The organism is Streptomyces pinistramenti, assembly GCF_020564935.1.
GTDB lineage: Bacteria > Actinomycetota > Actinomycetes > Streptomycetales > Streptomycetaceae > Streptomyces > Streptomyces pinistramenti.
In genome coordinates this window covers 1-55607 of sequence record NZ_JAJCXB010000050.1, presented here as the reverse complement: position 1 = coordinate 55607, position 55607 = coordinate 1, and the positions used below count along the sequence as shown (strand labels likewise).

At 71.7% G+C, this 55607-nt stretch carries 41 protein-coding genes, 8 tRNA genes, 3 pseudogenes and 1 riboswitch; of the genes and pseudogenes, 28 read left to right on the top strand and 24 right to left on the bottom strand.

Annotation, left to right across the window (positions count from 1 at the left end; genetic code table 11):
- Both LIU39_RS27125 and LIU39_RS27120 read left to right on the top strand, forming a co-directional pair.
- Positions 1-639, top strand: a pseudogene (locus LIU39_RS27125) (MFS transporter); the annotation flags it as partial.
- A gap of 67 nt (positions 640-706) precedes the next feature.
- Positions 707-1606 (top strand): phosphoribosylaminoimidazolesuccinocarboxamide synthase, encoded by a 900-nt coding sequence (locus LIU39_RS27120; protein ID WP_227049530.1) that lies wholly within the window; start codon positions 707-709, stop codon positions 1604-1606.
- A 62-nt stretch (positions 1607-1668) separates the two neighbouring features.
- Here the strand turns inward: LIU39_RS27120 and LIU39_RS27115 are convergent.
- The 4 genes from LIU39_RS27115 to LIU39_RS27100 form a co-directional block, all read right to left on the bottom strand.
- Positions 1669-1741 (bottom strand) — tRNA-Gly (locus LIU39_RS27115).
- Between the two features lie 388 nt (positions 1742-2129).
- Positions 2130-2202 (bottom strand) — tRNA-Gly (locus tag LIU39_RS27110).
- Between the two features lie 92 nt (positions 2203-2294).
- Positions 2295-2366 (bottom strand) — tRNA-Gly (locus LIU39_RS27105).
- A 118-nt stretch (positions 2367-2484) separates the two neighbouring features.
- Entirely contained in the window at positions 2485-2805 is a 321-nt protein-coding gene (locus tag LIU39_RS27100) for a histone-like nucleoid-structuring protein Lsr2 (RefSeq protein WP_227049529.1), read from the bottom strand.
- 299 nt (positions 2806-3104) lie between these two features.
- Here LIU39_RS27100 and purS point away from each other — a divergent pair, with 299 nt between their 5' ends.
- From purS to purL, 3 genes are read left to right on the top strand one after another with little or no spacing between them, the layout of a single operon-like run.
- Positions 3105-3359 (top strand): phosphoribosylformylglycinamidine synthase subunit PurS, encoded by a 255-nt coding sequence (purS, locus tag LIU39_RS27095; RefSeq protein ID WP_227049528.1) that lies wholly within the window; start codon positions 3105-3107, stop codon positions 3357-3359.
- Entirely contained in the window at positions 3353-4033 is a 681-nt protein-coding gene (gene purQ, locus LIU39_RS27090) for a phosphoribosylformylglycinamidine synthase subunit PurQ (protein WP_227049535.1), read from the top strand. Before purS ends, purQ begins: the two co-directional genes overlap by 7 nt.
- Positions 4030-6279: a phosphoribosylformylglycinamidine synthase subunit PurL gene (gene purL, locus LIU39_RS27085; protein ID WP_227049527.1), complete on the top strand. Its 2250-nt coding sequence runs from the start codon at positions 4030-4032 to the stop codon at positions 6277-6279. The genes purQ and purL overlap by 4 nt, the downstream gene beginning before the upstream one ends.
- Positions 6280-6373: 94 nt before the next feature.
- Here purL and LIU39_RS27080 read toward each other — a convergent pair whose 3' ends face one another.
- Positions 6374-7036: a DUF4232 domain-containing protein gene (locus tag LIU39_RS27080; protein ID WP_227049526.1), complete on the bottom strand. Its 663-nt coding sequence runs from the start codon at positions 7034-7036 to the stop codon at positions 6374-6376.
- Between the two features lie 200 nt (positions 7037-7236).
- Here LIU39_RS27080 and LIU39_RS27075 point away from each other — a divergent pair, with 200 nt between their 5' ends.
- From LIU39_RS27075 to LIU39_RS27065, 3 genes are read left to right on the top strand one after another with little or no spacing between them, the layout of a single operon-like run.
- Positions 7237-7755, top strand: a complete 519-nt coding sequence (locus LIU39_RS27075) for an ArsR/SmtB family transcription factor (protein ID WP_227049525.1) — start codon at positions 7237-7239, stop codon at positions 7753-7755.
- Positions 7756-7786: 31 nt separating this feature from the next.
- The gene (locus LIU39_RS27070; RefSeq protein ID WP_227049524.1) at positions 7787-8629 is read left to right on the top strand and encodes a M23 family metallopeptidase; all 843 of its coding nucleotides are present in this window, start codon (positions 7787-7789) and stop codon (positions 8627-8629) included.
- Positions 8630-8687: 58 nt separating this feature from the next.
- A complete protein-coding gene (locus tag LIU39_RS27065) occupies positions 8688-9503 on the top strand; it encodes a maleylpyruvate isomerase family mycothiol-dependent enzyme (protein ID WP_227049523.1) in 816 nt (271 codons plus the stop codon).
- On the opposite strand, the pseudogene LIU39_RS27060 reads toward LIU39_RS27065, so the two are convergent.
- Positions 9495-9923 (bottom strand): annotated as a pseudogene (locus LIU39_RS27060) (sulfatase-like hydrolase/transferase); the annotation flags it as partial. The gene LIU39_RS27065 and the pseudogene LIU39_RS27060 overlap by 9 nt on opposite strands.
- 479 nt (positions 9924-10402) lie before the next feature.
- On the opposite strand from LIU39_RS27060, the gene purF reads away from it, so the two are divergent.
- Both purF and purM read left to right on the top strand, forming a co-directional pair.
- Positions 10403-11962, top strand: coding sequence for an amidophosphoribosyltransferase (purF, locus tag LIU39_RS27055; RefSeq protein ID WP_227049522.1), 1560 nt, complete (start codon positions 10403-10405; stop codon positions 11960-11962).
- A gap of 32 nt (positions 11963-11994) precedes the next feature.
- Complete coding sequence (purM, locus tag LIU39_RS27050; protein WP_227049521.1) at positions 11995-13089, top strand: phosphoribosylformylglycinamidine cyclo-ligase; 1095 nt, start codon at positions 11995-11997, stop codon at positions 13087-13089.
- Positions 13090-13239: 150 nt separating this feature from the next.
- Here the strand turns inward: purM and LIU39_RS27045 are convergent, their stop codons facing one another.
- Together LIU39_RS27045 and LIU39_RS27040 are read right to left on the bottom strand one after the other, a co-directional pair.
- The gene (locus LIU39_RS27045) at positions 13240-13485 is read right to left on the bottom strand and encodes a DUF3073 domain-containing protein (protein ID WP_227049520.1); all 246 of its coding nucleotides are present in this window, start codon (positions 13483-13485) and stop codon (positions 13240-13242) included.
- A 324-nt stretch (positions 13486-13809) separates the two neighbouring features.
- Positions 13810-14928, bottom strand: a complete 1119-nt coding sequence (locus LIU39_RS27040; RefSeq protein WP_372464067.1) for a Leu/Phe/Val dehydrogenase — start codon at positions 14926-14928, stop codon at positions 13810-13812.
- A 202-nt stretch (positions 14929-15130) separates the two neighbouring features.
- On the opposite strand from LIU39_RS27040, the gene LIU39_RS27035 reads away from it, so the two are divergent.
- Both LIU39_RS27035 and bldC read left to right on the top strand, forming a co-directional pair.
- A complete protein-coding gene (locus tag LIU39_RS27035; protein ID WP_227049519.1) occupies positions 15131-15970 on the top strand; it encodes a DUF8083 family protein in 840 nt (279 codons plus the stop codon).
- Positions 15971-16494: 524 nt separating this feature from the next.
- Entirely contained in the window at positions 16495-16701 is a 207-nt protein-coding gene (gene bldC, locus LIU39_RS27030; protein ID WP_003949541.1) for a developmental transcriptional regulator BldC, read from the top strand.
- 528 nt (positions 16702-17229) lie between these two features.
- Here the strand turns inward: bldC and LIU39_RS27025 are convergent.
- From LIU39_RS27025 to hrpA, 3 genes are all read right to left on the bottom strand, one after another.
- A complete protein-coding gene (locus LIU39_RS27025; protein ID WP_227049518.1) occupies positions 17230-17463 on the bottom strand; it encodes a DUF6274 family protein in 234 nt (77 codons plus the stop codon).
- Between the two features lie 161 nt (positions 17464-17624).
- A tRNA-Asp gene (locus LIU39_RS27020) sits at positions 17625-17699 on the bottom strand.
- A gap of 138 nt (positions 17700-17837) precedes the next feature.
- Entirely contained in the window at positions 17838-21875 is a 4038-nt protein-coding gene (gene hrpA / locus LIU39_RS27015; protein ID WP_227049517.1) for an ATP-dependent RNA helicase HrpA, read from the bottom strand.
- A gap of 145 nt (positions 21876-22020) precedes the next feature.
- On the opposite strand from hrpA, the gene LIU39_RS27010 reads away from it, so the two are divergent.
- Entirely contained in the window at positions 22021-23115 is a 1095-nt protein-coding gene (locus LIU39_RS27010) for an ABC-2 transporter permease (RefSeq protein ID WP_227049516.1), read from the top strand.
- Positions 23116-23225: 110 nt separating this feature from the next.
- On the opposite strand, the gene LIU39_RS27005 is transcribed toward LIU39_RS27010, so the two are convergent.
- From LIU39_RS27005 to LIU39_RS26995, 3 genes are all read right to left on the bottom strand, one after another.
- A tRNA-Phe gene (locus LIU39_RS27005) sits at positions 23226-23299 on the bottom strand.
- A gap of 4 nt (positions 23300-23303) precedes the next feature.
- Positions 23304-23378, bottom strand: a tRNA-Asp gene (locus LIU39_RS27000).
- Between the two features lie 47 nt (positions 23379-23425).
- Positions 23426-23498 (bottom strand) — tRNA-Glu (locus LIU39_RS26995).
- Between the two features lie 233 nt (positions 23499-23731).
- On the opposite strand from LIU39_RS26995, the gene LIU39_RS26990 reads away from it, so the two are divergent.
- The 4 genes from LIU39_RS26990 (at position 23732) to LIU39_RS26975 (ending at position 27685) form a co-directional block, all read left to right on the top strand.
- Entirely contained in the window at positions 23732-24082 is a 351-nt protein-coding gene (locus LIU39_RS26990; protein ID WP_227049515.1) for a metallopeptidase family protein, read from the top strand.
- A gap of 181 nt (positions 24083-24263) precedes the next feature.
- Complete coding sequence (locus LIU39_RS26985) at positions 24264-24989, top strand: hypothetical protein (RefSeq protein WP_227049514.1); 726 nt, start codon at positions 24264-24266, stop codon at positions 24987-24989.
- Between the two features lie 274 nt (positions 24990-25263).
- A complete protein-coding gene (locus LIU39_RS26980; RefSeq protein ID WP_227049513.1) occupies positions 25264-27411 on the top strand; it encodes a DEAD/DEAH box helicase in 2148 nt (715 codons plus the stop codon).
- Positions 27412-27612: 201 nt separating this feature from the next.
- Positions 27613-27685: transfer RNA gene (locus tag LIU39_RS26975), tRNA-Lys, on the top strand.
- Positions 27686-27713: 28 nt separating this feature from the next.
- Here the strand turns inward: LIU39_RS26975 and LIU39_RS26970 are convergent.
- Complete coding sequence (locus LIU39_RS26970) at positions 27714-28118, bottom strand: winged helix-turn-helix transcriptional regulator (RefSeq protein ID WP_227049512.1); 405 nt, start codon at positions 28116-28118, stop codon at positions 27714-27716.
- Positions 28119-28211: 93 nt separating this feature from the next.
- On the opposite strand from LIU39_RS26970, the gene LIU39_RS26965 reads away from it, so the two are divergent.
- Positions 28212-29765: an MFS transporter gene (locus LIU39_RS26965; RefSeq protein ID WP_227049511.1), complete on the top strand. Its 1554-nt coding sequence runs from the start codon at positions 28212-28214 to the stop codon at positions 29763-29765.
- 217 nt (positions 29766-29982) lie between these two features.
- Complete coding sequence (locus tag LIU39_RS26960) at positions 29983-31059, top strand: PP2C family protein-serine/threonine phosphatase (protein ID WP_227049510.1); 1077 nt, start codon at positions 29983-29985, stop codon at positions 31057-31059.
- 10 nt (positions 31060-31069) lie between these two features.
- Here LIU39_RS26960 and LIU39_RS26955 read toward each other — a convergent pair whose 3' ends face one another.
- Positions 31070-32167 (bottom strand): DUF2332 domain-containing protein, encoded by a 1098-nt coding sequence (locus LIU39_RS26955; RefSeq protein ID WP_227049509.1) that lies wholly within the window; start codon positions 32165-32167, stop codon positions 31070-31072.
- A gap of 435 nt (positions 32168-32602) precedes the next feature.
- Positions 32603-32752, top strand: a riboswitch (cyclic di-AMP (ydaO/yuaA leader).
- 12 nt (positions 32753-32764) lie between these two features.
- Between LIU39_RS26955 and LIU39_RS26950 the strand changes: the two genes are divergently transcribed.
- Together LIU39_RS26950 and LIU39_RS26945 are read left to right on the top strand one after the other, a co-directional pair.
- A complete protein-coding gene (locus LIU39_RS26950) occupies positions 32765-33910 on the top strand; it encodes a M23 family metallopeptidase (protein WP_227049508.1) in 1146 nt (381 codons plus the stop codon).
- A gap of 115 nt (positions 33911-34025) precedes the next feature.
- On the top strand, positions 34026-34967 hold the full coding sequence (locus LIU39_RS26945) for an aldo/keto reductase (protein ID WP_227049507.1): 942 nt from the start codon (positions 34026-34028) through the stop codon (positions 34965-34967).
- Between the two features lie 99 nt (positions 34968-35066).
- Here the strand turns inward: LIU39_RS26945 and LIU39_RS26940 are convergent, their stop codons facing one another.
- Positions 35067-35369 carry a hypothetical protein gene (locus LIU39_RS26940; RefSeq protein ID WP_227049506.1) on the bottom strand — a complete coding sequence of 101 codons (303 nt, stop codon included), beginning with the start codon at positions 35367-35369 and terminating at the stop codon, positions 35067-35069.
- A 98-nt stretch (positions 35370-35467) separates the two neighbouring features.
- Between LIU39_RS26940 and LIU39_RS26935 the strand changes: the two are divergent.
- Both LIU39_RS26935 and LIU39_RS26930 read left to right on the top strand, forming a co-directional pair.
- Positions 35468-35923: pseudogene (locus LIU39_RS26935) on the top strand (YDG/SRA domain-containing protein); the annotation flags it as partial.
- 150 nt (positions 35924-36073) lie between these two features.
- On the top strand, positions 36074-36415 hold the full coding sequence (locus LIU39_RS26930) for an HNH endonuclease (RefSeq protein ID WP_227049533.1): 342 nt from the start codon (positions 36074-36076) through the stop codon (positions 36413-36415).
- Positions 36416-36643: 228 nt separating this feature from the next.
- Here the strand turns inward: LIU39_RS26930 and LIU39_RS35065 are convergent, their stop codons facing one another.
- Positions 36644-37990 (bottom strand): PrsW family intramembrane metalloprotease, encoded by a 1347-nt coding sequence (locus tag LIU39_RS35065; RefSeq protein ID WP_372464065.1) that lies wholly within the window; start codon positions 37988-37990, stop codon positions 36644-36646.
- Positions 37991-38049: 59 nt separating this feature from the next.
- The gene (gene trmB / locus LIU39_RS26920) at positions 38050-38937 is read right to left on the bottom strand and encodes a tRNA (guanosine(46)-N7)-methyltransferase TrmB (RefSeq protein ID WP_227049505.1); all 888 of its coding nucleotides are present in this window, start codon (positions 38935-38937) and stop codon (positions 38050-38052) included.
- Between the two features lie 208 nt (positions 38938-39145).
- Between trmB and LIU39_RS26915 the strand changes: the two genes are divergently transcribed.
- On the top strand, positions 39146-40135 hold the full coding sequence (locus tag LIU39_RS26915; RefSeq protein WP_227049504.1) for a hypothetical protein: 990 nt from the start codon (positions 39146-39148) through the stop codon (positions 40133-40135).
- Between the two features lie 100 nt (positions 40136-40235).
- Here LIU39_RS26915 and lhgD read toward each other — a convergent pair whose 3' ends face one another.
- Positions 40236-41444 (bottom strand): L-2-hydroxyglutarate dehydrogenase, encoded by a 1209-nt coding sequence (gene lhgD, locus LIU39_RS26910; protein WP_227049503.1) that lies wholly within the window; start codon positions 41442-41444, stop codon positions 40236-40238.
- A 234-nt stretch (positions 41445-41678) separates the two neighbouring features.
- Complete coding sequence (locus LIU39_RS26905; protein ID WP_227049502.1) at positions 41679-43127, bottom strand: NsdA family TPR-like regulatory protein; 1449 nt, start codon at positions 43125-43127, stop codon at positions 41679-41681.
- 665 nt (positions 43128-43792) lie between these two features.
- Here LIU39_RS26905 and LIU39_RS26900 point away from each other — a divergent pair.
- Positions 43793-45895: an asparagine synthase-related protein gene (locus LIU39_RS26900; RefSeq protein WP_227049501.1), complete on the top strand. Its 2103-nt coding sequence runs from the start codon at positions 43793-43795 to the stop codon at positions 45893-45895.
- 29 nt (positions 45896-45924) lie between these two features.
- On the opposite strand, the gene LIU39_RS26895 is transcribed toward LIU39_RS26900, so the two are convergent.
- Both LIU39_RS26895 and LIU39_RS26890 read right to left on the bottom strand, forming a co-directional pair.
- Entirely contained in the window at positions 45925-47868 is a 1944-nt protein-coding gene (locus LIU39_RS26895; RefSeq protein ID WP_227049500.1) for a sigma-70 family RNA polymerase sigma factor, read from the bottom strand.
- Between the two features lie 267 nt (positions 47869-48135).
- Positions 48136-48897 (bottom strand): TetR/AcrR family transcriptional regulator, encoded by a 762-nt coding sequence (locus LIU39_RS26890; RefSeq protein ID WP_227049532.1) that lies wholly within the window; start codon positions 48895-48897, stop codon positions 48136-48138.
- A 664-nt stretch (positions 48898-49561) separates the two neighbouring features.
- On the opposite strand from LIU39_RS26890, the gene LIU39_RS26885 reads away from it, so the two are divergent.
- Positions 49562-50887 (top strand): NAD(P)/FAD-dependent oxidoreductase, encoded by a 1326-nt coding sequence (locus LIU39_RS26885; protein ID WP_372464066.1) that lies wholly within the window; start codon positions 49562-49564, stop codon positions 50885-50887.
- A 303-nt stretch (positions 50888-51190) separates the two neighbouring features.
- Positions 51191-52999, top strand: a complete 1809-nt coding sequence (locus LIU39_RS26880; protein ID WP_227049498.1) for a SpoIIE family protein phosphatase — start codon at positions 51191-51193, stop codon at positions 52997-52999.
- Positions 53000-53030: 31 nt separating this feature from the next.
- On the opposite strand, the gene LIU39_RS26875 is transcribed toward LIU39_RS26880, so the two are convergent.
- Positions 53031-54332, bottom strand: coding sequence for an MFS transporter (locus LIU39_RS26875; RefSeq protein WP_227049531.1), 1302 nt, complete (start codon positions 54330-54332; stop codon positions 53031-53033).
- Between the two features lie 202 nt (positions 54333-54534).
- Between LIU39_RS26875 and LIU39_RS26870 the strand changes: the two genes are divergently transcribed.
- A complete protein-coding gene (locus tag LIU39_RS26870) occupies positions 54535-55095 on the top strand; it encodes a MarR family winged helix-turn-helix transcriptional regulator (protein WP_227049497.1) in 561 nt (186 codons plus the stop codon).
- Positions 55096-55607 lie beyond the last annotated feature (512 nt).

Genomic DNA, 55607 nt, shown 5'->3' with positions numbered 1-55607 from the left:
CCGGGCACCCCGGCAACCGCCACCCCCCGACCCGCGGCGACCACCGCCCCCACGCCCCCCACCGCCCCCGCCTCACCCACCGCCGCCAAGCTCTTCCGCCGCCTCGTGGTCCCCGTGGCCCCCTGGGTCTTCGCCGCCCCCACCATCGCCTTCGCCACCCTCCCCGGCCTGGTCGACACCCATCTGGACGGCTGGCGCACGGTCTACGCAGGCATCGCCACCGCCGTCACCCCCGGCGCCGGCCTCCTGGTCGCCCCCCTCGCCCGCCGCCTCGCCACCCGGCACCGCATCGCCACCGCCGTCTGCGGACTCGCCGCCATCGCCGCCGGCCTCCTGGTCGCCGCGCTCGCGGTGGCCCATACCCAGCCCGCGGTGGCGCTGGCGGCCGCGGCCCTGCTCGGCAGCGGCTACGGCCTGTGCGTGGCGTACGGCCTCACCGAGGTCGCCGCCCTCGCCCCGCCGCACCGCCTGGCCCGCCTCACCGCGCGCTTCTGGGCCCTTGGCTACCTGGGCTTCTGCGCCCCGTACGGGATCACCCTGCTCACCCGCGTCTGGTCGCCACCGGCGATCCTCACCGGCATCGCGGTCCTGGCCGCGCTCTCGCTCGCCACCGTCGCGCGCCACGGCACCCGACCCTGAGGCGCCGCCGGACCCCGGCATACGGGAGAATCGGCACGACCCCTGGATCAACCTACGCGGAGGCAGCGTGTCCGGTTTCGTAGAAAAGCCCGAGCCCGTGCAGGTGCCGGGGCTCACCCACCTCCACACCGGCAAGGTGCGCGACCTCTACCGCAACGCCGCGGGCGAGCTGGTCATGGTGGCCAGCGACCGCACCTCCGCCTACGACTGGGTGCTCCCCACCGAGATCCCGGACAAGGGCCGCGTGCTGACCCGGCTGTCCCTGTGGTGGTTCGAGCAGCTCGCCGACCTCGCACCCCACCACGTACTGTCCACCGACGTCCCGGCCGGCGCCCCCGCCGACTGGGCCGGCCGCACCCTGATCTGCAAGTCCCTGCGGATGGTCCCCGTCGAGTGCGTGGCCCGCGGCTACCTCACCGGATCCGGTCTCGTCGAGTACGAGGAGTCCCGTACGGTCTGCGGCCTGGCGCTCCCCGAAGGGCTGGTCAACGGCTCCGAACTCCCGGGACCGATCTTCACCCCGGCGACCAAGGCCGCCGTCGGCGACCACGACGAGAACGTCCCCTACGAGGAGGTCGCCCGCGAGGTCGGCCCCGAGGTCGCCGCCCAACTGCGCCAGACCACCCTCGCCGTCTACGGCAGGGCCCGCGACATCGCCCGCGAGCGTGGCCTCATCCTGGCGGACACCAAGTTCGAGTTCGGCTACCAGGACGACCGGCTGACCCTCGCGGACGAGGTGCTCACCCCGGACTCCTCCCGCTTCTGGCCGGCCGACCAGTGGCAGCCGGGCCGCGCCCAGCCGTCCTTCGACAAGCAGTTCGTCCGCGACTGGCTGACCTCCGCGGCCTCCGGCTGGGACCGCACGAGCGAACGCCCGCCGCCCGCCCTGCCCCAGCAGATCGTCGACGCCACCCGCGCCAAGTACATCGAGGCGTACGAGCGCCTCACCGGCCTCAGCTGGGCCTGACCGCGCGGCGGACACAGAAAGGCCCCGGCCGGTATTCCTACCGGCCGGGGCCTTTTTCGCTGAGCGGACGACGAGGCTCGAACTCGCGACCTCAACCTTGGCAAGGTTGCGCTCTACCAACTGAGCTACGTCCGCACACTCCGTACCCGGCAGCCGTTTCCGGCCCCCGCAGCGCGGTGCGGGCACCACTATAGCCAAACCCGGGGCTCCACCGGGCCGCCCCGCCGGACCGCACCGTCCGCCGGGCCCCGGCTCGTACGTCCCCGGCTCGCGCCCGCCCCACCCGTCCATGCCCCAACTCCCGCCGCACAGGCCCCGGCTCGCCCGTCCCGGCCTCTTCGCCGCCCACGCGCCCGGCCCGCAAGGATGTGTCCACCACCACACCCGAGCCGCGCGTCACCGCCGGCCCGGACGGAGAGTCCACGGCCTCCAAGGAAACGGGCACCGGGCGAAACAGGCGCGGGCGAATCGCGTACGGAATGACAAAGACCCCGGTCGCAATGACCGGGGTCTTCATTCGCTGAGCGGACGACGAGGCTCGAACTCGCGACCTCAACCTTGGCAAGGTTGCGCTCTACCAACTGAGCTACGTCCGCAGGCATCCACCCGGCTTTCACCGAGCGGCGCGACAGCTACTCTACCTGATCCAAAAGGCCCGTTGAGCCCAAAGAACCGGACGAACTGTCAGAGCGGGTGACAGGGATTGCACACTGCGCCTCCCCCTTGGAAAGGGGGCGCTCTACTACTGAGCTACACCCGCGTGACTCCGTGAGGTCCGGCCCTGCGGCCTCGCCCCTCGGCGTGCTCCAGACTCTAACTGATCAGTGGGGGTGCAGTGCAAGTCGGCTGTGCGAGGGCCGCAGGGGCCGGCAAGTCGGTTAGTGATTGGCCGCGTTGAACGCCTCGTAGACCTTCTTCGGGATGCGGCCGCGCGGCGGCACGTCCATCTGGTGCGAGCGGGCCCAGGCGCGGACCGCCGCCGGGTCGGGGGTCACCGAAGTCCGGTGGTACGCCTTGCCGGACTTGGACCGCTTACGGCCCGCTTCGACGAACGGGGCGAGGGCGCCGCGCAGTTTCTTCGCATTGGCGGGATTGAGGTCGATCTCGTACGTCTTCCCGTCCAATCCGAAGGTGACCGTCTCTGCGGCTTCTCCTCCGTCGATGTCGTCGGAGAGCGTTACTACTACGCGCTGCGCCACGGATATCGGTCCTTTCGTGCAGCAACCCCTTGTTGACGTGGGGTGATGCTCCGGATCCTGCTGATCTGAATCAATGCTTTTTCATTTGTACAGCGATGAGCAATGCATTGTGAAGCCCAGTTAATTTTCTCAGCGTGTCATCCCGCAATCCGGACCCTAGATCTTTTCGAGGATTTTCCCCGGCGCTCACTCCTGCCGATACCGGACCGTGATGGACTGCGTACATATCTACTCGCGTAGATTTTCGAACACGGTACTGTGAGGGAACCGCCTTACGCACCACACCACCGGGAGTGCCAGTGGCACGCGTCGTAGTCGACGTCATGCTCAAGCCGGAGATCCTCGACCCGCAGGGGCAGGCGGTGCAGCGCGCACTGCCACGCCTGGGATTCGAGGGGATCGCCGACGTCCGCCAGGGCAAGCGTTTCGAACTTGAGGTGGAGGGACCGGTCGACGACGCCGCCCTCGCCCGTATCCGCGAGATGGCCGAGACCTTCCTCGCCAACACCGTCATCGAAGACTTCACCGTCCGCGTCGACGGGTCCGGATCATGACGCGCATCGGCGTCGTCACGTTCCCCGGCACGCTCGATGACCGTGACACCCAGCGCGCGGTCCGCGTCGCCGGCGCCGAGGCTGTGCCGCTGTGGCACCGCGACAAGGACCTCAAGCAGGTCGACGCCGTGGTGCTGCCCGGCGGATTCTCGTACGGCGACTACCTGCGGGCCGGGGCCATCTCCCGTTTCTCGCCGGTGATGGAGACCGTTATCGAGCAGGCCAGGGGCGGCATGCCGGTACTGGGTATCTGCAATGGTTTCCAGGTGCTCACCGAGAGCCACCTGCTGCCCGGCGCGATGCTGCGCAACGAGAGCCTGCACTTCGTCTGCCGTGAGCAGAAGCTGCGGGTGGAGAACGCGGGCACGGCCTGGACGGCGGACTACTCCGCGGGCCAGGAGATCCACATTCCCCTGAAGAACATCGACGGCCGCTACACCGCCGACGAGCGCACCCTCGACATGCTGGAGGCCGAGGGCCGCGTCGCGTTCCGCTACCTGGACGTGAACCCCAACGGCTCGCAGCGCGACATCGCCGGCATCACCAACGAGGCCGGCAACGTCGTGGGCCTCATGCCGCACCCCGAGCACGCGGTCGAGCCGCTCATCGGGACCGCGGGCACCGACGGCCTCGGGTTCTTCACCTCGATTCTGAAGAAGTTGGTCGCAGCATGACGCTCGATACGGTCGCGCACGCCGCGAAGACGCCGGACACCGAGCAGCCCTGGGCCGAACTGGGCCTGAAGAAGGACGAGTACGAGCGGGTCCGCGAGATCCTCGGCCGCCGCCCGACCGGCGCCGAGCTGGCCATGTACTCCGTCATGTGGTCCGAGCACTGCTCGTACAAGTCCAGCAAGGTCCACCTCCGCCAGTTCGGCGAGAAGGCCCCCGAGACGGACGCGCTGCTCGTCGGCATCGGTGAGAACGCCGGCGTCGTCGACGTCGGCCAGGGCTACGCCGTCACGTTCAAGGTGGAGTCGCACAACCACCCGTCGTACGTCGAGCCGTACCAGGGCGCCGCGACCGGCATCGGCGGCATCGTGCGCGACATCATCGCGATGGGCGCCCGCCCGGTCGCGGTCGTCGACCCGCTCCGCTTCGGTGCGGCCGACCACCCCGACACCAAGCGCGTGCTGCCCGGCGTCGTTTCGGGCATCGGCGGCTACGGCAACTGCCTGGGCCTGCCCAACATCGGCGGCGAGGTCGTCTTCGACGCCTGCTACCAGGGCAACCCGCTGGTCAACGCCGGCTGCATCGGCGTGATGAAGCACGAGGACATCCACCTCGCCAAGGCGTCGGGCGCCGGCAACAAGGTCATCCTCTACGGCGCCCGCACCGGCGGCGACGGCATCGGCGGCGCCTCGATCCTGGCCTCCGAGACCTTCGACGACGCGAAGCCGTCGAAGCGCCCCGCGGTCCAGGTCGGCGACCCGTTCCAGGAGAAGCTGCTCATCGAGTGCACCCTGGAGGCGTACGCCGAGAAGCTGGTCGTCGGCATCCAGGACTTCGGCGCGGCCGGTCTGTCCTGCGCCACCAGCGAGCTGGCGTCCAACGGCTCCGGCGGCATGACCGTCACGCTCGACGACGTCCCGCTGCGCGACTCCACGCTCTCGCCCGAGGAAATCCTCATGAGCGAGTCGCAGGAGCGCATGTGCGCGGTCGTCGAGCCGGAGAAGGTCGCGCGCTTCCTGGAGATCTGCGAGAAGTGGGACGTCATCGCGACGGTCGTCGGTGAGGTGACCGACGGCGACCGGCTGGAGATCTTCTGGCGGGGCGAGAAGATCGTCGACGTCGACCCGCGCACGGTCGCGCACGAAGGCCCGGTCTACGAGCGCCCGCTGGCCCGCCCCTCCTGGCAGGACGCGCTCCAGGCCGACGACGCGAACAAGCTGGCCCGTCCGGCCGATGCCGACGAGCTGCGCGCGCAGGTCCTGCGGCTGGTCTCCTCGCCGAACCAGGCGTCCAAGGCGTGGATCACCGATCAGTACGACCGCTTCGTGCAGGGCAACACGGTGCTCGCCCAGCCCGAGGACTCCGGCATGGTGCGCATCGACGAGGAGACCAACCTCGGCGTCGCCCTCGCCACCGACGGCAACGGCCGGTTCGCCAAGCTCGACCCGTACGCCGGCGCGCAGCTGGCGCTCGCCGAGGCGTACCGCAACGTCGCGACGTCCGGTGCCAAGCCGCTCGCCGTCTCCGACTGCCTGAACTTCGGCTCGCCCGAGGACCCGGCCGTCATGTGGCAGTTCTCCGAGGCCGTCCGCGGTCTCGCGGACGGCTGCCTGCAGCTCGGCACGCCGGTCACCGGCGGCAACGTCTCGCTCTACAACCAGACCGGCGACGTCGCGATCCACCCCACCCCGGTGGTCGCCGTCCTCGGCGTGATCGACGACGTCACCCGCCGCACCCCGGTCGCGTTCGCGGACGAGGGCCACCTCATCTACCTCCTGGGTGACACCGAGGAGGAGCTGGGCGGCTCTGCCTGGTCGCAGGTCGTCCACGACCACCTGGGCGGACTGCCGCCGAAGGTGGACCTGGAGCGCGAGCGGCTGCTCGCCGAGATCCTGATCTCGGCCTCCCGCGACGGCATGGTCGACGCGGCGCACGACCTGTCCGACGGCGGCCTGATCCAGGCGCTGACCGAGTCCTGCCTCCAGGGCGGCAAGGGCGCGCGGGTCGTCGTGCCGGACGGCGCGGACCCGTTCGTGCTGCTCTTCTCCGAGTCCGCGGGCCGGGCGATCGTGGCCGTGCCGCGCAGCGAGGAGCTGCGCTTCACGGACATGTGCGGCGCGCGGGGCCTGCCGGCCACCCGCATCGGCGTCATCGACGGCGAAGAGATCGACGTCCAGGGCCAGTTCAGCATCCCGCTGAGCGAGCTGAAGGACGCGCACGAGGCGACGATTCCGAACCTGATCGCCTAGCAGGGACAGCGAAACGGGCCGGTCGCGAGAGGCGACCGGCCCGTTCTGCGTGGTGGCGCCCTGGTGGTGGGGGGGGCGGCGCCGTCGGCCAGTCCTACTGGAGCGCGGCGGCCTGGTCCGCCTGCCAGTAGCTGACGGTGGTTGCGTCGCTGATCGCCAGGCCGACGCCGGGCGCCTTGACCGTGGCCTGGCCGTTGACCGGGCCCATGTCCTTGCCGCGCAGGCCGACGGTGAGGCTCGTCTCGCGGTGCTTGTTCTTCCCGTCCTTGGGGAGGACGAGGGCGGCGTACGCCGACTTGCCCGGGTCCAGGGTCACCGCGGCCTGGGGCTTGCTCGCCTCGTTGGCGCCGATGGCCGCCTGCGCGCCGGAGTAACCCAGGGTGGGGAAGCCGTAGATGGTGCAGCTGTTGCCTGCGGTGTTGGTGGCCTTGAGGACGACGGCCGGCAGGGTGCCGCCGGCGCTCACCAGCTCGATCTTCGTGCCGTCGGTGGAGCAGGTGGCGTCGGCCGCCTTGCTGCCGCCCTGACCGCCGGACGTGCCGCCGTTGCCGCCTGTGGTGCCCGATTCGGCCTTCTTCGCGGGCGCGTCGGTCTTGCCGCTGTCGCCTCCGGTGGCGTCCGAGCCCTTGCTCGCGGAGGAGTCGGCGCTCTTGCCTGCGCCCGACGAGGCTGCGGTGTCGTCCGGGCCGCAGGCGGCGGTGGCGAACACCGTTGCGCCGGCAACGGCGGCGAAGGCGAGGGTGCGACGTATCTGCATGGGGGGATCCCTACTGAGCTTGAGGACAACAAGCTGCACTATGCCAACAGTTGAGAGCCCCATCCCAGCACGCTTCACGCTGCTTCCGTGGTGATCTGCTTCACAGGCACCCCTCGTGACCTGCGACGATGCCCGACGAATGGCCATCGACCGGCATAATCCCCCTTGTTCACTCTTACGTAATTACGTAATCTCGCTCCATGGATCTGGAACAGCGGGTGGCCGCGCTGGAACGCCGCCTGGCCGCACTGGAGCGCCCGGCGGCCGGCAGTCCCGAGCCGGTTCCCGTTCCCGGTGGCGAAACGGACGAGCTGTGGGCGCTGCGCGGCCTCCAGGCCCAACTCGCGGGCCTGGGCGCCGAGAACGGCGGCGTGCTCTACACCGGCGCCGTACGGACCCCGGCCGGGCAGACGTACGAGTGGCAGTACGCGCTGACCACGGACACCGTGCTGGACGGCGACTGGGCCGACGCGGCCGACGTCTTCGCGGCGCTCGGTCAGCCCGTACGGCTCCGGCTGCTGCGCGCGGTCCTCGACGGCCGCTGCACCGCAGCCGAACTCACCGCGCTCGACGGGACGGGCACCACCGGCCAGATCTACCACCACCTGCGGCAGTTGACGGCCGCCGGCTGGCTGCGCACGGCCGCCCGCGGCCGCTACGAAGTGCCCGCCGACCGCGTCGTACCGCTCCTGGTGATGCTGACCGCCGCCGGGCACTGAGCCCGGCCGACTTCAGGGGGAACAGAACCGGATGACACCCACGACCCTGCGGAAACTCCTTCAGAACACCGCCCGCGCCTGCCTGTTCGCGTTCCTGGCGATCGTCGTCGCGAGCTTCTTCGCCGACATCCCGTACTGGGTGGGCTGGGTACCGCTCGGCCTCTGGATGCTGATCGCGTTCGGCGACCACCGCCGGGCGGCGCGCGCCGAGGCCGGGCCCGCAGCGGCGCAGGCACGCGCGGCCGTGGCGGTCGGCGCGCCGGTCACCGGCCGCTGGAAGGCCCTCAACAGCCCGGCCGACAAGGTCCCCAGCCACGGCACGCGGGCGTACGGCCAGACCTACGCCATCGACATCGTGGCCGAACCCGAGCCGGGCGCCAGGCCCGGCTTCGGCCGGTGGCCCCTGGCCCGCCGCAACGCCGCCTTCCCGGCATTCGGGGCACCGCTGCTCGCCGTCGCCGACGCCACCGTCGTACGCGCCGACGACCGCAGGCGCGACCACCTCAGCCGTACGTCGTGGCCGGCCCTGGTGTATCTCTTCGTCGTCGAGGGGGTGTTCCGCACGCTCGGCGGCGCGGGTGCCGTCATCGGCAACCACGTCGTCCTCGACCTGGGCGGCGGCACGTACGCGCTCTACGCCCACGTACGGCGCGGCTCGCTCACCGTCCGTCCGGGCGACCGGGTGCACAGCGGGCAGCCGCTCGCCCGGTGCGGCAACTCCGGCAACAGCACCGAGCCGCACGTCCACTTCCAGCTGATGACCACCGCCGACCCGGACACCGCCGACGGCGTCCCCTTCACCTGGCACGGCATCGGCGTCCCGCACAACGGCGAGACGTTCGACGCGGCGGCCGCGGGGATTCCCGGGCGCTGAGCGCGTTCCTGGCGGCGGAGCACGGCCGTTGTCAGTGGTGCCGCCTACGCTGGTTCCCATGTCGCCCGCCGCCCGCAGAACGCGCACCCGCCGGTACGACCCGGCCAGGACCAGGGCCGCCGTCACGGCCCAGTTCGCGCACGTCCGCGAGGCCGTACACGGCCTGACGGACGAGCAGTTGGTGCTGCCGACCCGGCTCGGCGGGTGGACGGTGCGCGAGCTGGTGGCGCATCTGGAGATGGCGGTCGGCAGCGTGGTGCGGCTCCTGGCGGAGCCGGCCCCGGCGCGGCAGGAGACGGCACTGCTGGACTGGCCGTTCGCGACCGCGGCGGGGGCCGCCGGGATCGACGTCGACACCCGCGCCCTGGCCGCGGCGAGCGCCCCGGGCACCCCGCACGGCCTGGACGCGCTGCTGGCCCGCGCAGCCGACCGGCTCGCCGGGATACTCCCGCAGGCGCCGGACGACCGGCTGGTGGCGAGCCGGGCGGGCGCCATGCGGCTGGACGACTACCTCGTCACCCGCTGCGTGGAGCTGGTCGTGCACACCGACGACCTGGCGGCGGCGACCGGCGCCGACATCCCGTACGACCGCCAGGCCCTGGCCACCGCCACCCGGCTGCTTGCGGACGCGCTGGCGGCCAAGGCGCCCGGCGGCTCGGTCGAGGTCCGGGTGCCGCCGTTCGCGGTGGTGCAGTGCGTCGAAGGCCCCAAGCACACCCGCGGCACCCCGCCCAACGTCGTCGAGACCGACCCGCTGACCTGGCTCCGGCTGGCCACCGGACGGGCGGCCTGGGCCGAGGAACTGGCCGCGGCGACCGTCCACGCCAGCGGGGAGCGCGCCGACATCGGGGACCAGCTTCCGGTCCTGAGCTGAGGCGCCCGGTCCTGGCGTACGTGCCGTGGGCGGGGAGAAGCGGGTGGGGGAGCAGGTCGCGGAGCCCGAGTACGCCTGGGCGAAGCGGACGCCTTGGCGGGCGAGCCGGTCCAGGTGCGGGTTCCGGATGCCGGGCGCGCCGTACGAGGACAGGTCGGCCCAGCCCAGGTCGTCGCCGAGGATGAAGAGGATGTTGGGCCGTCGGCCGTGCCTTCCGGGCGCGGCACGGAACTCCCGCTCCCGGAAGGCGGGTTCGGCGGCCGAGGCCCGGGGCGCCCCGGCCACCGCGGTGACGGACCCGAGTCCGCCCACTGCCGCCGCGGCCCCCACCCCGGCCAGGCCGCCGAAGGTACGGCGCGAAAACGGTGACGTCGCAGGGCCGTCGGATGTGTCGGTCGGGGAAGAGCCGGCAGAGGTCATCGAAGCGGCTCCAGGTCGTGGCGGCGGACCGCGGCGCGGCAGGGCGGCGCAGCAGCGGCGGCGGGCGGGCGACACGTAGCGCATCTCACACGGGCAGCGCACGGCGAAGTACGCCAAGTGCCGCGAAAGGGATGGGTGGCGCCGCTCAGGGCCACCGGGAAGGCGGCGCAGGCGGCGGCCGAAAGGCCGGCCCACAGGGGGGGCGGGCAGGCCGCGGCGACGGCCCCTATCCGCGGCGACAGAGCGCGGCGGCCGGCCGGCCGAGGTCGACGTGGCGGCGCCGCACCAGGGGGCGCGCCGGGCGGAGTGCCCGGCGGAAGGCCAGGCGCGCCAAGGGCTGTGGGGTCTGCATGGCGCGAAATCCAGGCCGCGTCCGCAGGGCCGCGTCAAGCACGTTTCATGCCCCGTTCATGCACTCATCCAGATCCCCGCCCATCCCCGGTTCGGATGAATCCGTGTCCTGCCCTAGACTCAATGACGTGCCACGTGGTGACGGACGACTCAGCCACGACCTGCTCCCCGGTGAGAAGGGCCCCCAGGACGCTTGCGGCGTCTTCGGTGTCTGGGCTCCGGGTGAAGAGGTCGCCAAACTCACCTATTTCGGGCTGTACGCGCTGCAGCACCGTGGACAGGAGTCCGCGGGCATCGCAGTGAGCAACGGCTCGCAGATCCTCGTCTTCAAGGACATGGGCCTGGTTTCCCAGGTCTTCGACGAGACTTCGCTCGGTTCCCTCCAGGGCCACATCGCCGTGGGCCATGCCCGTTACTCCACCACCGGTGCCTCGGTGTGGGAGAACGCCCAGCCGACGTTCCGTGCCACCGCGCACGGCTCGATCGCGCTCGGCCACAACGGCAACCTGGTGAACACCGCCGAGCTGGCGGATCTGGTCGCGGCGCTGCCCCGTGAGGGCGGCCGCGCGACCCAGGTCGCGGCCACCAACGACACCGACCTGGTCACCGCCCTGCTGGCCGGCCAGGTGGACGACGACGGCAAGCCGCTGACCGTGGAAGACGCCGCACCCCGCGTCCTCCCGAAGGTCATGGGCGCCTTCTCGCTCTGCTTCATGGACGAGCACACGCTCTACGCCGCCCGCGACCCGCAGGGCATCCGCCCGCTGGTCCTGGGCCGCCTGGAGCGCGGCTGGGTCGTCGCATCCGAGACCGCCGCCCTGGACATCTGCGGCGCCAGCTTCATCCGGGAGATCGAGCCCGGCGAGATGGTCGCGATCGACGAGAACGGCCTGCGCTCCACGCGCTTCGCCGAGGCCCGCCCCAAGGGCTGCGTCTTCGAGTACGTCTACCTCGCCCGCCCCGACACGGACATCGCCGGCCGCAACGTCTACCTCTCCCGGGTGGAGATGGGCCGCAAGCTGGCCGCCGAGGCACCGGCCGATGCCGACCTGGTGATAGCGACACCGGAGTCCGGCACCCCGGCCGCCGTCGGATACGCCGAAGCCAGCGGCATCCCGTACGGCTCCGGCCTGGTCAAGAACTCCTACGTCGGCCGGACCTTCATCCAGCCCTCGCAGACCATCCGCCAGCTCGGTATCCGCCTCAAGCTCAACCCGCTCAAGGAAGTCATCCGCGGTAAGCGCCTGGTGGTCGTCGACGACTCGATCGTCCGCGGCAACACCCAGCGCGCCCTGGTGCGGATGCTGCGCGAGGCCGGCGCCCTGGAGATCCACATCCGGATCTCCTCCCCGCCGATCAAGTGGCCGTGCTTCTTCGGCATCGACTTCGCCACCCGCGCGGAGCTGATCGCCAACGGTCTGAGCGTGGACGAGATCGGCAAGTCCCTGGGCGCCGACTCCCTTGCCTACATCTCCATTGACGGCATGATCGAAGCCACCACCATCGACAAGCCGAAGCTCTGCCGCGCCTGCTTCGACGGCGTCTACCCGATGGAGCTGCCGGACCCGGAGCTGCTGGGCAAGCACCTCCTGGAGTCGGAAACCGCAGGCCAGGCCAAGCCGGACCTCGACGGGGTCGAGACGCTGACGGCCGGTGTCGGTGGCGCCGATGCGCTGCGCCGCCCGTAGCTCGCACACACACGACACGAAAGTTCTGGGCCATGCCTCCTGAGTCATCCGAGCCTGCGCGATCCGTGGGCGCCGGCGCCAGCTACGCGGCAGCGGGTGTCGACATCGAAGCGGGCGACCGCGCCGTCGATCTCATGAAGGAGTGGGTGAAGAAGGCCACCCGCCCCGAGGTCGTCGGCGGGCTCGGCGGCTTCGCCGGCCTCTTCGACGCCTCCGCCCTCAAGCGGTACGAGCGCCCGCTGCTGGCCTCGGCCACCGACGGAGTCGGCACCAAGGTCGACATCGCCCGCAAGATGGGCGTCTACGACAGCATCGGCCACGACCTCGTCGGCATGGTCGTCGACGACCTGGTCGTCTGCGGTGCCGAACCGCTGTTCATGACCGACTACATCTGCGTCGGCAAGGTCTACCCGGAGCGGGTCGCCGCGATCGTCAAGGGCATCGCCGAGGGCTGCGTCCTGGCCGGCTGTGCGCTGGTCGGAGGCGAGACCGCGGAGCACCCCGGGCTGCTGGGCGCGGACGAGTTCGACGTCGCGGGTGCCGGCACCGGCGTCGTCGAGGCCGACCGGGTACTCGGCGCGGACCGTATCCGTCCGGGCGACGCGGTGATCGCGATGGCATCCTCCGGACTTCACTCCAACGGGTACTCGCTGGTCCGCCACGTCCTCTTCGACCGCGCGGGCCTGGCCCTGGACCGGGAGATCCCCGAGTTCGGCAGGACCCTCGGCGAGGAGCTGCTGGAGCCCACCAAGATCTACTCGCTGGACTGCCTGGCGCTCGCCCGCACGACCGAGGTGCACGCCTTCTCGCACATCACCGGCGGCGGCCTGGCCAACAATCTCGCCCGGGTGATCCCGGAGGGGCTGCACGCCACGGTCGACCGTGCCACCTGGACACCGGGCGCGGTCTTCGACCTGGTCGGCTCGGCCGGATCGGTCGAGCGCCTGGAACTGGAGAAGACCCTGAACATGGGTGTCGGCATGATCGCCGTCGTCCCCCAGGAGTCCGTGGACGTCGCGCTGGCCACCCTGGCCGACCGCGGCGTGGACGCCTGGATCGGCGGCGAGATCATCGAGCGCGGCGACCTGACCGAAGCGGTGACCCTGACCGGTGACTACGCCGGCTGAGGCGCCTGCTGCCGGGGCAGCACAAAACCCGGTCCGAGGTGAGAACCCCGGACCGGGTGTGTGGACATGCTCTGCGCGCCCTGATGAAGCGGTGAACGAACCGCAAGACGACCGCGGGTGGCTTCCCGCGGAAGTGGTAGCGGTGCGTCGTCAGGCGCGGCGACGTTGGCTGGACGAGTCGCCCTCGTCCTCATCGTCGTCGTTGTATCGATCCGCGTATTGTGCGTACGGGTCGTCGTCCTCGTCATCCTCGAACGGTTCCCCGTTCGGCGGCTGCTGGCTCGACGGCGATGCACCCAGCTCGTCGGCCAGTCGTGAGAGATCCGTCCCACCGCTGCTGTACTTCAGCTGGCGGGCGACCTTTGTCTGCTTGGCCTTGGCCCGGCCGCGCCCCATGGGTCGACCCCCTCAATGACGGGGCTCTATGGCCCCAGAGTCTTGACACGCGTTCATGATTCAGAGCGGACTCTCGACGGAGAGACCGGCCCGTAGGGCTTCAACGGTACCTGCTTCCGCGGCCATACGGTACGTCGCCCGCATCACCGGCCGCTCGGCATGACCTGCGAGGCGCCCTTTTCCCGCTGGTCAACTGCGATTTTAACCTGTCCTGTACGGCGACCCGCCGACGGGTGGTGAGGGATGTCTCCCCGACCGCCCGTGGCGGGCCGCGCAAGGCCGGGTTTCCGGCCATCCGAGCGCCCGGGAGCGCCCTGGATGCCGTCAGGCGCGCCGTGCCTCCGCCATGCGCTGTTCGGCCAGCCGGTCGGCGGCCGCGGCCGGCGGGATCCCGTCCGACTTCGCACGCGCGAATATCGCCAGTGTGGTGTCGAAGATCTTCGCGGCCTTGTCCCGGCAGCGGTCGAAGTCGAATCCGTGCAGCTCGTCGGCCACCTGGATGACGCCGCCCGCGTTCACGACATAGTCCGGGGCGTAGAGGATGCCGCGGTCGGCGAGATCTTTCTCGACGCCGGGGTGCGCGAGCTGGTTGTTGGCCGCGCCGCACACCACCTTCGCGGTCAGCGCCGGCACCGACACGTCGTTCAGTGCGCCGCCCAGGGCGCACGGCGCGTAGATCTCCAGACCCTCCGTGCGGATCAGGGCGTCGGTGTCGGCGACGGCCGTGACCTGGGGGTGCGCGCTGCGGACGCGGTCGACCGAATCGGCGCGGACGTCCGTCACGACCACCTCGGCGCCGTCCTGGAGCAGGTGTCCGACGAGATGGTGGCCCACCTTGCCGACGCCGGCCACGCCGACCTTGCGGCCGCGCAGCGTCGGGTCGCCCCACAGGTGCTGGGCCGAGGCCCGCATGCCCTGGAAGACGCCGAACGCGGTCAGCACCGAGGAGTCGCCCGCGCCGCCGTTCTCCGGCGAGCGGCCGGTGGTCCACTTGTTGGTCCTGGCGACGACGTCCATGTCCGCGACGTACGTGCCGACGTCGCACGCGGTGACGTACCGGCCGCCGATCGAGGCCACCGCGCGCCCGTAGGCGAGCAGCAGCTCCTCGGTCTTGATCACGTCGGGGTCACCGATGATCACGGCCTTGCCGCCGCCGTGGTCGAGACCGGCGAGAGCGTTCTTGTAGGACATGCCGCGCGAGAGATTGAGGGCATCCAGCACGGCCTCCTCCTCGGAGGCGTACGCGTGGAAGCGGGTGCCGCCGAGGGCCGGGCCCAGGGCGGTGTTGTGGACGGCGATCACGGCCTTGAGGCCGCTGGCGCGGTCCTGGCAGAGAACGACCTGTTCATGGCCGCCCTGCTCCGATCGGAACAGGGTGTGCAGCACGCTGCCGTCGACGCTGACGGCAGAAGGACGTACGTCGGGCACGGTGGTGACTCCCAGTCACGGAGGACGCCCTCCTACGGGTGGGGGAGGGCCGGTCGGGAAGAGCGTAAGACCTCCGGGGCCCGATGATCGGCCCGGTACGGGGGATCACCCACTCGCGGGGGACGGGCGTGCGACGATTTGCCGTATCCGGGGCCCGGCGGGGGAGCACACGTCCCCGTCAACTCCCGGTGGTGGACTTCCCTTTGAAGGAGCGTGCGTGGCCTTGGCGTCGTCGGTGACGGTCCCGTATGCGGCATACCTACGGGTCTACGAGCCGCTGGCAGCATTCCCGGAGCCCGAGCGCTCCCACTGGGCGCGGTACGCGAAGCGCGACGACACCCCGACGGCACAGGACGAGCAGCGCAGAGCGCTCGCCGACCTGCTGCCCACGCCGCCGGTGCCGGTACCGGTGCACGAGAGCGCGGACGCGTTCGTCGCGCTCGTCGACGAGGTGCCCTGCATCTGCCCGTGGCGCACCCGGCTGCGCGGCTGGCAGGCGCTGGAGGAGCTGCCCGAGCTGCTGCCGGCGCCGGTGCTGGACGCCGCGCTGCCCCCGGTGGTGCGACGGCAGGCGGCCACCGACTACGAGGAGTGGCAGGAGCGCAACCCGGACGCCAGGCCCTGGATCCGCGGGGCGACCTGGCATGTCCCGGTCCGCTGGTTCGTCCTCTTCGACGACTCGGAGCGGGAGTACGAGAAGGAGGCGAAGGACGGGCCGCTGCTGCGCTACCGGACGCCGATGGCGCAGGCGCGGCGCCGGGTCGCGCGCGGGCTGCGGACGCTGCGGGACACCATGGAGGAGGGGCCGCTGATCGACGGCCTGGTGGACGTGGGGCGCTGGCTGGAGGAATTCCACCCGCGCTCACTGGTGGAGCTGGACTACGGCGGCCTGGTGCACGCGGTGCCCGAGAAGCAGCTCGCCGGTGACCGTTCGGCGGCGGAAGTGGCGGAGGGGCTCGCGGCGTTGCGTGACGGCGACGGTGAGCGGGCCGGCGCCGCGTACGAGAAGCTGTCGGACCGGTGGCGGGCGGTGCGCGAGCGCCAGTTCTCCAGCTGAGCGGCCGCCGTTGGGTCGGCGGCGCTTCCGGGCTGCGAGATGATCTTGGAGCGCGCTCGTCCCGTAAGCTTTCCCTCTCAGGACGTAGGTCCTGATCCGGGCTATTCCCCCAACAGTGACCTAAAGCACTGACTTCGGGCCTTGCGCGCAAGCTAGGTCCTCGTGCCAAAATAGGACAAGGAGCCTGGGATGGGCTCCTTCCGTCTAACTATGGGCGGACAGATCGGTATTGCGCTCCTTGAGGGGTCTAGTGACGCCTGATCACCTTGTGACTGATCGTCACGGTGGCGTGACTGTCCGCTATGGCATGGTCCATCGGCTTCCGCCGAGGTTGAACACCTGAGAGGGCAATTCCATCGGTTTGGCCGACGTGGCTGGACAGATGGTGTAGTTGTAGTGCCGAGGACAAGCCGTTCGTCCTATAACCGACTCGGCCCGCGTCCGCCATTTCGGGCAACGCGGGTCAAGGTGCAGAATTTAGAGGAAAGAACCGTGATGGTTCGGTTCTCCCGAGGAGGCCGCTCATGACCGCTCGCACCCCTGACGCCGAGCCGCTGCTTACCCCCGCTGAGGTTGCCACGATGTTCCGCGTGGACCCGAAGACGGTGACCCGCTGGGCCAAGGCAGGCAAGCTCACGTCCATCCGTACGCTCGGAGGGCATCGGCGTTACCGCGAGGCTGAGGTCCGCGCACTGCTCGCGGGTATCCCGCAGCAGCGCAGCGAGGCCTGAATAACCGCATAACCGGGCTGTTTTCGGGGCCCCCAACCCGCAGAACGCCCGTGCAGCACCACTGGCTCCACCCGCTTCACCACGCTCCACACAGCTCCATACGACGCGGCGCCCGCCCCAACGGGCCCACACCCGCAGCATCTGGGTACGTCATCGATCGCGCTGGACTCCGCCGGGTCCAGCGCGATCTTTTTTGTGCGCGCGCTGCGCGGCCTCCGGGAGGCCCGGAGGTCGCCCGTCACGCCACCGTCGCGGCGGCGTCCACACGATGCTTCTGCGCGCCCTCCAGAGGGTCTCCGTCACAGACCTGGCGGTCTCGTTTGGGTGTCCTGGAGAGGGGTGCAATTGCACATATTAAATTGACCTGTTGTAGGGCGAGGGTAAGTTCCCCACTCCGTGAAACTTGTTCGGTGACACCCGTCACACGTCGCAGCGCTTGAAGGTGCCCTTGCCGCCGAGGTAAAGGCCGTTCGCCGATGCCCCGTCACCAGCCTGCCACCGCACGGCTGATGGGCAAGGCTCCGTTGGTCACCGCGTCGCGGGACTTTCGCCCTTCGTCGCCTGCGGCCCACAGAGGGCCACGGGTGCGTCCGGGGCGGCCGCAGCTGTGGCGGCATCCGAACGGGCCGTATACGGCTCCTGGGCGAGCCGTAACAGTCGGTGGCAGACGGGGCAGTGCCGGGTCAGATGCCGAAAGCCCGTCGCGGCCGACAGATGGGCGCGCAGCAGCGCCCTGGTCTCGTGCCTCTGCGTTGCCCTCATTGCACGTACCTCCCGGCCCCACGTTTCCTCTGTGAGTACCGGCGGCGCCGGTCGCCGTCAAGACGCCTGTCAGGGAAGGACGGTGGCACCGGGGGAGGGGAGCGGCGGCGCCGCACACGCAGAACGGCCCGCATCCTCATCGGATGCGGGCCGTTCAACTGCGGTCCTGACGGGATTTGAACCCGCGGCCTCCACCTTGACAGGGTGGCGAGCACTCCAAACTGCTCCACAGGACCTTGGTGCGGCTTCCGCTTGCGCGGTGCTGCGAAACAAGACTCTACAGCAGGTCAGGGGGTGCGGTCGAACCCGCTCCCGGCGGGCGCATCTCCCGGGCCGTACCCCCGCCTTCCGCGCCCCTTCGCGCCCCCGCGCGGCTACGGCGCTGCCGCGTCCACGGCCTTCACGATGCGTTTGTCGGACACCGGGTACGCGGTCCCCAGCGCATGCGCGAAGTAGCTCACCCGCAGCTCCTCGATCATCCAGCGGATCTCCAGGGCGGCGGACGGTACCGGCCGTCCCTGGGGGAACTGCTCCAGCAGCCAGGCGTATTCGTCCTGCATCTCCTTCACCTTCGCCATCCGCGCGCGGTCCCGCTCGGCGTTGGTGGGCAGTTGCTGGAGGCGGCGGTCGGCGGCCACCAGATAGCGCATCAGGTCCGGCAGCCGCTTGGCGCCGTGCGCGGTCACGAAGCCCGGCCGGATCAGCGCGGCCAACTGCTCCTTGACGTCCGCGAGTGACGGCAGCAGCGACGGGAAGGCGGTGGCCTTCAGCCGGCGCTCGCACGCCTGCCAGGCCGCGAGAACCTCCTGGACCTGCCCGATGGTCTGCATCGTGGCGTCCACCAGATCGGCCCTGACGCCGTCGAACAGCTTCCGGAACGCCTCCTCGTCCCATGCCAGGCCGCCGCGGGCCGCCATCAGCCGGTCGGTGGCCGCGGTCACGCAGTCGTCGAAGAGCGCCGGGATCGAGCCGTGCGGATTGCGGGACAGCGCGAGCTTCTGCTGGTTGCTGAGCTTGCTCTGGGCGAACTTGGCGGGGTTGGAGGGGATGTTGAGCAGGATGAGGCGGCGGGTGCCGGCCCACATCGCCGTCCGCTGCTCGGCCTCCGTGTCGAAGAGCCGTACGGCGACGCTGCTGCCCTCGTCGACGAGCGCCGGGTATGCCTTCAGCGGCTGACCGGACCGCCGGGTCTCGAAGGTGCGCGGCAGCGCGCCGATCGTCCAGGAGGTCAGGCCGGTGCGCTGCTCAGGACCGGCCGGCGCCTGGCCTTCGCCCTTGCCGCCCTTGGCGGGGCGCTCGGCGGCCTGCTCGAACGCCTTGGAGATGGCCGCCCTGGTCTTCGGCTTGAGCTGGAGACGCAGCGCTTCGAGGTCCTTGGCCTCGGCGAGCTTGCGACGCCGCTCGTCGACCACCCGGAAGGTGACCTTGAGGTGGTCGGGCACCTTGGCGGTGTCGAAGTCCGCGGCCGTCACCGGTACGCCCACCATCCGCTGGAGGCCCGCGGCCAGCGAGGTGGTCAGCGCGCCCTGGAGCGGCACCGTGGTGTCCAGGAAACGGGCGGCGAAGTTCGGCGCGGGGACGTAGTTACGGCGGATCGGCTTGGGCAGCGAGCGGATCAGCTCGGTCACCAACTGCTCGCGCAGGCCGGGGATCTGCCAGTCGAAGCCCTCGGACGCCACCTGGTTGAGCACCTGGAGCGGGACGTGGACGGTCACACCGTCGGCGTCCGCGCCCGGCTCGAACTGGTAGGTGACCTTGAACTTCAGCTTTCCCTGCCGCCAGGAATCCGGGTAGTCGTCCTTGGTGACGCTCTCCGCGGATTCATTGATGAGCATCGAATGCTCGAAGTTGAGGAGATCCGGCTCCTCCTGCCGCTTCTTCTTCCACCAGGCGTCGAAATGCGCGCCGGACACGATGTCCGCCGGAATGCGCTGGTCGTAGAAGTCGAAGAGGGTCTCGTCGTCGACGAGAATGTCGCGGCGCCTGGCGCGGTGCTCCAACTCCTCGACCTCGCCGAGGAGTTTGCGGTTGTCGTGGAAGAACTGGTGATGCGTACGCCAGTCGCCCTCGACCAGGGCATTGCGGATGAACAGGTCGCGGGAGACCTCGGGATCGATGCGCCCGTAGGTGATCTTGCGTTGCGCGACGACCGGGACGCCGTAGAGCGTCACCCGCTCGTACGCCATCACCGCGGCCATCTTCTGTTCCCAGTGCGGCTCGCTGTACGTCCGCTTCACCAGGTGCTGGGCCAGGGGCTCGACCCACTCCGGCTCGATCTTGGCGTTCACCCGCGCCCACAGCCGGGACGTCTCGACCAGCTCGGCCGACATGATCCAGCGCGGCGTCTTCTTGAACAGCGCCGAGCCGGGGAAGACCGCGAACTTGGCGTTGCGGGCGCCCAGATATTCGTTCTTCGCCTCGGTGTCCTTCAGCCCGATATGCGAAAGCAAACCGGAGAGCAGTGAGGTGTGGATATGGTCCGGCGCCGCGTCCTGCTCACTCAGATGAACGCCCATGGTCTTGGCGACCGAGCGCAGCTGCGAGTAGATGTCCTGCCATTCGCGTATCCGCAGATAATTCAGGAACTCGTTGCGGCACATGCGGCGGAACGCGGACGACGACAGCGCCTTCTGCTGCTCCCGCACATAGCGCCACATATTCAGGAACGCCAGGAAGTCGCTGGTCTCGTCCTTGAAACGGGCGTGCTGCTGGTCGGCCTGCTGCTGCTTGTCCGAAGGGCGCTCGCGCGGGTCCTGGATGGACAGGGCGGCGGCGATCACCATGACCTCGCGGACGCAGTTGTTGCGGTCCGCCTCCAGCACCATGCGGGCCAGGCGGGGGTCGACCGGCAGCTGGGAGAGCTTGCGGCCCAGCGGGGTCAGCTGCTGGCCCGCCTTCTGGCTCTTGCCGCCCTTCGGCCTGCCGTCCAGCGCGCCCAGCTCGTGCAGCAGATCGATGCCGTCCTTGATGTTGCGGCGGTCCGGCGGGTCGATGAACGGGAACTTCTCGATGTCGCCGAGGCCGGCCGCGGTCATCTGGAGGATGACGGATGCCAGGTTCGTCCGCAGGATCTCGGCGTCGGTGAACTCCGGGCGGCTGAGGAAGTCGTCCTCGGAGTACAGCCGGATGCAGATGCCGTCGCTGGTACGGCCGCAGCGGCCCTTGCGCTGGTTGGCGCTGGCCTGCGACACCGGCTCGATCGGCAGCCGCTGCACCTTGGTGCGGAAGCTGTAGCGGGAGATCCGGGCCATGCCGGGGTCGATGACGTACCGGATGCCGGGGACGGTCAGCGAGGTCTCGGCGACGTTCGTGGCCAGCACGATGCGGCGTCCGGTGTGGCGCTGGAAGACGCGGTGCTGCTCGGCGTGCGACAGGCGTGCGTACAGCGGCAGGACCTCGGTGGACCGGAGGTTCTTCTTGATCAGCGCGTCCGCGGTGTCCCGGATCTCGCGCTCGCCGGAGAGGAAGACCAGGATGTCGCCCGGCCCCTCGGCCTGAAGTTCGTCCACCGCGTCACAGATCGCGGTGATCTGGTCGCGGTCCCCCTCCTGGCCGCCCTCCTCCAGCAGCGGGCGGTAGCGGACCTCGACGGGAGACGTACGCCCGGAGACCGCGACGATCGGCGCGGGCTGCTCCTCGGCGGCGTCCACCGTCGCGAACGCGCCGAAGTGCCGTGCGAAGCGCTCCGGGTCGATCGTCGCCGAGGTGATGACGACCTTCAGGTCGGGCCGCCTGGGCAGCAGCTGCGCCAGGTAGCCGAGGATGAAGTCGATGTTGAGGCTGCGCTCGTGCGCCTCGTCGATGATGATCGTGTCGTACTGGCGCAGCTCGCGGTCGGTCTGGATCTCGGCGAGCAGGATGCCGTCCGTCATCAGCTTGACGAGGGTGTCGGCACCGACCTGGTCGGTGAAGCGGACCTTCCAGCCGACCGCTTCGCCGAGCGGGGTCTGCAGCTCTTCGGCGACCCGCTCGGCGACCGTACGGGCCGCGATCCGGCGCGGCTGGGTGTGCCCGATCAGGCCGCGGATGCCGCGGCCCAGCTCCAGGCAGATCTTGGGGATCTGGGTGGTCTTGCCCGAGCCGGTCTCACCGGCGACGATCACGACCTGGTGGTCCCTGATCGCCTCCAGGATCTCGTCCTTCTTCTGGCTGACCGGCAGCTGTTCGGGATAGCTGATCGCGGGCACGGCGGCGCGCCGCTGGGCGACCCGCAGCTCCGCCTCCGCCATGCCGTCGGCGATCTCGGCGAGTACGGCCGCGCGGGCTTCGGGCTTGTGGATCCGGCGCGCGCCGTCGAGCCGGCGCCCCAGCCGCTGCTGGTCGCGCAGCATCAGCTCGGGCAGTCGCTCCAGCAGGGCGGGAAGGGCCGGCGATGCGCCGGCGGGCGGGGCGGAGGCAGGCTGACTGGACATACGACCCCCAGGATCTCACCTCGGCGATTCGGCTGGCGAACGATTTGCCGGTACGGGGACGGAAGAGGGGCCGGGCGGCCCGTTCGGCACCGCACTGCGAGGACCTGCACGGGTATGTCTGTGATGGGTGCTTTAGCGTGTTCGTATGGTTGATCAGCACGGTGCGTCCGGCTCGCACGGCGCCCACGGGCGGGCCCTGACCGGTGCGGAGAAATGGGCGGCCTTCAAGAAGTCACCGTTCTTTCCCGCCTGTGTGCTGGTCTTCATCCTCGCGGCGGCGGCCGGACTGTTCGCCGGTTCGTACACGTACACCATGGCCAACCCGACCCCGCGGCACGTGCCGACGGCCGTGGTCGGCGCGAAGACCGCGCCGGACGGTGTCCCGACCCGCGAGAAGGTGTTCGCGGACGGGATGGAGAAGGCGCTCAACGCCTCGCTGCGGCTGACCGGCTACGACACCTACGCGCAGGCCCGCAAGGCCGTCGAGGAGCAGGAGATGTTCGCGATCCTGCGGCCGCACGGCAAGGGCGTGGAGCTGGATGTGGCGGGCGCATCGGGCGCGTCGGTGGCGCAGCTGCTGACCACGGCGGCTCCGCAGGTCGGCGAGGCGGTCGGGGTGCCGGTCCGGGTCAAGGACATCCGGCCGTTGCAGCAGGGCGACCCGCGCGGCCTGGCGCTGTTCTACATCTCCCTCGCCGCGGTGATCATCGGCTTCGTGGGCGCGATCCAGCTCAGCGTGCACGCCCGCGCGCTCAACCCGGCCGAGCGGATCGCGTTCACCGTCGTCTACGCCCTGCTCGGCGGCTTCGCCATCGCCGCGGTGGTGGACTGGTGGCTGGGCGCGCTGGACCTGCCGTTCATGGAGTCCTGGCTGATCCTGGCGCTGACGATGTTCACGTCCGGGATGGTCTTCTCGATGTTCAACACCCTGATGGGCCGCTGGGCAATGATCCCCACCTGGGGCCTGATGGTGCTGCTGGGCAACCCGTCGTCGGGCGGCGCGGTCTCCTGGCCGCTGCTGCCCTCGCTCCTGGGACACATCGGTCAGTGGCTGCCCCCGGGCGCCTCGGTCAACGCCCAGCACACCGCGGTCTACTTCGGTGGCTCCCAGCACCTCTTCCCGTTCCTGGTGCTGGCCGGCTGGGCGGTGCTGTCCTGCGCGGTCTTCTGGTTCTGGCGGCACCGCCATCCGGGGGGCCGCGAGACGCACGCGGCTCCCGCGCACGCGGCGCAGGAGTGAGCCGGACGGGGGCCGGCGAGCGGCCGGCGCCCTGTCCGATACCCACGAAGGCCGGCGCACACGAAGAAGGCCCCCGATCCATCGGATCGGGGGCCTTCTTCCAAAGGGTGTGGCTGGGGCCGGGGTCGAACCGGCGACCTATCGCTTTTCAGGCGATCGCTCGTACCAACTGAGCTACCCAGCCGCAGCGGTCCTGACGGGATTTGAACCCGCGGCCTCCACCTTGACAGGGTGGCGAGCACTCCAAACTGCTCCACAGGACCTTGCATTGTGCGAAACGGCCTGAACCAGTCTCGCACACGGTAATGCGTGCCCCCAACGGGATTCGAACCCGTGCTACCGCCTTGAAAGGGCGGCGTCCTGGGCCACTAGACGATGAGGGCTGATGGCCCACCTTGGCGTCGTTACCGGCGCCGTCGGGGACGTGAGAAGCATATGGGATGGGAGGACCGTTCGCCAAAACGGTTTACCCGGGGCCCTCCGCGGGGGTCCGGAGCGGGGCGGGTGACGGGGTGTCCGGTGCGGGGCGGGCGGCGTCTTCGGCCGGGTGGCGCTCCGGCGTGGCCGGGGCGTGCGAGGGCGGTCGGATCCGGGGCCGGTGGCGGAGAATGGAGGCGTGCTGGAAATGACGCGCGAGGAGTTCGAGGAACTGGTCGCCGAGGCGCTGGACCGGATCCCGCCGGAGCTGACCCGGCTGATGGACAACGTGGCGGTGTTCGTCGAGGACGAGCCGCCGTCCGACGATCCCGGCCTGCTCGGGCTCTACGAAGGGACGCCGCTGACCGACCGCGGGGAGTGGTACGCCGGGGTGCTGCCGGACCGGATCACGGTCTACCGGGGGCCGACCCTGCGGATGTGCGAGAACCGCGAAGACGTCGTCGCGGAGACCGAAGTGACGGTCGTGCACGAGATCGCGCACCACTTCGGGATCGATGACGACCGGCTGCACGCGCTGGGGTACGGCTGAGGCCATCGGGACCGGTGGGGCGCCGGATCCCGGGGTGCCGGCGGGGGGCGCGTGACGAGGGTGGACGGCTGGGCGCGATCCGGTGCGCGCGGCGCGTGTCCTCAAGCGGGGGGCGGGAGTTGGGCAAGGCGTCCCAGTCCCCGCGGCGCCGCCCAGCGCTCCGGATCCGGAGGTCCCGCCCGTGCGACCGATCCCTGCCCCGCGTCATCCGCTCCCCGATCCGTCCTGCGCCGCGCGGGAAGCGCCCGGTGGGGCGCGGATTCCCGCGCAGCCGTCCGGGGCGCCCGCCGCATCCCGGGCCCCCGTACGCCGTGCGCTGGCCCGTGCCACCGCGTCCGTGGCCGTCACCGCGTCGCTGGCCGCCGCGCTGTCCGGCTGTATGAGCGTGAGCGACCCCGTACCGAAATCCTCCGGCAGCAGTGCGCCGCACGGCGACACGGACGGCAAGAGCCGCCGCCTCCGGCAGCCCGGCGGTCTGACGGTGGACGGCAGCGGCGGCGGCCCGCACCGGACGGAGCCGCACGGCGGGTCGGGCTCCGGCGCCTCGGGCGGCCTGAGCGGTACGGGCGGCACGGCGGGCGGGGCGGCGGATGACGGCGTGCCGGACGGCGGGACGCCGGGCCGGTCCGCGGCGCCGGGCGGCGGGGAGCGGTTGCCCGGCGGCGGGTCCGGCCGCGGGAGCGGGGAGACGCCCGGTCGGGGCGGGCATTCCGGAGGCGGCGCGGAGCCGGCGCCTTCGCCGTCGGGCGGTGCCCCCTCGGTGCCCGCGTCGCCCACTCCTCCGGCTCCGACCGGATCGCCGACCCCGCCGCCGAGCACCTCCGCCGTGCCGTCGTCCCGGGCGTCCGGGCCCTCGCCCGTGGCCTCGGTGGAATCGCCGTATCCGCAGGCGGGGTGGGACGCGTAGGCGGGACGGGCGGTGGGGCGCGTACCGGTCGCCGACACGCGGGGAGGGGGAGGGGCTGGTGTCCCGTGGGGTCGGCGTGAGAAGGTCATTTGCCTTTCCGGGGGCGGAGTGCGTATGGTGGTAGATCGTTTGATCCCATTTGCCCGGCGCCAGAAAAGAAGCGCGCCGCGTGGCGCGTTCTCTCCCTTGCCGTGGCTGACCGCATAGAGGCGGTCTTTGTGAAACACACGGAGTTTGGGCGCGTGCCGAGACTCCGGAAGGTTTCGCATTTCGCATGTCAATTTCCACTGAACAGTCCGTCATGCCCGCATCCGACGAGCAGGCGGCTGCCGCGGTGAGCGAGCCGGTCGAGACGGCCGCAGCGGTCGAGACGACCGACGCCGCCCAGGTGACCGAGCCCGCGGAGTCCGCCGACGCCCCGGCGGAGCCCGCGGAGCCGCAGGTCACCTTCGGGGACCTGGGCCTCGACGACAAGATCGTCCGCAAGCTGGCGCAGAACGGTGTGACCACCCCGTTCCCGATCCAGGCCGCGACGATCCCGGACGCCATCGCCGGCCGCGACATCCTCGGCCGCGGCCGTACCGGCTCCGGCAAGACCCTGTCCTTCGGCCTGCCGCTGCTGACCCAGCTGGCCGGCGGCCAGACCGAGAAGAAGCGCCCCCGCGGCGTCATCCTCACCCCGACCCGTGAGCTGGCCATGCAGGTCAGCGACGCGCTCCAGCCCTACGGCGACGTCCTCGGCCTGAAGTTCAAGGTCGTCTGCGGCGGTACGTCCATGGGCAACCAGATCTACGCCCTGGAGCGTGGCGTCGACGTGCTCGTCGCCACCCCGGGCCGGCTGCGCGACATCATCAACCGTGGCGCCTGCTCGCTGGACAAGGTCGAGGTCGCGGTCCTGGACGAGGCCGACCAGATGGCCGACCTGGGCTTCCTGCCCGAGGTCACCGAGCTGCTCGACCTGGTGCCGGCCGGCGGCCAGCGGATGCTCTTCTCCGCCACGATGGAGAACGAGATCGGCACCCTGGTCAAGCGCTACCTGACCGACCCGGTCACGCACGAGGTCGACAGCGCCCAGGGCAACGTCACGACCATGACGCACCACGTCCTCGTCGTGAAGCCGAAGGACAAGGCGCCGGTCACCGCCGCCATCGCCGCCCGCAAGGGCCGCACCATCATCTTCGTCCGCACCCAGCTCGGCGCCGACCGCGTCGCCGAGCAGCTGCGGGACGCCGGCGTGCTCGCCGACGCGCTGCACGGCGGCATGACGCAGGGCGCGCGTACCCGCACCCTGGCCGACTTCAAGGACGGCTACGTCAACTGCCTGGTCGCCACCGACGTCGCCGCCCGCGGCATCCACGTCGACGGCATCGACCTGGTCCTGAACGTCGACCCGGCCGGTGACCACAAGGACTACCTGCACCGTTCCGGCCGTACGGCCCGTGCGGGCCGGTCCGGCACCGTCGTGTCGCTCTCGCTGCCGCACCAGCGCCGGCAGATCTTCCGCCTGATGGAGGACGCCGGTGTGGACGCCTCTCGGCACATCGTCGGCGGCGCCGGTGCCTTCGACGACGACGTCGCCCAGATCACCGGTGCGCGCTCGCTCACCGAGGTCCAGGCCGAGTCCGCCGCCAACTCCGCCAAGCAGGCGGAGCGCGAGGTGCAGGAGCTGACCCGCGAGCTGGAGCGGGTGCAGCGCCGCGCGACCGAGCTGCGCGAGGACGCGGACCGGCTGACCGCCCGCGCCGCCCGTGAGCGTGGCGAGGACCCGGCCGAGGCGCTCGCCGCCGTCGCTGCGACCGTGGAGGCCGCGGCCGCCGAGGTCGCCGCCGTGCCGGCCCAGTCCACCGCGCCGGAGGAGCGCCGTCCGGCCGAGCGCAGCAACCGCGACGAGCGGGGCAACTTCGAGCGCCGTGACCGTCGTGACGACCGTCGGGACGACCGCTCGGGTGGCGGTTTCAGCCGTGACCGTCGCGATGACCGTTCCGGTGGCGGCCGTTCTTTCGACCGTCGTGACGACCGGTCGGGCGGTGGCTTCAACCGTGACCGTCGGGACGACCGTTCCGGTGGCGGTTTCAGCCGTGACCGTCGCGATGACCGTTCCGGTGGCGGCCGTTCCTTCGACCGTCGTGACGACCGTTCCGGCGGTGGCTTCAACCGCGACCGCGGCGACCGTCCGAGCCGTCCGTTCAACCGTGACGACCGTTCCGGTGGCCGTCCCGCATCCGGTGGCTTCCGCTCCGGCGGCGGCGACCGTCCGTTCAACCGTGACGACCGTTCCGGCGGCCGCCCCGCATCCGGTGGCTTCCGCTCCGGCAGCAGCGACCGCCCCTACGGCCGTCGTGACGACCACCGTGGCTCGGGCGCCGGCACCGGCTCCTTCGGCCGCCGTGACGACAAGCCGCGCTGGAAGCGCAACGGCTGACCCGCGACCGGCGCACCGCCGCCGGTGAGCTGATCCGCCACAGGGCCCGTACCGCACGCAAGTGCCGTACGGGCCCTGTGCGTTGGCGGTGGTGACGGGCGCTGCACCGGGGACGGGGAGGGGCCCGCGGAGCGTCCGGGATTCCGCCGATGGCTAATGCTTTCGGGCTGCGGGACGGGCTCGGGCTATGCTGCTCGGTGCGGGCCATTAGCTCAATTGGCAGAGCAGTGGACTTTTAATCCATTGGTTCAGGGTTCGAGCCCCTGATGGCCCACTTGCCGCACTGTCGGACGGTGCGTGCGTCACGCGCCTTCAGGGGCCGGCCGGGAGATTCCGGCCGGCCCTTCGTCGTCGGACCGGGTGCGGTCGGGGGAGCCGAGGGTGTCCAGGTACCACTGGCCCCAGTTGTCGAGCCGCGTCGCCACGTCCTCCAGGCTGCGTCCGGCCTCGGTCAGCGCGTACTCGACCTTCGGCGGGACCTCGCGGTAGACCGTCCGCACGACCAGGCCGTCGGCCTCCAGCTCCCGCAGCTGGCGGGTGAGCATGCGCTGGGTGACGCGGGGCAGCGCCCGCTTGAGCGTGCTGAAGCGCATCGTTCCGTGGGCGAGAAGCTGCTTGAGGATCGCCAGTTTCCAGCGGCCGCCGAGTACTTCCATGGCGACTTCGATCGCGCAGTGCTGGGGGGTGTTCGGTACGTCGCCGCGCACGGTCCCGCCCTTCCCGTAGGTATACGAAGTGGTACTACAGCACTTTCCTGTGCGTACTTGTTCTTCCTGGTCAGTAGAGCAGACAGTGCAGCCATGGCGAACTGTGAAGCCGGTACGCGTACCGGATTACCGACCGAGGAAAAGGAGGCGGCGCCCTCGGCACGGCGATGGGCGGTGCTCGCCGTCCTGTGCGTCAGCCTGCTGCTGTGCGGCATCGACCTGACGGTCCTGCACGCCGCGGTGCCCCGCATGAGCCGGGAGTTGCGTCCCACCGGCGCGCAGCTGCTGTGGATCGTGGACGTCTACGCCCTGACGCTGGCCGCCCTGCTGGTGACCTGCGGCACGCTGGGCGACCGCATCGGCCGCAAACGCATGGTGCTCGGCGGCTTCGCGCTGTTCGGGCTGGCCTCCGCGGCCGCCGCGTTCTCCTCCTCCACGGCCCAGCTGATCGCCTCGCGCGCCCTCCTCGGAGCCGGCGCCGCGATGATCATGGCGTCGACCGTGGCCCTCATCCGCGTCGTGTTCACCGATGCCCGCGAACGGTCCGTCGCGATCGGCATCTGGACCGCGGCACACAGCGTGGGGGCGGCCGTCGGGCCTCTGGTGGGCGGCTTCGTGACGGAGCGCTGGGGGTGGGGCGCCGTCTTCCTCGTCAACGTTCCCCTCGCCCTGGCCATTTTCGTGATCGGCTCCCGCGTCGTCCCCGAGTCGAAGAATCCCGTTCCTCGCAGGTGGGACGTGGCGAGCGTGGCGCTGTCGATCACCGGTCTCGCCGGTGTGGTCTACGCGCTCAAGCAGGCCGGCGAACACCTCCGGGCGGACCCGGCCGTCGTCGCCGCCGCCCTCGGCGGTGCGCTGCTGCTCCTCCTCTTCGTCCGGCGCCAGCGCCGGCTGGCCGAACCGCTGCTGGACGTCACCCTCTTCGCCGACCGCCGCTTCTCCACCGCCACCCTCTGCGTCATCGTCTGCTTCGGCAGCTACGTCGCCCTGCTGTTCTTCCTCACGCAGTGGCTGCAACAGGTGGGCGGGTACGCGCCGTTGCGGGCCGGCCTCGCGCTGGTGCCGCTGGCGGCCGCCAACGCCGCCGGAGCGGCCACCGCCCCCTGGGTGTCCGGCCGTTGGGGCACCCGAGGGGCGCTGACCGGGGCCCTGACGGCCTTCGCGCTGGCGCTGGCGGCGCTGGCCGCGACCGGTGACACCGGCAACTACGGCGCGCTGGTGCCGCTGCTCCTGGTGGCCGGTTACGGCGCGGGGACCGTCATGACGCTGGGGGCCGACTCCCTCATGGGCGCCGCCGCACCGGAACGCTCCGGGGAAGCCGCCGCCATCCAGGAGACCTCCTTCGAACTGGGCGCAGGGCTCGGCGTCGCCGTACTGGGCACCGTCCTGACGGCCGCGTACCGCCTGACGATGCCGGCCACCCCCGGCCTGTCACCCGGCCACCGGGCCGCCGCGAGCCGGTCGTTCGCGGCCGCCGATGACACCGCGGGCCGGCTCGGGCGGTCCGCCGCCGGCACGGTGCTGAACGCCGCCCGGCACGCCTACGACCACGGGTTCACCGCGGTCTGCGCCCTCGCGTCCTTCGGCCTGCTCGGCACGGCGCTGCTGGCGGCCACGCTGCTGCGCACCCGGCGCGCCGGGCCCTGACCGCCCCGTGACCCGTCCGGCCCACGAGGAGTCGCTGCCCGGCCCGGCACCCGAAAGCCTGGGGGACGGGTGCCGGGCGCCGACGGACGGTGGGACCGGCCGGGCCCGGCGGACGAAGGGGCCGACGGGCGCCAGGAGCGGGAAGAGGCCGGTGCGGATGCGTCGAGGCGGGAGGGCCCGCACGGGCGACGGGGAACGGCGGGCACGCCGGGCGCGGATGTCGCCCTTCGGCCGCAGGCTGGCGCGCTGGCTGCCCGCGATCCTGATCGTCGCCGGCCTCGTCTTCGACACGGTCACCCCGGCCCGCTACACCGCATCGCCGTTCTTCTCCGCCGCGCCCCTGGTCGCCGCGCCCCTGCACTCCCTGCGCAGCACGGCCGTCACGGCGGCCACCGCGGTGGCCGGCGAGCTGTGGGTCCTGATCTATCACGGTGCCCATGACGTCAACGAGTCCGCGACGGAAGCCTCGACGGTCTTCGTCGTCGCCGTTCTCGCGCTCGGCATCAACCGGGCCGTCCGCCGGTCCGATGCCACGCTGGCGTCCGTACGCGACGTCTCGGAGGCCGCGCAGCGGGCCGTGCTGCCCACGCCGCCCGAGCGGGTCGGCGGTCTCGCGGTCGCCGCCCGGTACGTCGCGGCGCGGGCCGACGCCAGGATCGGCGGGGACCTCTACGCGGTGCAGGACACCCCGTACGGCGTCCGGCTGATCGTCGGCGACGTACGGGGCAAGGGCCTCGAAGCGGTGGAGGCCGCCGTGATCGTCATCGGGGCGTTCCGGGAGGCGGCGGAGCAGGAGGCCACCCTGGAGGGGGTGGCCGGGCGGCTGGAGCGGGCGTTGCAGCGGGAGGGCGGGCGGCGCGAGGGGCTCGACCAGTTCGAGGGGTTCACCACCGCCGTCCTCGCGGAGATCCCGCCCACGGAACACGTCCTGCGCGTCCTCAACCGTGGGCATCCGCCGCCCCTGCTGCTCGCTCCGGACGGCGGGCTGCGGGCGCTGCCCCCGGCGTCGGCGGCGCTGCCGCTGGGGCTGAGCGAGGTGGCGGTGTGGCCCGACCGGGCGGACGAATCGTTCTTCCCCGCCGGGTCGGTCCTGCTGCTGTTCACCGACGGGCTGACCGAGGCCCGCAACCGCGCGGGGGTCTTCTACGACCCGGTCGCCCGGCTGCGCGGCCGCCACTTCGCGGGGCCCGAAGCGCTGCTGGACACGCTGGTCGCGGAGGTCGCCCACCACACCGGCGGGGCGGGGACGGACGACATGGCGCTGCTGGCGGTGCAGCGGCCGCTGCCCGTGTAGACGGTGCCGGCTACCGCGTCCCGGCCACCCAGTGCAGGCTCTGGCCGTGCTGCCCGGTGAGGGCGACCGGGCGCTCGTCCAGGGAGAGCGTCAGCAGCGGCTCACGCTCCGCCGGGCCGAGCACGTCGCTGCGCGGGGCGGCGATCCACGGCAGGACGGAGTGGTGCTCCTGCGAGATCCAGTGGCCCGGCCCCGGCCGCTCCGTGAGCAGCGTCCGTACGAGGCCGGCGAACCGTTCCCTGCGGGCGAGCGGCAGGTAGGTCAGCACGGACGTGTGGAAGACGACCAGTGTCGCGTCGGCCGGGGCGTCGGCCGCGAGCGCGGGCAGCTCGTCGACGAGGTCGCCGCGCACGATCCGGGGCCGCGGCGCTCCTCGTACGGCGTCGACGGCCGCCGCCAGTTGCCGTGCGCGCCCGGTCGCCCCGGGCCAGACGAGCGCCTGGAGCCAGCGCAGCGCGTCCGGATCGTCGGCCGGATCCAGCGGATTCAGGTCGATGCCGGCCCGCCAGACGACCTCGGGCAGCGGTCCGTGCGGGGCCGCGCAGCCGTCCGGCACCCGGGCCTCCCGGCTCGTACGGCACCGGAACGTGACGGGACTGTCGGGCGCGCCGGCCTCCACGACCGGGCCGCGGGCCGCGGCCCCGTACTCCTCGTACGCGTACCGATAGCGGTCCGGGTACAGGCACAGGCCGGCCGATGCGCCGACCTCCAGGAGGGCCAGCGGCTGAGGCAGGCGGGCCAGCAGGGGGAGGAGGGTGGCGCAGCGGGCCGGTTCGTTGGTCTGGGTGGCGCGCTGCATGATCACCGCGCAGACCTCGTCCCAGTGCCTGACGGTCCACTCGCGCCAGCGGCGGTAGGCGAGGTCGCCGCGCGGGCCCTGCTCGGCGTGCGGGCCTTCGAGGTGGCGGACGGCCGCGAGGAGGAGGTTCGGCTGCTGCTTGTTGCCGGGCGGCAGCGAGCCCGCCAACAGCTCGCAGAATTCCGGGTCCTGGCCGATCCGCGCCGTCAGCTCCTCGTGGGCGTCGCACTGCCCCCGGGCCTGCCACCAGGAGAAGTCCCGGTAGCGATCCGCCAGTGTCTGCGTGCTGTTGACGAAGTTGACGACCATGATCCGACGCTACTTCCCTCACGTTCCGTAGTTGTCGTGCACCCCTCCGCATAACAAGTGATGCACAATCACGCGCAGCCCGTTTCCCGTTGAAGGGTCAACTCGCCCTGTTTAGAACCCTGGTGGGTCTATAAGTCCAGGCCAAAGCTGATGAGTAGGGGGTGCGGATTCGTGAGAACGCTTGGAAATCGGCGGCCCTCTCTATTACTGTCCGATAACGGAGCGCGGTCGTCCCAGCCGTCGCAAGGGCGGCGCCGTGCGCCGACGCTGAATCCTGCAAGCGCTCTTCGGGCGCCTCGGGTATCACAGGCACCACCGCTGGTCACGACCTGCACGTTCACCGCAGCACGCCGCGTTACACCGCAGTACCGCAGCATCGAAATTTCATGAACTGCCGTGAACTGCAAGGAACTTCCGTGAACTGCGGGGGATCGTCCTGGATGCCCGATGAATCCCGAACCGCGCGGAGGGAACCGGGGAACCACCACCATGGGGTGAATCGGACGCCTCGCGCCAGAGGCGCCCGTAGGAGACCTTCCTGCTCCGAACCCGTCAGCTAACCCGGTAGGCGAGAAGGAAGGAAAGGAGTGCGCCCCCGTGGCGTCCAACAGGTCTGCCCCCGAGGCCCCGTCCGCCTACGCCCTCGACGAGACCGGCCCCTTCGACGGCTCCCGGCCCTTCGGCGGTGCCCCCGCCGATGGCCCCGGCCGTGACGGCGCGGGCGACGGCCCGTGGGAGGAATGGAACCCGACCGAGGAATCCGCCCGCGCCGCCCGTGGCAAGCACCGGGTCGCCAAGCAGCGGGGCGGCGGATTCGCCCGCGGCGGCACGGTCCTTGGTGTCGGCGTCATCGCGGCGGTCGGCGCCGGCGGGATGGCCACGGCGGAGGACAAGCCGCCGGTGCCGATCTCCGTGCCGGACCTCGGCCAGATCGCCGACGATCTCTCCGAGAAGCTGCCGGACGCCGCGTCCCTCCCCGGCATCGGCCCCCTGATATCCGACGACTCCGACGCGGCCTCCGGCACCCCCGCCACATCCGCCACGTACGCATCGGCCCCGCTCTCCTCCGCCGGCATCGCCCCGGCCGATGGCACCCAGGGGACGGGCGGCGCGGGCGAGGCGCTGCGCAGCCGCATCCTCCAGCAGGCCGACGCGCAGCAGAGCGCCGCCGAGCGGGACGCCCGTGACGCGGCCGAGCAGTCAGCCGTCGAGCAGTCCGAGAAGACCGCTTCGGCGGCGCAGAGGAAGGCCGCGGCGGCCAAGGAGGCGGCACAGGCCGAGGCCGAACGCGAGGCGAAGGCGGCGGCCCGCAAGAAGGCGGAGGCCGAGCGGCTGGCCGAACTCGCGAAGAGCTACCTCCTCCCGGTCACCTCGTACACCCTCACGGCGAGCTTCGGCCAGGCCGGCGACCGCTGGGCTGCGGACCACACCGGGCAGGACTTCGCCGCCCCGACCGGCACTCCCGTCAAGGCAGTTCACTCCGGCACCATCACCCAGGCGGGCTGGGCCGGCTCGTACGGCTACCGCGTCGTCCTCACCCTCGACGACGGCACGGAACTCTGGTTCTGCCACCTCTCGTCCATGGTGAAGACCTCGGGCAAGGTCGGCACCGGCGAGGTCATCGCCCGCGTCGGCGCCACCGGAAACGTCACAGGACCCCACCTCCACCTGGAGGTCAGGCCGGGCGGCGGTGACCCGATCGACCCCATGCCCTGGCTCCGGGACCACGGCCTGAAGGTCTGACCACGGTCCGGGCCGGCCGGCCGTGCGGCGGCGGGCCGGCCCGGTCGGGCGACGGATCGGGCCGGTCGGGCGGCGGGCCGGAATATCCCCGCCCCGCCCAATGCTGCAATAACGCATGACCGTTTCACGCAAGGCCCTCGGCTCACTGTCCGTCTCCCCGCTCTCCCTCGGCGGCAATGTCTTCGGCTGGACCGCGGACGAAGCCGAGTCGTTCGCCGTGCTCGACGCGTACGTGGCGGGTGGCGGCAACTTCATCGACACCGCCGACGTCTACTCGGCCTGGGTCACGGGCAACAAGGGCGGCGAGTCCGAGACCGTGATCGGCAACTGGCTGGCCGCCCGCGGCAACCGCGCCGACGTCGTCATCGCGACCAAGGTCGGCGCCCACCCGGACCTCAAGGGCCTGTCCGCCACGACGATCAAGAAGGCCGTCGACGCGTCCCTGACCCGGCTGCGCACGGACTACATCGACCTCTACTACACGCACTACGACGACGAGTCGGTCGAGGTCGCGGAGTTCCTCACCGCGCTCGACGACCTCGTCCGGGCCGGCAAGGTCCGCGAAATCGCCGCGTCCAACATCTCGGCGCAGCGCCTGGAGGAGTCCCTGGCCTGCTCCGAGCGCGAGGGCCTGGCCCGCTACGTCGCCCTCCAGCCGCACTACAACCTGGTCTCGCGCGACACGTACGAGGGCGAACTGGCCGACGTCGCCGCCCGCCACGGCCTGGCCGCCGTCCCGTACTACGCCCTCGCCTCCGGCTTCCTGACGGGCAAGTACCGCCCCGGCACGAACGTCGACAGCGCCCGCTCCTCCAAGGCCGCCGAGTACCTCGCCACCGACCGCGGCCCCCGCGTCCTCCAGGCACTCGACACCGTCGCCGCCGCCCACGACGCCGAGATCGCCACCGTCGCCCTCGCCTGGCTCGCCGCCCGCCCCACGGTCGCCGCCCCCCTCGCCAGCGCCCGCACGGTCACCCAACTCCCGGCCCTCCTCGCGGCCCAGGACCTGCCCCTGACGGGCGCCGAACTGACGCTCCTGGATGAGGCGTCGGCCTGACGCGAATCCCCGTACACCGGGGCGGCACGACAGCCGTACGGGCCGGGGCGCGACTGCCGCCCCGGCCCGTACGGCCGTCCTCATACGCGCTCCCGCGCCTCACGCCCGCCGGTCGGCCACCAACCACGACGCCAGCGCCATCCCACCCGCCACCGCGAACACCGAAGGCCACGCCCCGACCTTCTTCGCGAGCGGATGCGATCCGGCAAACGCCGCCACATACGCCCCACCCAGCGCAGCCGCAGCCTTCCCTCCAGCCTTCTCCTGCCACCCCTTGACCGCCACCGCCCCGGCGGCAGCCAGCACGACTCCGCCCAGGGGCCGCTTTTTTGTCCAGCGGGCTACGGCGTAGCCGCCTACGAGACCACTCGCCGCCACAACTGCCGTTGGCACACCAGCCACCGCTACAACCTCCTCATGAGGGACAACGTCTCTGAGCCTACGCTCGGCAGTTCCAATCCGAGTGACATAGCGATCAAGTTGTGGGCAGAATTCCCCGCATGGCGAAGGCGAAATCAAAGAACCCTGTGAAGTTCGGTCCCCCTGAGGGGGTCGTCGAAGGGCAGCATTTCGAGAGTCACGTGGAGCTGCACGCGTACGGCGTGCACCGACAAAAGGGGCGGGGAATCTCCGGTACCGCGCGGGAAGGCGTCGACTCCATCGTGCTTTCCGGTGGCTATATCGACGACGTCTACGGCGAAAACGAGATCATCTACACCGGCGAGGGCGAGCGTGACTAGAAGACGCAGCGCATGGTGGGCGATCAGAGCATGGATAGCCGAGGAAACGCCGGGTTGTTGCTGAATCGAGCCCTCGGCAATAAAGTCCGTGTCATTCGAGGGTTGGACATCAAGCGACAGATAGCCACAGGTGGCTATCTGTACTGCGGCCTGTACCGGGTGGCCGATAGCTGGATTACCGTCGGCAAGGAAGGCTTCCGCATCTGCCAGTTCCGACTCGTCAAGGTCGGGCCGGATGAAGAAGTGAAGCCGCAACCCGTATCGCCAGACGGTGACACGAAGACCGACCTGGAAGAGCAGTTCCGTCGGACCGTCGCTTACGAGCGCCTGCTGCGCGACTCTGCGGTGGTGCGGCACGTCAAGGAGATGTACCAAGACACCTGCCAAGTGTGCGGTGTGCGGCTGGTGGTGTCACCCGATGGCAAGGCAATCAGCGAGGCTGCGCATATCCAGGCATTGGGGAAGCCTCACAACGGTCCGGACACGATAGAGAATGTGCTGTGTCTCTGCCCCAACTGCCACGCGCTGTTGGACCGAGGGGCTCTCCAGTTGACCGATGACTGCGATGTGATCGATGGTCTGACGCAGAAGTTCAAGTACGCGTTGACGCGGGTCAAGGAGCACCATATACAGGTGAGGTACCTACGCCAGCATCGGAGCCGGTGGGCGGAACGTCCCTCTCAGCCCGAGATCCCAGAGCAGCCGTGAGCGCCAGCCGTCCCTTCGGTTGGTAGCGCTCTAGGTTGGAGCCTCGCTGGGCACACGGGCGGTACAGGCAGAATTGTTGGCCGTGCCTCGTGTGTGGGCGAGCAGAGCACCGAGCGTGGGCGGCACGACGACATGACGACGGCCCCCGATTGGGGGCCGTTCGCTTTGGCCTAGGTCACCGTTGCCAGGTCGCTGACATACATGACGGCCCCACCCGGTGGTCGAGCGTCACTCTCTAGAACCAGGGGAGCCGGAAGCGTCTGGCCCGGCGCCGCGGCGTAGGCCAGGAAGGCGCCGATCTGGCAGTTCCCGGCCCTCCGCACCCTCCACCTCCCACGCATGCAACAACGCCGGTTCCGCCAACGGTTTGTGGTGCCACAGCTCCCGGAGCAGGGCGGCCTCGCGTTCGGTGAAGTGGGGGGTGGGGCCTGTGAGGTGGGCGCGGCGGCGGTGGAAGGAGAGGGTGGTGGCGAGGGTGGTGTAGGTGGTGACGGCGTGGGCGGCGGTGGGGCCGTGGGTGCGGCGGGCGAGGTCGCGGGCCAGGGCTCGGGTTCTGAGGGAGGCCAGGGCGGCCGGTTCGGTGGGGGTGAGCCAGCCGGTGGCGGTATAGGGGGAGAGGTAGCTGTGCAGGGACAGCAGTTCCTGGCGGCGGGCCCAGACGGCGAACCAGGTGAGGGTGAGGAGTACGGGGACGATGAAGAGGCCGTAGACGGTGAGGAACCCGAGGTTGCCGAGGGACGCGGCGGCGTTCCAGACGGCGTGCAGGAGGACGGCGGTCAGCAGGCCGAAGAGGACGAGGGCGACCCGGGCCGCGCGGCGGTGCGGGTAGCGGGTGGCGGCCGCGCCGAAGCCCAGGCCGGTGAGGATGGTGAAGAGGGGGTGGGCGAAGGGGGAGACGATGATGCGGAGGAAGAAGGTGCCGGCGGTGAGGGAGTTCAGGCCGGTGTGGCCCATCGAGAGGTCCTGGCCGAACGCGCTGCCCAAGTAGAGGACGTTCTCGGTGAAGGCGAAGCCGGTGGCGGTGATGCCGGCGATGACGATGCCGTCCGTGATGCCGTCGAATTCGCGGCGGCGGAAGCGGTAGAGGAGCAGGACGGCGGCGGCCTTGACCGTTTCCTCGACGACCGGCGCTATCACGTTCGCGCCCCACGCCTGGGTGGACGTGGGGGAGGAGTGGGCGAAGACGGTGTCCAGCCAGTCGGCGGCGAAGCCGTTGGCGAGGAGCGCGACGAGGGTGGCCGCGCAGGCGCCCCAGGCGAAGGCGAAGGCGAGGTTGCGCCACGGCTCCGGTTCGATGCGGTCCAGCCAGCGGAACGCGGCGATCAGCAGCGGCACGGGGAAGGCGGACAGGCCCAGGCCGACGAAGAAACCCTCGGTTCCGGTCTGCCGTCCGATGATCACCAGGATGAGCACGCCGGACACCGCGAGCAGCAGAATCAGCGCGGTCGTGCGCACGGCCCTGTTGTGCCAGGGCGCGCGACTCCGGTGAGCGCCCGCGTACGAGGAGGCGTACGGGCGCGGGTCGGGCGCGTACGCCGGTACGGGCGGAAGCGACGGTGGCTGGGGCGGGTGCACCTGTCGACAGTAACGAGGCGGGCGGGGCCCGGGGCGAGCCGAGCGGCCCCGCCCACGCTCTATACAGGCCGGCGGCGGAAGAGCAGATCGTGGACGGTGTGGCCCTTGTCCAGGCCCTGGCCCTCGAACTTGGTGAGCGGACGGAAGTCCGGCCGGGGGGCGTACCCGGAGTGCAGGTTCTGCAGCGTCGGCTCGGCGGAGAGCACCTGGAGCATCTGCTCGGCGTACGGTTCCCAGTCGGTCGCGCAGTGGACGAGGGCGCCGGGGGCGAGCCGGGTCGTGACCAGGGAGAGGAACTCGGGCTGGATCAGCCGGCGCTTGTGGTGGCGCTTCTTCGGCCAGGGGTCGGGGAAGAAGACGCGCAGGCCGGCCAGGGACGCGGGGGCGAGCATCTCGCGCAGCAGGATGATCGCGTCGCCGTTCGCCACGCGGATGTTGGTCAGGCCGTTTTGCTCCGCGAGGCCGAGGAGGTTGCCCTGGCCCGGGGTGTGGACGTCGCAGGCGAGGATGCCGGTGTCCGGGTCGGCGGCCGCCATCTGTGCGGTGGCCTCGCCCATGCCGAAGCCGATCTCCAGGACGACCGGCAGGCCGTCGAAGAACGCGTCGAGGTCGATGCGGGAGAGCCCGTCGATGTCCAGGCCCCACTTCGCCCACAGGCGGCGCAGCGCGTCGGCCTGGCTGGGCGAGACGCGGCTGCGGCGGGGCTGGAAGGAACGGATCCGCCGCTCGTGATGGGAGCCGGCGGGGTCGGCTGCGGGGCCGGTCCCGTCCGGGAACATCGGCTGGGTGCGGCGGAGGGTGCCGGAAGGGGACGTTCCGGTGGCCGTGGTGGCCGTGTCCTCCGGGGGCGTGCCGGGAGAGGCGCCGGGGGCCTGGGTGTCGGGGGTGACGGGCCCGGCGGCGTCGGTCGCGGGGGCGGCTTCGGGGGTGGCGGGGTTCTCGGACACAGTGCGGAGATTCTACGGGGGACCGCGACGGCGTGACCTCGCCTCCGGTGCCGCGGGCGGCGGGGAAAGAGTGATGGCGCTCTGCGCAGCCGGATGCCTACGATGCGTCGCTGATCCGCAGGAAAAGCAACCAGGGGGACGGCTCATCGTGTCGCGAGGCGGCCAGGGCAGCACCGGGAATCCATAGGAGTCGCAGGGGGCGCCGCCCGTGCCTGCGCCGCCGGCCGGGCCGGGTTTCGGGAAGCCGCAGGGTGGTACGGCCGCTGCGGGGCAGGGCGCTCCACCGGCCGTCTCGCAGCCGGGGCCGGGTGCACCGGAGGGGCCGTATCCGGGAGCGCCGGTCGACGCCGACACCGGCCACACCCTGTGGTCGAAGAACCTCAAGGGCGGCTCGTCGGAGGACCACCCGCAGGTCACGGTGAACAACAAGGTCGTCTCGGTCGCGATCGGCCGGACCTGCGCCGGGTTCTCGATCAACGGCACGGAGAAGTGGCCCCTGACGTCGCGCGGCCACGAGCGCACCGACGGGACGGCGTACAGCCCGGACCACCTGGTGTGGAGCAGCGAGCGCCCCGGCACGAAGCCGAAGCGGCTGCTGTCCGTCCAGGATCTCCAGTACGGGAGCCTGAACTCGAAGACCACCGGTGACCCGCGGGTGGCGAGCGCCGTTCTGGCCGACCGGCCGCTGACGGTGCTGATGGCCTCCGATGCCAACAAGATCGCCCCCGAACTCTCTGTCCGGACCGTCGACAAGGACCTGAAGCCGGACCACACCTTCACGATCGAGGGCGAGCTGAAGGACCTGGATCTGCACCCGCGCACCACGTTCGTCGACGAGGGCGAGCAGGCGCTGGTGGCCGCGTACGGCAACGTGGGCGGCACCGCCGCGGTGGATCTCAAGCCCGGGAAGCTGCTGTGGAAGAAGCAGGGCACGCCGGTCGCGGAGGGCGATGGCGAGGTGGTCGCAGTGGCTTCCGCGCCGCCCACCGGAGGCGGCCAGGACCCGGTGCTGGTCTCGCTCCACGTGCGTGACGGCAAGCAGACGGTGAAGGGCATCCTCTGCGACCCGAAGCACTCCCTGGGAGCGCCGCACCTCATGTCGTTCACCTGGAGCGAGAACGAGCAGACGCTCTACCTGGAGGGCGAGCGGCTGTGCGGTGACCGGCCCAGCCTGCGCGCGTTCAAGCTGAACCGCTGAGGCCCTCTCCGCTTTCTCCGGCCCTGGCTGTCACCCCGGTCCCGGGACGGCAGGCAGGGCCACTGCCGTTGCCCCGGATCCACGGCAGCACCTCCGGCCGCTACCCCACGATCCCCACCACCCGCCGCGCAATCTCCCGCCCGATCGGCAAGGAGGCGGTGGCCGCCGGGGACGGGGCGTTGAGGACGTGGACGATGCCGGGGGTCTCGGCGAAGAGGAAGTCGTCGACGAGGGTGCCGTCGGGGAGGACGGCCTGGGCGCGGACGCCGGCCGGGGCGGGGCGGAGGTCGTCATCGCAGACCGCGGGCAGCAGGCGGCGGACGGTGTCGGTGAAGGCGCGGCGGGACAGCGAGCGGTGGAGTTCGCCCGCGCCGTAGCGCCAGTGGCGGCGGGCTATGTGCCAGGAGCCGCGGTAGGCGAGGGTGCCGGCCAGCTCGGCGGGGCGGACGGTGTGCCAGTCGTAGCCCTCGCGGGCGAGGGCGGGCACGGCGTTCGGGCCGATGTGGACGGCGCCGTCGATTCCGCGGGTGAGGTGGACGCCGAGGAACGGGAAGGCCGGGTCGGGGACGGGGTAGACCAGGCCGCGGACGAGCGAGGCGCGTTCCGGGGCGAGGGTGTGGTACTCGCCGCGGAACGGGACGATCCGCATGCCCGGGTCGTCGCCCGCGAGCCGCGCGATGTGGTCGCTGTGCAGCCCGGCGCAGTTGACCAGGGCGCGGGCGCGGTACACCGCCCCGGAGGCCGTGCCGACCGCGACCCGGCCGGGACGGCGGGCGATCCTGGTGACCTCCGCGCCGTAGGCGATGCGGGTACCGGCGTCCCCTGCGAGTGCGGCGAAGCGGCGGGCGACGGCGCCGAAGTCGCAGACGCCGGTCGTGCCGACGTGGATGGCGGCCAGGCCGCGCACCTCGGGTTCGTACTCGGCTATCTGGGCCGGGCCCAGCTCGCGCACCGGCAGGCCGTGCTCCCGGCCGCGCTGGATCAGGCCGTGCAGCCGGGGCAGCTCGCTGCGGTCCGTGGCGACGATCAGCTTGCCCGTGAGGTCGTGCGGGATGTCCTGTTCGGCGCAGAACTTGGCCATTTCCGCGGAGCCCTTGAGGGCGAAGCGGGCCTTGAGGGAGCCGGGAGGGTAGTAGATGCCGCTGTGGATCACGCCGCTGTTACGCCCGGTCTGATGGCGGGCGGGCCCCGGCTCCTTCTCCAGGACCACCACGCGGGTGTCCGGAACGGTGCGGGTGATCGCCCAGGCCGTGGAGAGCCCGACGATGCCGGCACCGATCACCAGTACATCGCAGTCGTACGCCGCCACTGCACCTCCCCAACCCCGGGACCACGGAACCGCCCCTGACCGCGGCCCCGCACCTCATCACCGAACGACATACCCCATCATGACGCGCGGTACTGACAACGCGGCGACGGGCGACGGACGGGGACGGAAGGGGGCAGCGCACGGAGGGGGTGGAGTGTGACGGTGTGCGCCCTTTGCCCGCCCTTCCCGCGTTCCCGGTCTCCTCCGCGCCCCTGTCTCCGCGCGTCCCCCGCCCTACGCCGGTGCCGCCAGCAGCGGCCGGGCGCGCTCGCGCAGCTCCACCACCCGGGGTTCGTCGCCGTAGGGCTCCAGACGGTGCAGGAGGTCGCGGACGTATTCGGTGGTGCGGGCCGAGGAGATGCGGCCGGCGACCTCGACGGCGCGGGTGCCCGCGGCGCAGGCGGCGTCGAGGTTCCCCGACTCCAGTTCGGCCACGGCGGAGACGACCAGGCGCAGGCCGTGCGAGCGGACGAATTCCTCGGTGGGCCGGGACAGCGCCTGCTCGGTGAAGCGGCGCACCTGGCGGGGCAGCCGCAGGTCGCGGTAGCACTCGGCGGCGTCGGCGGCGAACCGCTCGTAGGAGTAGAAGTCCAGCCAGGACGGGTCGGGGTCGCCGCCACGGGAGCGTTCCAGCCAGCCCTCGGCGGCCTTCAGGGCCACCTCACAGGCGCGCGCCTCGCCGGCCTTCGCCTGGGCGCGGGCCTCCACCAGGCGGAAGAAGCTCATGGTGCGGGCGGTGGCGAGCCCGCGGTTGCGTTCCAGGGCGGCCTGCGCGAGGTCGACGCCCTCGTCGGCGAAGCCGCGGTAGGTGGCCTGGAGGGACATGGAGGCGAGGACGTAGCCGCCCAGGGGGACGTCGGCGGCGGCGCGGGCGAGCCGCAGCGCCTGGATGTAGTACCGCTGCGCCGCCTCCTGTTGGCCGGTGTCGAAGGCCATCCACCCGGCGAGGCGGGTGAGTTCGGAGGTCGCACCGAAGAGCGCGCGGCCCACTTCGTCGCTGTAGGAGGCCAGCAGCAGCGGCGCCGCGTCCACCCGGAGACACTCAGGGACCATGGACGAACGCCAGTCGCCGCCACCGTACTTGGAGTCCCAGCGGCGTGCGTCCTCCGCCGCCTCGCGCAGCTTGCTGACGTCGCTGTGGCCGACGTGCTGCGGTATGCCCCCGTCCGCGCCCTGGGCGGCGTCCTTGTCGCGCGCTTCGGACGCCTCGCGCGCCACCGAGCTGTCGGCCGGGGATATCAGCCAGCGCGAGGCGGGGGTGGCGTACGCGCTGACGGCGAAGGATCCGGCCAGGCTCTGCCAGATCCCGCCGCCGCCGGCCCGCCGACCGGCCAGATCCAGGCGGTAGAGATCCGTCGCCGAACGCACCGCTGCTCCCACATCGCGGGGAAATGTCAGGCCGACCTCGGGTGCCGGATCCGCGTCGCCCAGGCCGATTTCGTGCAGCGGCACCGGACGCCCGAGCTTGCTGCCGATCGCCGAGGCGATCAGATGCGGCGCGGCACCCTGGGGCACCATGCCCTTGGACACCCATCGCGCCACCGACGTCTTGTCATAACGAAGCGTCAGTCCGCGCTGTGCGCCGAGGTCGTTGACCCGGCGCGCCAGTCCGGCATTGCTGATACCCGCGAGGGCGAGAACGGTGCCGAGCTTTTCGTTCGGCCCGCGTATATCCCTGGACATGCGCACCCCTCGACACAGCGACGGCCGCCCCGGTACCCCGGGGCATGCGTCCACCCAGAGTAGTTCGCCGGATCCCGACCGTTAAGGGTCGGTGTCCTGGATGGCGAGATTCATGTTCAAACAGGGGTACGGGAATTGGCATGTGCTCCGGGTACGTGTTGCCGTGCGCCTACACGTGCGCGCTGCCTGCCCTGTTGCGGGAGGGCTTCCATGGGTGCTGCGTGGGTCGGCCCGCTGCACTGAATCCAGTGGGCTGGGGGATACCACCACCTCATTCCCCGCAGGTGGTGGTCCGGTCCGGGAGGCGCAGCCCGCTTCCCGGACCGTCGCACGAGGCCGGCCGCCACCGGCAGGACACCGGGTGACGCCACGGTTCCGCGTCGCCAACTGGGGTGTGACGAACGGACTTTGGCTGAATAGTGGTGTGCGAAAATTTCACGCCGCACACCCCGGATGCCGAGCTTCCACCGCTCCGGTACGCCCCTTCCGGGAGCCGCGGCGCGCCGGAGCCGCCCTGCCGCAACGGCGCGAACCACCCGTACACGGGCCTTCTCCCGCACCTCCCGCGCGCCGCTGTCATGGCAGCATGGTCCGCACAACGGCTGGTAATCCGCGGTACGGGGTGGTGGCGCGCCCTCCGCCGGACGGGGAAGCGTGGAGGCGCGATGCGCTGGTTGGTGGGGTGGAGCAGTAGCGCCACGGGGCCGGCCCTCACCGGGGAGAGCCGCGCGGTCCTCCCCGTAGGCGCCCAACTCCTGTGGGGCGGGCCGGATCCGCTGTGGGCGGTCGGCGACTGGCGGCCCGACGAGGTGCGCGTCGTCCAGGCCGACCCCGAGACCCGGCTCGCCGTCTTCGGCGTCTGCGGCGCCACCAACGACCAGCTGCGGGTGGGCCTGTTCGCGGCCCGTGGCGGCGCGCTGCGGCACCTCACCGCCTGGCCGGGCAGCTACACCGCGGTCGCGCAGGTGGGACGCCGGATCACGGTCACGGGCGATCTGGCCGGCGCCCGCCCCGTTTTCCACACACCCTGGGACGGCGGCACCGCCTACGCCACCGCCGCCCTGCCGCTCGCCGACCTCGTCGAGGCCGGCCTCGACATCGGTCACCTCGCCGCCCTGCTGGCCTGCCCCGACGCCCCCGAAGCGGTCGGCTCCGGCACCCCGTACCAGGGCGTGCGCCGGATTCCGCCGGGTCACGCCCTGGTGCTGCGCGGCGGCGCCCGCGAGATCGCCTGCTACGAACCGACGGTGTCGCTGGCCGTCGCCGCCCCCCAACTCGCCCCCGAACAGGCCGTGGACGGCGTACGAGAGGCGCTGGTCGATGCGGTGCGCGCCCGGCTCGCGAGCCCTCGGCACGCGCCCGACCCGGACGGGCTCGACGGCCTGGACCCCGGCCCCGTACCGGGCATGGGCCCCGCCGAACGCCGGGCAGCGCGCGGCGGCCCGGCACCCGGAATCGGCGCCGACCTCTCCGGAGGCAGTGCCTCCGGAACTCTCGCCCTCCTGGCCGCCGGCCTCCCCGGAGCGCCCGGGGCGCTGGGCGGCCACGGCGAACGCCTGCTGGCGGTCACCTTCAACGACCGTGCCACCCACGGCGATCAGGCCCACCACGAAGCCGAACTGGAACGCGCCCGCAGCATCGCCGCCAACCCCCGCCTGCACCACGTCGTCGTCGCCGCGGGCGAGGAGGCCCTGCCCTACGCCGACCTCGGGACCGGCCCCCTCACCGACGAACCGGGCCCCTCCCTCACCACCGCGGGCCGTCACCGCAGACGCCTGCTGGCGGGCAGCGCCGACCACTTCGTCGGCCACGGCGCCCGCCAGGTCCTGGACGCCCACCCCGCCCGCCTCGCCGACCTCCTCCTGGACCGCCGCCGGCGCCACCTGCTGCGCCCGGTCACCGCGCTCGCCCGCGCCGACGGTCCTTCCGCACAGTCCGTCCTGGTCCCCTTCACCGTCTACCGCGCTGCCCGCAAGCTGGCCCGTACGCCCTACGGAGTGGGGATCGCCGACACCGCACGCCGCCTCATGGAGCGGCAGTTCGCCGACGAACCCGTGGCGGACGGCGCGGTCGACGCGTCGCTTGCCGCCCTCTTCTGGTGCCGTCCGGGCCCGGCCGCGCGCTGGCTCACCGGCGAGGCGCTCGCCGAAGTATCGGTTCGTCTCGGGGACGCGGCCACCCGCTCATCAGGAAGCGGCCGCCCCGGGGAGCGCAGGGCCCGCGCCGTGCTGGCCCGCCAGGCCGCCGACCACCGCGTCCTCGAACAGGCCGCGGAGGTCCGCAACCAGCGGCTGCACGCCCCGTTCCTCGACAACCAGGTCGTGCTCGCCTGCCGCGCCCTGCCCGACACCCTGCGGGTACAGCCGGGCGCCCGCGCCGCCGTCCTGCGCTCGGTGCTCTCCGGCGCCGGCGTGCGCGATCTGCCGGCGGGCTGGGGCGCCACCTCGCAGCCCACCCACGCCGCCGCGGCACGGGCCGGACTGCGCGGCGCCGTCGGCACCCTCGTCCAGCTCTTCGACACCCCCCTGCTCGCCGACGCCGGTCTCGTGGAGGCACGGGTCGTCCGCAAGGCCCTGCGCGCGGCGGCCGAGGGCGCGCCGCTGCCGCTGGACGGCCTCGCGGAGCTGGTCTCCACCGAGATGTGGCTGCGCCGCCTGCTGGCCAGGCGCGGCACCTGCTGGACGGGCGCGGCGGCGCCACGGCAGCGCGCGGTGGCCGGCGGCGTCGCGCCACAGCCGGGCTCCGAACCGGTCCTGCGGCACCCGTAGACGGTTCCGCGGCCTTGGCGCCGCCCGTCTCAGTGGCAGCTGATCTGCGACTGCGCCCAGTCCCCGAACGCCAGGGCGTCCGCCGGCGACTCCGGCTCCACGATCAGCCGCAGCGTCTTGCGGCCCGCCAACGGGACGTGCACCGGTACCGCCGGCTCCCCGCCGTGCACCACGTCCGACTGCCACAGCCGCTGCCCGTCCGCCTCCACGGAGAAGCGCAGCGCCCCGAGCCCCAGGCTGAGGTCGTCGACGCCGGCGCTCGCGTCGTACGCCGTGCAGCTGCGGTTGAGGTCGATGACCACCGAGGACGTGCCGTGCACCGTCACGCCGTGCGGGTACGTACGGCCGTCGATGCGCGGCTCCGCCCGCTGCCACATCCAGCTGCTCTCCAGCGTGCGGACCTCCGGCTTCGTGCCGTCGCCCGTCAGGTCCTGGTCGAGCGAGGTCAGGAGGTACGGCGTCGGGGCCGGCGGGGTCGGGGTGGGGGTCGGCGACGGCGGCTCGGGGGTGCGCGTCGGCGTGGGCGTCGGCTTCGGCGGACTCGGCTTCGGGGCCGGCGTCGGCGTCGGCGTGGGCTCCGGCTCCGGCTTCGGCGGCGGGGCCGGGCGCGGCGCGGGCGGCGGCTTCGGCACCGGCTTCGGCGGCGGCTTGGGCGAGGGCTTCTGCGGCGCGACGGTGGCCGTAGGCTCGGGCCTCGCCTGCGGCTTCGGCACCGGCTGCGGGGAGCCGGACAGCGCCATCGCGAGCGCCGCCCCGGCGACCGCCACCGCACCGACCCCGATCCCGACCTTGAGCGGTGCGCCGAGCGCCTCGCCGGCCGCGGCGCCACCGCCCGCCGCACCGGACCCCGACCCGGAGGCGGCCGCCGCGGCACCCGCACCCGCAGCTCCCGCCACCCCCGCGGCGCCGGCCACCGCGGCCGCCGTCTTGACCGCGTACCCGGCGGCGAACCAGCCGATGACCGCGACCGGAAGCACCGCACCGATCCGCTGGTTGACGTCCGCGACCTCGACCGCCGCCATCCGGCACCGCGCACAGCCCTCCAGATGCTTGCGCAGCCCCCGCTCGGCCCGCATCCGCAGCCCGCCACGGGCGTACGCGCCCAGCCGGTCGGCATAGCGCGCGCAGTCGCCGCCCTCGGTCAGCGACTGGCTGACATGCGCCTGGAGGTACGCCTGCTTGAGGCCCTCGCGGGCACGGTGGGCCAGCACCGCCGTCGCGTTCGCGGTCAGCCCGAGCAGCGGCGCGACATCGCTCGGCGACTCGTCCTCGATCGTGGTGTGCCACAGCACCGTCTGGTAGCGCTCCGGCAGGCTGCGGAACGCCCGCACCGCCATCGACCGCTCGGCTTCCTGCATGGCCCGTACGTCGGCGCCGAGGTCGAGGGTGTCGTCCATCGACGAACCGGCCGCGGAGACCGCGAACACCGCGAAGTCCTCGACCAGTTGCTCACGCCGCGCGGTCTTCCCCCAGGCCGCGGCGACCCGGCGGACCGTCGTCAGCAGATACGCGCGCACCGCCGTGTCGGGCCCGGCCCCGCCGCGCACCGCCTGCAGCGTGCGGGCGAACACCTCGCCGGTCAGATCCTCCGCCGTGTGCGCGTCCCGGCAGCAGCTGCGCGCATAACGGCGCACCGCATCGGCATGCCTGCGGTACATCTCCTCGTACGCGCTGTCGTCCCCGGCCCGCATCGCGGCGAGCAGCCGGGCATCGGACGGCGGGAGACCGGCGGTACCGGGATCGGCCGCGGCGCCTTCGGGGCCCGCGCTGTCGGAGCGTTCGCGCTGCGGCGGCACTCCGGGCTCGATGCGCTCGGCGCGGTCGTGCCGCTCCGCGGGCTCACCGACCGGCGGCGTCGCCCCCAACGGCCCGGCCTGCCCGGGGACCTGCGCGGCCGCCCGGCCGCCGGAGCCGCCCGCGTCCATGGCGGAAGGGTCGCCGCCGCGCCACTCGTCCCGCCCGTCAAGAGTCATCGCCGAGGCCCCCGAACACGCCATCACACCGGAACACCGCGCAAGCGTGCCACACGGAGCGACCGCCCTCGGACGTCCCGTACGCCAACCACCCGTCCGGGGCGGGCTCCCGTACGGAAGCCCCTGCGTTCACCCGTCCGGGGCAACGTCCGCGCACGGGCACAGGACACCGGCAGCCGCGCACCCGCGACGGCCCCGCCGCACGCGGCAGGCCCGCCCGCCGCCGCCTCCCACGGGCCCGGCCCGGCGGGACCTGCGCGCCGGGCCTCACCCGGCGGGACGCGAGCGCAGCCCCTCCAGCAGGATCTCCAACAGGCGTGCGGACGCGGCCTGCTGATGCCCGGGATCGGGCAGCGCGGGCGCGCCCGTCGCGATGACCAGCAGGACGTCGCCGACGGTCACGTCGGTCCGCAGCGCCCCCGCCGACCTGGCGCGCTCCACGAGCCGCCCGACGACATCCAGCAGCGCAGGCACGCCACCGGGCTCGTCGGCCCGCTCGTGCGGACCGCCGTCCTGAGCCGGCCCGGCCGCATCGGCACGCACCTCGTCGGGAGCGCCGTATCGGGCGGCCACGTCATCCGCATCCGGCGCGGGACGCTGCTGCGGCACCCGGGCGCCGGCCGCGGCACCCTCCGGCGCCTGCTCGCCCGCGGGTACGGCGCCGGTGCCCACCCGCAGCACGCTCGGCGGCAGCAGCCGCCCGGCGCCCGACGCGACCGAGGTCCGCAGGAAGCGGGAGAGCGCCGACCAGGGGTCTTCCTCCTGGCCGAGCGCCGTACGCGCCTGCTCCGTCAGCCGGGACGTCTCCTCCTCGGCTATCCGTCGGACCAGGACGTCCTTGCTCGGGAAGCGGCGGTAGACCGTCCCGACGCCGACGCGGGCCCGGCGGGCGACGTCCTCCATGGGCGCGCCGTAGCCCAGTTCGCCGAAAACCTCACGGGCGGCGCGCAGTACGTGTTCCAGATTGCGCTGGGCGTCGACCCGCAGCGGTGTGCTCCGCCCGGCGGCGGCATCGCCGCCCATCCCCATGCCGCCGACGGGCACGGTGTGGTCGCTGTCGTGATCGTGATGTCTGGTGACGCTGCCGCCGACGCCGTGCGCCGTGGCCACGCCGGCTGTTCCCTGCGAGCCCTGACTCTGCATGAATGATCCCCCGGTCATGACGTCTCCCCCCGGAGACTCCCCGCCCTGACAGTAGGGGCGTACCGATGAAAAGGTGCACCCCAACGAGGTACGAACATAGTTGAGCCCAGGTCAAGAATGAAGGGCCAGTTCCGGGCACTCCGCCCCTCGTTCGGCCTACGGAAGCGATCCATCCCCTTTCCGGCCCGCCCCGCCGGCCGCCATCTGCCACCTGACCTGCACACCTCGTCCGGCATCCGCGGAATCCGCCCCTCCGGCCCGGCGCCCGATGCCGCTCATACATTTCGACGAGCCTGTGGACAAAGCCCGGCCGGCAGTGCGTCATGGAACAGTGCTGTGCTTTCCCGGGGGCCCGGCGCCCGAGGTGCCGCGCCGCCGGTCACCCCGGATCGGTGCCGTCCCGGGACCGGTCGACATCACGAGGAGAACCTCTGTGAAGGCTGAATCTTCGACGGATTCGACGGATTCGACGGATTCGACGGATCCAAAGGATGCGAAGGACCCGGGACACGTGGCGCGGATCCTCATCGTCGGCGGCGGCTACGTGGGCATGTACACCGCACTGCGGCTGCAACGGAAGCTGAAGCGGGAACTGCGGCAGGGCACGGTCCTGATCACCGTCGTCGACCCCGAGCCGTACATGACCTACCAGCCGTTCCTCCCGGAAGCCGCGGCCGGCTCGATCTCCCCCCGCCATGTCGTCGTGCCGCTGCGCCGCGTGCTGCCGCAGTGCCAGGTCGTCATCGGCGAGGTCACCGCCATCGACCACCAGGAACGCACCGCCACGATCCGCACGCTGGCCGCCGAGGAGGCAGGCACCGAGGACACCGACGTCGCCTACGACGAACTGGTCCTCGCCCCCGGCTCGGTCTCCCGCACCCTCCCGGTGCCGGGCCTCGCCGACTTCGGCATCGGCTTCAAGACCGTCGAAGAGGCCATCGGCCTGCGCAACCACGTCCTGGAACAGCTGGACATCGCCTCCTCCACCCGCGACCCGGCCATCCGCGACGCCGCGCTCACCTTCGTCTTCGTCGGCGGCGGCTACGCGGGCGTGGAGGCACTGGCCGAACTGGAGGACATGGCCGGTTACGCGCTCCGCTACTACCACAACGTCACACCCGAGGACATGAAGTGGATCCTGGTCGAGGCGACCGGCAAGATCCTGCCCGAAGTGGGCCCGGAAATGGGCCGCTACGCCGTCCGTGAGCTGCGCGCCCGCAACATCGACGTACGCCTCGACACCCGCCTCGACTCCTGCGAGGACCGGGTCGCCGTGCTGAGCGACGGATCCCGCTTCCCCACCCGCACCCTGGTGTGGACGGCAGGCGTGAAGCCGCACCCCGTCCTCGCCGCCACCGGACTGCCCCTGAACGGCCACGGCCGCCTCGTGTGCACGGCCGCCCTCCAGGTGGACGGCGTCCCGCACGCCTGGTCGGCCGGCGACGCCGCGGCCGTCCCCGACCTGACGGCCGAGCCCCCCGCCACCCCGGACGAGCCGCCCGTCCTGTGCGCCCCCAACGCCCAGCACGCCGTACGGCAGTCCAAGGTCCTGGCCGGGAACATCGCGGCCGCGGTGCGCGGCGGACCGATCCTGGACTACGCGCACAAATACGTCGGATCGGTGGCCTCGCTCGGCCTCCACAAGGGCGTCGCCCACGTCTACGGCCGCAAGCTGAAGGGCTACCCGGCGTGGTTCATGCACCGCGCCTACCACCTCAGCCGCGTACCGACCTTCAACCGCAAGGCGAAGGTGCTCGCCGAATGGATCCTCGCCGGCCTCTTCAAACGGGAGATCGTCTCGCTCGGCTCGCTGGAGAACCCGCGCGCCGAATTCGCCCTCGCCGCGGACACCGGCCGGCACAACGAAGCCAGCTGACCCGCCGCCCGGCCCGGAACCCCGGCAGCCCCCGGGACACCGGGCGAAACGGAGCGCGGAACTCCACCCCGGCCCCCGGGCGTCTGACGGATGCCGACCGCGTCGGCCACACTGGACGTGTGACCATGGGTGGGCTCGTACTTGCGAAGAGTGACAATCACGAGGAATCCGGACGTTTGCTGCATTCCGCCAGAGGGCGCCACGCGAGGCCCCAGCCGACCGTCCACCGGCCCCAGGCCGGCCGGCACCCCCAAGCCGACGGCCCGATCCCGCGCGACGACGCGAAGTAAGAGGTACCCCTCCGTGATCTTCACGCGCTGGAGCGCCAAACTCCCCGGCACGCAGCGGCGCACCGCCGCCCGTTCCGGCAGTGCCGCAACCCGCCCGGCAGCCGCCGCCCCGGGAACCACCCCGCCGCCCGACGACGGCGCCGCCGCGCCCCGCACGCCGGGCTCCGTACCGGCCGCCCGCGCCGAAGACGCCGCCCGCCCACCGGACACCCCCGAGCCACCGCCCCCGTCCGCCGAGACCACCTCCACCACGGCCGCCCCGCCGCCCACCGTCGACGCGCTCTCCGTCCACGGCATCCTCGGCACCATCCCCGCCCTGGTCGCCGTCGTCTACGGCCCCGAACACCGCATCGCCTACGTCAACAGCGCCTACGCCACCGTCTTCGGCCCCCGCCCGGCCGGCCGCACCGCCCGCGAGGCACTCCCCGAACTGGACGCGCTTGGCCTGCTGCCGCTGAGGGACCAGGTCCTGCGCAGCAAGAAGCCCCGCACGGTCAAGTCCCGCAAGGTACGCGGCAGTTCGGGCTCCGACTGCTCCCGCGACGGCTACTACACCTTCACCTGCACCCCCATCGAGGTCGCGGCCAGCGGCCCGGCCCCCGACCCCGAGGTCGCCTGCGTCGCCCCGCACAAGGGCGTCCTGGTCTTCGGCGCCGAGGTCACCGACCAGGTCGAATCCGCCGAACGCCTCCGCGCCAGCGAAGCCCGCCAGCGCGCGGCCGCCGTCACCCTCCAGCGCTCCCTGCTGCCCCAGGAACTGGAACAGCCCGACGACCTCCGCGTCGCCGCCACCTACCAGCCCGGCGGCACGGACGCCGCGGTCGGCGGCGACTGGTACGACGTCATCACCCTCGGCGCCGGCCGCACCGCCCTGGTCATCGGCGACGTCATGGGCCGTGGCGTACGCGCCGCCGCCGTCATGGGCCAGCTGCGCACCGCCGTCCGCGCCTACGCCCGCCTCGACCTGCCGCCCCACGAAGTCCTGCAACTCCTCGACGGACTCGCCGCCGAGATCGACGCCAGCCAGATCGCCACCTGCGTCTACGCCGTCCACGACCCGAACGAGGGCCGCCTGGTCTACGCCTCGGCCGGCCACCTGCCGATCCTGGTCCGCGACGCCGACGGCGTCGTCCACCGCGCGGGCGAGCCCACCGGACCGCCCCTGGGCACCGGCGGCTGGCAGCACACGTCGGACTCCGTCCCGCTCGGCGCCGGCTCCAGCGCCGTCCTCTATACGGACGGCCTCGTCGAACGCCGCGACAAGGACATCGACCACGGCGTCGAAGCACTCGAAGCGGCCTTCGCCGGCGCCGACGGCGCCCCCGACATCGTCTGCGACCGCCTGCTGCGCTCCCTGGGCATCACCGCCGAACACGACGACGACGTCGCCATCCTCGTCGTCCAGCACCCGGAGCGGACCGGACACGACGCCGAGCTGTTCCACAACGCCGTACTCGAACTCCACGGCGGCACCGAAGCCGCCCCGCGCGCCCGCGCCTTCGCCTCCGGAGTCCTCGCCTCCTGGCGCTTCTCCCCCGAACTCCACGACCTCGGCGTCCTGGCCGCCAGCGAACTGGTCGCCAACTCTCTCCAGCACGGCACGCCCCCCATGCGGCTGCGCCTGCGCCGCACCGACCGCCGCCTGATCGTCGAGGTCACCGACGGCGACGACCACCTCCCGCGGCGCCGCAGCGCCGAGCCCGTCGACGAAGCGGGCCGCGGCATCTCCATCGTCGCGACCATCGCCTCGTCCTGGGGCTCGCGCCGGACACCGGGCGGCGGCAAGGCCGTCTGGTGCGAATTCGCCCTCCCGAAGACCTGACCGCCACACCGGACGCCAGGCGAGGCCGCCGTCAGGCCACGGCCACGGCGGCTTCCGCCTCGGCTTCCGCCGCCCGGGGCGCCGGCACGGCAGCCGCCGCACGGTGCGGGTTGTCCTGCGCCGGGGTCAGCATCCGCCCCAGCCGCAACGACAGCACCGTGATCCCCAGCGCGCACAGCACCAGCATCCCGATGTACGCCACGGACATCCCATGGCCCACCATCAGCGCACCCACGGCCGGACCGACCGCCAGCGCCAGCTGCTTGACCAGCGCGAACGCCGAGTTGTACTGCCCGATCAGAGAAGCCGGCGCCAGATCGGCCACCAGCGGCGCCACCGTCGGCGACAGCAGCGACTCCCCGATACCGAACAGCGCGTACGTCGAGATCAGCAGCGTCGTCGCCACCGCCTGCGCGCCGTGCACCAGGCCCGAGAGCCCGGCCGCGATCCACGCCACGGTCCAGATCACGCCGACCACCGCCATGACCCGGCTGCGCCGCCGCCGCTCCACCAGCCTGAGCACCACGAACTGCGCCGCCACGATCGCCGCCGTATTGGCCGCGAGCGCGATGCCCAGCGTGGCCGGAGCGATCCGGGTGACCTCGGTGGCGTACGCCGCGAGCCCCGACTCGAACTGCCCGTAGCAGGCGAAGAACAGCACGAACCCCAGCACGCACAGCCACACCATCCGCCGGTCGGCGAACAGCGCACGCCACGCCCCCCGCGGACGCTCGCCGGTCGGCACCTCGTCCTCGACCTTCGGCGCCCCCGGCAGCCGTACGGTCGCAATCGCCGCACCGAGCACCAGGAACATCGCGGCCTCGATGGCGAACAGCCGCACAAAGCTCGACGCGTGCGCCTCGTCGACCATCAGCCCGCCGACCAGCCCGCCGATGCCGAGCCCCAGGTTGTTCAGGAAGAATTGGGTGGCGAACGCCCGCGACCGGGTGACCGTCGTGGAACACCACACGATCATCGTCGCCAGCGCCGGCTGGATCACCGCGATACCGGCACCGAGCGCCACGGCCGACACGATGACCTGCGCCTCGCTGCTGGACAGCCCGAGCCCCAGCGCACCGGCGGCGGCCGAGACCGTACCGACCACGGCCACCGGCAGGGGACCGCGCCGGTCGATGGCCCGCCCGGTCAACGGCAGCACCACCAGAGCCGAAACAGCCAGCATCGCCAGCACCACACCGGCCGTACTCGCGCCGAGATCCCGCACCTTCGCCACATAGACGTACAGATACGGAACCGTGAAGCCGTTGCCGAACGCGCTCAGCGCGTTCCCCAGCTGGATCCGGCGCAGCGCAGCGCCCATCGCGGTGGTCACACTCACCTACCTAGGTCATGTCGAAAGACGATCAAGAAGAAGAACAGCAAGAAGCGGCGGGTCAGCCGCGCGGACGCACAGCCCCCCCGTCTCCAGGGGACCGGACGGTCGCAGCCTGAAGACTTCAACTCTAAAGTTCGAAGCTAAACAGTACACGGCGAAGGACTTCGACGCCAATGAGTTCCATGCCATACTGCGCCGCATGCCTGAGACCTCAGAAGCGTCCGGCGCTGCCGCCGAACCAAGCCTTGAGGAACAGATCGCGGCCTACCAGCGCGAGTTCCAAGACCTCGACCCACAGGTGGAACAGGTCGTCTCCGCACTGCAGCGGCTCAACCGGCGGATGAACGTCGCCTACGGACGCCAGACGGCCACGCTCGGCATGAGCAACGCCGAATGGGAGGTGCTCAAGGCCCTCGTCGTCTCCGGCGCCCCGTACCAGCTGGGCCCCGGCGAACTGGCGAAGCGCCTCGGCCTCACGCCGGCCGCGATGACCCACCGCATCGACCGGATGGCGAGCGAGGGCCTGGTCAACCGCGAGCGCGACGAGACGAACCGCGTCCGGGTCATCGTCGAGCTGACGCACGAGGGCCGCGAGAAGTGGCTGGAGGCCATGCGGATGGCATCGGTCTTCGAGGAAGACCTCCTCCAGGACCTCTCGGGCGACGAACGCCGGCTCCTCGGCGAGGTACTGACCCGCCTGCTCCGCCGCGTGGAGGACGCCCAGCCGGACGCCGACGGGCGCCTCACCGACCTCGACTGACGCGAGTTGACACACCCCGGCCCGATACGTAGTGTTCTCCGAGTTGCCACACAGCCGGAACGGTTCTGTAGCAGCCATCCGCCGCTTCGCGGCACACCACTACTGCACGACTCCTCATCGGGAACAATTTCGGCATGCCGAAATTGGGACCGCGGCTCGATTATGAGTCATCGAGGAATTCCGCTAAAGTAGTGACCACGCCGAAAGGCGCAGCGAGACCCCCTACGACGGGGAATCGGAAATGAATTCGGACCGGAAACGGCGAGAATCGGATCTGATAGAGTCGGAAAGGCCGGAAAGCGAAAGCCGGAAGGTCAACCCCGCTCCAACGGGGGGCCGGAGACGGAAACGGATCTGGTAAGGTTGGAAACGCGAAAAGGCCGAAAGGCCGGATCGCACCGGCGAAAATCGGGACCGCGAGGATCTGATAGAGTCGGAAACGCAAGACCGAAGGGAAGCGCCCGGAGGGCCTGGTGAAACAGGCACAAAGGAAGCGTCCGTTCCTTGAGAAC

What these genes read in the sequence shown, in the direction of transcription:
- LIU39_RS27025 (WP_227049518.1), bottom strand. Translation starts at nt 17,463, where the DNA reads ATGAGGGCAACGCAGAGGCACGAGACCAGGGCGCTGCTGCGCGCCCAT.
- LIU39_RS26965 (WP_227049511.1), top strand. Translation starts at nt 28,212, where the DNA reads ATGGCGAACTGTGAAGCCGGTACGCGTACCGGATTACCGACCGAGGAA.
- LIU39_RS26900 (WP_227049501.1), top strand. Translation starts at nt 43,793, where the DNA reads ATGCGCTGGTTGGTGGGGTGGAGCAGTAGCGCCACGGGGCCGGCCCTC.
- LIU39_RS26895 (WP_227049500.1), bottom strand. Translation starts at nt 47,868, where the DNA reads ATGACTCTTGACGGGCGGGACGAGTGGCGCGGCGGCGACCCTTCCGCC.
- purM (WP_227049521.1), top strand. Translation starts at nt 11,995, where the DNA reads ATGCCTCCTGAGTCATCCGAGCCTGCGCGATCCGTGGGCGCCGGCGCC.
- hrpA (WP_227049517.1), bottom strand. Translation starts at nt 21,875, where the DNA reads ATGTCCAGTCAGCCTGCCTCCGCCCCGCCCGCCGGCGCATCGCCGGCC.
- LIU39_RS27045 (WP_227049520.1), bottom strand. Translation starts at nt 13,485, where the DNA reads ATGGGGCGCGGCCGGGCCAAGGCCAAGCAGACAAAGGTCGCCCGCCAG.
- LIU39_RS26870 (WP_227049497.1), top strand. Translation starts at nt 54,535, where the DNA reads ATGCCTGAGACCTCAGAAGCGTCCGGCGCTGCCGCCGAACCAAGCCTT.
- purL (WP_227049527.1), top strand. Translation starts at nt 4,030, where the DNA reads ATGACGCTCGATACGGTCGCGCACGCCGCGAAGACGCCGGACACCGAG.
- LIU39_RS26955 (WP_227049509.1), bottom strand. Translation starts at nt 32,167, where the DNA reads ATGGTCGTCAACTTCGTCAACAGCACGCAGACACTGGCGGATCGCTAC.
- bldC (WP_003949541.1), top strand. Translation starts at nt 16,495, where the DNA reads ATGACCGCTCGCACCCCTGACGCCGAGCCGCTGCTTACCCCCGCTGAG.
- LIU39_RS27070 (WP_227049524.1), top strand. Translation starts at nt 7,787, where the DNA reads ATGACACCCACGACCCTGCGGAAACTCCTTCAGAACACCGCCCGCGCC.
- LIU39_RS27080 (WP_227049526.1), bottom strand. Translation starts at nt 7,036, where the DNA reads ATGCAGATACGTCGCACCCTCGCCTTCGCCGCCGTTGCCGGCGCAACG.
- LIU39_RS27075 (WP_227049525.1), top strand. Translation starts at nt 7,237, where the DNA reads ATGGATCTGGAACAGCGGGTGGCCGCGCTGGAACGCCGCCTGGCCGCA.
- LIU39_RS27010 (WP_227049516.1), top strand. Translation starts at nt 22,021, where the DNA reads ATGGTTGATCAGCACGGTGCGTCCGGCTCGCACGGCGCCCACGGGCGG.
- LIU39_RS26930 (WP_227049533.1), top strand. Translation starts at nt 36,074, where the DNA reads ATGTACCAAGACACCTGCCAAGTGTGCGGTGTGCGGCTGGTGGTGTCA.
- LIU39_RS26960 (WP_227049510.1), top strand. Translation starts at nt 29,983, where the DNA reads ATGTCGCCCTTCGGCCGCAGGCTGGCGCGCTGGCTGCCCGCGATCCTG.
- LIU39_RS27065 (WP_227049523.1), top strand. Translation starts at nt 8,688, where the DNA reads ATGTCGCCCGCCGCCCGCAGAACGCGCACCCGCCGGTACGACCCGGCC.
- LIU39_RS26885 (WP_372464066.1), top strand. Translation starts at nt 49,562, where the DNA reads ATGTACACCGCACTGCGGCTGCAACGGAAGCTGAAGCGGGAACTGCGG.
- LIU39_RS26980 (WP_227049513.1), top strand. Translation starts at nt 25,264, where the DNA reads ATGTCAATTTCCACTGAACAGTCCGTCATGCCCGCATCCGACGAGCAG.
- LIU39_RS26945 (WP_227049507.1), top strand. Translation starts at nt 34,026, where the DNA reads ATGACCGTTTCACGCAAGGCCCTCGGCTCACTGTCCGTCTCCCCGCTC.
- LIU39_RS26890 (WP_227049532.1), bottom strand. Translation starts at nt 48,897, where the DNA reads ATGGGGATGGGCGGCGATGCCGCCGCCGGGCGGAGCACACCGCTGCGG.
- LIU39_RS26905 (WP_227049502.1), bottom strand. Translation starts at nt 43,127, where the DNA reads ATGTCCAGGGATATACGCGGGCCGAACGAAAAGCTCGGCACCGTTCTC.